The sequence below is a fragment of the Mycobacterium kyorinense genome, from assembly GCF_001672775.1.
Taxonomy (GTDB): Bacteria; Actinomycetota; Actinomycetes; order Mycobacteriales; family Mycobacteriaceae; genus Mycobacterium; species Mycobacterium kyorinense_A.
This window is the reverse complement of the sequence record NZ_LZKJ01000109.1, coordinates 1-50,443: the sequence shown is the minus strand read 5'-3', so window position 1 is coordinate 50,443 and position 50,443 is coordinate 1. Positions and strand designations below refer to the sequence as shown.

Below are 50,443 nucleotides of genomic sequence, written 5' to 3'. Positions count from 1 at the left end.
GGCGCCGCCACGGTGCCCTGGTATCGGCGGCCGGCGGTGGTGATCATCGGCACCGCGTTGGTGGTATTGGCGATCGGGGCCGCGGTTCTGATCACGCTGCGCCACACTCCCGGCGCGCCGACGACCCCGGCGCCCGGAGTCAGCACCACCCCGGAGTCGGCGAGCTCTGGGCCGGGCACCGAGAGCTCCCCGCCGTCATCACAGGCACCGGACAATACGTCTGCGCCGTCGACTGAATCCAGCTCGCCATCGCCGTCGCCGTCCACCACGACGCAGGCACCGACTACGACGACTCAACAACCGACCACAACCACCCAAGCACCGACCACCACCACGCAGGCGCCGACGACGACCCAAGCACCGACCACCACCCAGGCGCCGACGTCGTCGCAAGCCGCCGTGATCCCCAGGGTTCCCGGCTTCCCGCGGTTCCTGCCGCAGCCGCCGTCCCCGGGCAGCTAGCTAGCTGTCCTCTTTCGGGGCGTCTTCTTTCGGCGCATCCTCTTTGGCGGCATCCTCTTTGGCGGCGTCGTCGGCGAACTTGGGGTTCCCGTCGTCGTCGAGCCATTCGTTGACCGCGGTTCCGGTGATAGTCCCGTCAGACCCGGGCATCACGGCCGTCGGACGCTGATCGTCGTAGGACTTCATCATCTCGGCGGCTTTTTCTTTGTGCTCGTCGGTGATCTCGGGCGCCTCGGTCATCTTCTGCTCTTGGTCGTCGCCGCGGTTTTCCTCGGCTTTTTCGGCGCGAGTTTTTTCGTCGTCGTCTTTGCTCATCACCATTTCCATCCCGTTGGGCTCAGGGCTTGTGTCGGTGAGCCTTTGTTCGATTAGGTCGACGATTACCCGCTGGCCCGATGAGTCCAAACCGGCGGCGTCAGTGCGACCGGCCGTGCTTGACCAGAACCACCGACGCGAGCGGCATCTGCATCTGCTCGGGCGCGGCGGAGAGCCGCGCCGCGACCGCGGCTTCCAGATGTCCGACGAAGTCGGCCGCCCGCGGGTCGTCGGCACCGCCGTCGAGCCACCCGGCCAACGTCGGAAATATCGCTGCCCGGGCGAATGCCGCCCACTGCGCGCCGTACGCCGCGGCGTCATGGTCGACCTGGTATCGGGCCCAGAACCGGTCCTCGGCGTTGAGTACTTCCAGATGCTCGATTGACATGCCCTCGAAGCGGCCCTTGGGAGCGAACGGCGCCCGGAAGTCCTTCTCGGTGCGGGCAAAGGTCGGGATGATCATGCGCCGCAGTTCCTCGTCGCGCACCAACCCGTCGCGAACCTGGTCGCCCAAACCCGCCACAATCGCGTGCACCAACGGGCGGTAGCCGAACTCGCCGTCGTCGCCGACGGCCATCGTCAGCACCACCAGCCGTCCGCCGGTGGTCAACTCGCGGCCCCGGAATGCCAGGAACTCCTGCCAGTCCCGGGCGGCCTGGTGTTCGTATGCCGCCCGGGCGGCATCGTCGCTGCTGTAGGCGACCTGGACATGGTCGTCGACACCGGTCGGGGACCGGCTTAGCCACATGGTGGCCCAGGATGTCCAGCCCAGCGTGACGCTCTGGGACGGCAGGATCTGCCCGTAGAACGAGCGGCCGACGGCGGAGGCGAAGCTCGCCGAATCCTTGTGCAGATAGCTGTCCGGGTCTTCGGCGAGGGTGCGAAACAGTGCGGTGAAGTCGTTGTCCGGCAAGTCGGTGTGGGTGACCTGCACGGCCTGCTCGGGGCGGGTGCGGCGGCGGATCGCGCTGATCGCCGCCGACATCGGCAAAAGCGAGTTGTGTCCGGTCGCCGCGCCGTAGTCGACGATGACGATCGGGTGCGGCGGTTTCGGCAGCGGTACCGCCTCGGCGGCTTGTTCGAACAGCGCGACGGCCGGCGCGAGGCCCGCGGCCCGCAGCCGCGACGACGGGGTGTAGGTCTCGCTTTCTATCGGCTCGGGCCGGACGACGATGCTGGATTCAGGCATTGGGATAACAGACCCCGGTCAGTTGTTCGGAAATTTCCCAGAGGCGTCGGCTGTCGGCGTCGTCGCGGGCGCGGGCCGGCACCTTGGCGTTGGTCACGCCTCCGCCGGCGGCCTCGTAGATGCCGCGCGGCCCGTAGAACGCGCCGCCTTCGGCGCCGGGCGTGGCGGCCGCATACAGCGCGGGCAGGATGCCTTCGTCGATTTCCTGCCATAAAAACGGAGTCAGCCGCCACGACAGCTTGTAGAAGCGCTCCATCATCGACGGCTTGGCCCGGCCGTGGGAGGGACCACTGATCTGCAGGTTGGTCTTGGTCAGCCCCGGGTGCGCAGCGTTGGACAGGAAGCCCCAGCCGGCTTCGCGGCTGCGGCGGTCCAACTCGCGGGCGAATATCAGCACGGCCAGCTTCGACTGCCCGTACGAGGCCATCGGCGTGTAGGAATGCTCGAACTGCAGGTCGTCGAAGTGGATGCGGCCTTGGCGGGCGGCGAGGCTGCTCAGCGAGACGACCCGTGCTTGATCGGCCGCTCGCAACAGCGGCAGCAGGTGGGCAGTGAGCGCGAAGTGGCCCAGATGATTACTGCCGAACTGCAATTCGAATCCGTCGGCGGTGCTGTCGCGGTTCGGTGGCGTCATCACGCCGGCGTTGTTGATCAGGATGTCGATCGGGCGCCCTTCGGAGTTGAGCTGCTCACCCAGGGTGGCGACGCTGGCCAGCGACGACAAATCGAGCGCCTTGATGGTCAGCTTGGCGTCCGGAACGGTCCGGCGGATCTCCTCGATGGCGGCCTCGCCTTTAGCGCGGTTGCGGATCGCCATGACGACGTCGGCGCCGGCCGCCGAGAACCGGCGGGCCAGCCCGAACCCCAGGCCGCTGTTGGATCCGGTGACGACGGCCAGTTTTCCGGTCAAATCGGGCACAGTGGCGGCGAGGTTGGTGGCCATGTATAGCGACGCTAGTCCCCTTGCCGCGAGCGTGCGCGTCCCCGGGCGACACGCCGAGCGTGCCGCCGGATCCACGCACGCTCGCCAAGCGCTCAGTGGCCGCGGGCGACCCAATCGTCGTAGTGCACGATCTCGTCGCCGACGGTGGTGGTGTCGCCGTGCCCGGTGTACACCACGGTGTCGCCGGGCAATGTGCCCAGCCGGCTCGAGATCGACTCCAGGATCGTCGGGAAGTCGGAGAAGGAGCGGCCGGTTGCGCCCGGCCCGCCCTGGAACAGCGTGTCGCCACTGAACACGGCGCCCAACTCAGGGGCGTACCAGCACACCGAGCCGGGGGAGTGGCCCGGGGTATGCAGCGCTCGCAACTCCGTTCCACCGACACGCAGCGTATCGCCGTCGGAAACGGCACGAAAATCCTTGTCAGGGTGGGTCATTCGCCACAACATGTCGTCGGCGGGATGCAGCAGCACCGGCGCGTCGAGCGTTTGGCCCAACTCGGGAGCCACGGTCACATGGTCGTTGTGGCCGTGCGTGCACACCACCGCCACGACATTGCGCCCCGCGACGGCCTCGACGATCGGCGCCGCGGTGTGCGCGGCGTCGAAAACCACCACGTCGGAGTCGTCACCGACGACCCAGATGTTGTTGTCGACTTCCCAACTGCCGCCGTCGAGTTCGAAGGTGCCGTGGGTGACCACCCGTTGGATCGCGCTCACAACATCACCACCGAGCGCAGCACCTTACCGTCGTGCATCTTGTGAAACGCCTCATCGACGTCGCCGAGGCCGATCCGTTCGGAGACGAACTTCTCCAGCGGTAACCGGCCCTGCAGATACAGATCGATCAGGGTGGGGAAGTCACGCTCGGGCAGACAGTCGCCATACCACGAAGACTTCAGCGCGCCGCCATGTGAGAAGAAGTCCACCAGCGGCATGTCGATGCGCATGTCAGGCGTCGGAACCCCCACCAGCACAACAGTTCCCGCGAGATCACGAGCATAGAACGCCTGCTCCCACGTTTCGGGTCGACCGACGGCGTCGATCACCACGTTGGCGCCGAAGCCGTCGGTGAGGTCCTGGATGGTTTTGACGACGTCGACTTCGCGCGCGTTGACGGTGTGGGTCGCTCCGAAGCTGCGTGCCCAGTCCAGTTTGGTGTTGTCGGTATCGACGGCGATGATCCGGCGTGCGCCGACCAGCGCTGCCCCCGCGATCGCGGCGTCACCGACACCGCCGCAACCGATCACTGCGACGGTGTCGTCGCGGGTGACGGCCCCGGTGTTGATGGCCGCACCCAGCCCGGCCATCACGCCGCAGCCCAGCAGGCCGGCCACCGCCGGGTCGGCCGCCGGGTCGACTTTGGTGCACTGTCCTTGGTGCACAAGGGTTTTGTCGGCGAACGCCCCGATACCCAGCGCCGGTGTCAACTCGGTGCCGTCGGTCAGCGTCATCTTCTGTTCGGCGTTGAACGTGTCGAAGCACAGATGCGGCCTGCCACGTTTGCAGGCGCGGCACTGCCCGCAGACCGCACGCCAGTTGAGGATCACGAAGTCGCCTGGTTCGACGGCGGTCACGTCCGGTCCGACCGATTCGACGGTGCCCGCCGCTTCATGCCCGAGCAGGAACGGGTAGTCGTCGTTGATACCGCCTTCGCGGTAGGTCAAGTCGGTGTGGCACACCCCGCAGGCGGTCACGTCGACCACCACCTCGCCCGGGCCCGGGTCGGGGATGACGATGTCGACCAACTCGACCGGTTCGCCCTTCTTTCGTGAAACCACGCCGCGCACTGTCTGACTCATGGCGTCTAACCTAGCGGCGATCGCAAACTCGGCGAAGCCGAGTGCAGCGGGTCGCCGCCGTCCAACCTAGCGGCGATCGCAAACTCGGCGAAGCCGAGTGCGGCGGGTCGCCGCCGTCGAACCTAGCGGCGATCGCAAAGGGCGCGGTGGCTAGGCTCGGCCGCGATGGCTGCACTCGACGCGCTCGACGACTGGCCGGTCCCCACCGCCGTCGCCGCCGTCGTCGACCGCTCCGGCACCGTGGCCACCCACGGGGACCCCGCTCGGCAATTCGAGCTGGCGTCGGTGACCAAGCCGCTGGTGGCCCGGGCCGTCCAGATCGCCGTCGAGGAGGGCGTCGTCGACCTGGACACTGCGGCCGGCCCGCCCGGAGTCACCGTCCGGCACCTGCTGGCGCACGCCTCCGGGTTGGCCATGCACTCCGACCAGACGCTGGCCAAGCCCGGTTCCCGCCGGATGTATTCCAACCAAGGGTTCACGGTGTTGGCCGAGACGGTGCAGCAGGCGTCGGGCATCGAGTTCGGTCGGTACCTCACCGAAGCGGTTTTCGAGCCGCTGGGGATGACGACTACCGCGCTGGTGGGCGGCGCGCAGGCAGCCGGGTTCGGCGTGAGGTCGACGCTGTCGGATCTGACGGCGTTCGCCGCCGACCTGTTGCGCCCAGCGACGGTGTCGGCGCAGATGCACGCCGAGGCCACCGCCGTGCAGTTCCCGGGCCTGGACGGCGTGTTGCCGGGATATGGCGTGCAGCGGCCCAACGACTGGGGGCTGGGGTTCGAGATCAAAAGCTCCAAATCACCGCACTGGACAGGCGGCAAGAACTCGTCGGCGACCTACGGTCATTTCGGTCAGTCGGGCACGTTCATCTGGGCAGATCCAGGGGCTGAGCTGGCCCTGATTGTTCTGACCGACCGGGATTTCGGGGAGTGGGCGCTGCCCGTGTGGCCGGCGCTCTCCGACGCTGTGATATCGGAATACGCGGCGGACTAGCGCAACAGGGGTCTCACGAGGCACAATAGACACGCAAGCCACAAATTCATCTGCAGACGCTCGTCGGATTCACCAGGCCGTTGGGGAAGACGTCCCTCGTGGAGCCGAAGGAGCAGCAAGATGCGTGCGTCGAACCAGTTCGCCGACGCGGCGACGGGCGTGGTGTACATCCACGCTTCGCCGGCCGCGGTATGCCCGCATGTCGAGTGGGCGCTGTCGTCGACTCTGGAAGCCACCGCGAACCTGACCTGGACGCCGCAACCGGCGATGCCCGGGCAACTCCGCGCGGTGACCAACTGGGTCGGCCCGGTGGGCACCGGCGCGCGGCTGGCCAATGCGCTGCGATCCTGGTCGGTGCTGCGGTTCGAGGTCACCGAGGACGCCAGTCCCGGCGTCGACGGTCTGCGGTTCAGCCACACGCCGCAGCTGGGACTGTGGAGCGGCGCGATGAGCGCCAACGGCGACGTGATGGTCGGCGAGATGCGGCTGCGCGCGATGATGGCCGCGGGCGCCGACGCGTTGGCCGCCGAGCTGGATTCGGCGCTGGGCACCGCCTGGGACGAGGCTCTCGAGGCCTACCGCGACGGCGGCGACGGCGCCGAGGTCTCCTGGCTCAGTCGGGGCGTGGGGTAGGCCGCAGGATCTGCAACGCGCGGGGAACGGCCGAGATCTCAGCGGGCAACGCGCAGGCGAAGTCGCCGTCGGCGTAGGCGTTGATGCCGGGTGAGTCGACCTCGACCGACACCGCACGCGCCGTCGTCACTTCGTCGAGGTTGACATGGGTGCCCTTGTACACCGTGGGGAACAACCGGATCAGCCGGGCACGCGAGGCGGAGTGGATCATCGTGATGTCGAGTTTCCCGTCGGCATGATCGGCGTTGGGGCAGATCATCATTCCACCGCCATAGCTACGGGTATTACCGAAAGCTGCCAAGGTGAGGTCGGTGACGATCTCGTCGCCGCCGTCGAACGCCAGCCGAAACGGCAGCAGCCGCAGCTGCGAGAGCTCCGCGAGGATCGCCAGGTTGTAGCGCATCCGTCCACGGGGCCAGCGCATCCGATTGGTCCGATCGCTTACCAGCGAGTCGAATCCGGTTGCCGCGACCGTGCCGAACCATTTGACGACTCCGTTGCGGGCGCGAATACGGCCCAGGTCAACGGTTTCGGTGTAGCCGTCGGCGACGACGTCGGCGGCCGCCGCCGGGTCCTTGGTGGGTATCTGGTATTCGCGGGCATGGTCGTTGCCGGTTCCCGCCGGAACGATTCCGAGCGGAATATCGGTGCCGGCCAAGGCCTGTAGCGCGTCCGCGATCACCCCGTCGCCGCCGACGACGACCAGCGCGTCAGTGCCGCGGTCGAGGGCCTCACACAGCAGGCGACGCGCGTGTTCGGCGTCGGTGCCAACGATTCCAACGACGTCGACACCACGCTGCTGAAGTCGCGCTGTCGCCTTCTCTGTGGCGTGTGGCGCGTTTCCGTGCCCCGACGCCGGATTGGTGAGCATCGTCACCTGGGCGATCTCCCGCTGTGCGGCTGTCACGGAATCAGCTTGCCGGGGTTGAGGATTCCAGCGGGATCGAGCGTCGACTTCACCGCCCGCAACACCTGCACGCCCAACTCACCCACTTCGTTGGCCATCCAGGGCCGGTGATCGGCACCGACGGCGTGGTGATGGGTGATTGTCCCGCCAGTCGCCACGATCGCATCCGATGCGGCGGTCTTGGCGGCGCGCCACTGCTCGAGCGGATTGCCGCGTTGCCCGGCCACCACGGTGAAGTACAGCGAAGCGCCGGTGGCGTACACATGCGAAATGTGGCACAGCACCAGAGCCGGTGTGCCGGATTCTGCGAGCGCGCCCGTCAATGCGTCGGTGACCGCAGACTTGAGTGAAGGGATGTTCGACCAGGTGGTGGCTGTCTCGAGCGTCTCACACAGTGCGCCGGCCGCCAGCAGCGAATCGCGCAGATACGGCGCCCCGAAGCGGCCGTGTTCCCAGGCCCGCGCCGGTGCTTCGCCCAGCGATGTGCCGCCGTGCGCCTCGAGCACCGCCCGCGTTTCAGCGTGCCGGCTCTCGGCGTGCGCCGTCGTTCCCTCGAACACGGTGATCGCCAGGCACCCTCCGGTGATTTGCGATTCGCCGATCGACTCGGTGGTGGCGAGGTTGACGCCGGTCTCGGCTTCATCCGAGAGCCGGATGACTGTCGGGCCGGTACCGGTTTGGGTCACGGCACGCAGCGCCGCTGTGCCAGTGGCGAAGTCGGGAAATGACCACGCCTCATAGCGAGCGGTCTCCGGCACCGGATGAACGCGTACCCGCACCTGGGTGATGACGCCGAAGACACCCTCCGAGCCGAGCAGCAGTTGGCGTAGATCCGGCCCGGCCGCCGACTGCGGGGCGCGGCCCAGATCCAGCACGCCCGCCGGGGTGATCGCCCGTAGCCCGCGGACCATGTCGTCGAACCGTCCGTATCCCGCCGAGTCCTGGCCCGACGAGCGCGTCGCGGCAAATCCGCCCAAGCTTGCGAATTCGAAGCTTTGCGGGAAATGTCCAAGCGAGAAGCCCTGCTCGCCCAGCAGACGCTCCGCCTCCGGACCGGTGACTCCGGCGCCGAACTCAGCCTCGCCGGATACCTCGTCGAGCGCCAGCAGCTGGTCGAAGCGGCGCAGGTCCAGCGACACCACGGCACTGAACCCGCCACGGGCCGGGTCAAGTCCACCAACCACACTGGTGCCGCCGCCGAACGGGACGACGGCGATTCCGTGCTGCGAGCAGTACTGCAGAATCGCGGCGACCTCGTCGTCGCTACCGGGCAACAGCACCGCATCGGGGGCATCCTGCTCATCGGAATCCTTGCGCCGCAACAAATCCAGTGTCGACTTGCCGCCGGCGTGCAACAGTCGGTCGTGGTGGTCGGCGAGACAGTAGTCGGCCCCCACGATCGCGGCCAGCGCGGCGCGGTCGTCGTCGCTAAGCGCCGACGGACGTAGCTGGACCTGGTCGGCCTGCAGTTCGGTGGCGTCCGCATCCGCCACGCCGAGAGCCTGTTCGAGCAGTGAGCGGATCCCGTCGGAGAGCGGCTTGGCCGCCGCCGGGTCGCCCCAGGCGTTCCATTTCATCGGTGGGCGCAACGCGTCAGACATGCGTTACAGTATTACACATGCTGTCAATCAGTAACGCATCGGTCGCCGACCGGATATTGGCCGGCGCCGCGAGCTGCGTCCGCGACTTCGGTGTGGAACGGGTGACGCTGGCCGAGATCGCCCGCCGGGCCGGCGTGAGCCGGCCGACCGTCTATCGGCGCTGGCCAGACACTCAGTCGATCCTGGCCGACCTGCTCACCGCCCGCATTGCGGCCACCCTCGACGAGGTGCCGCCGGCGGGCAAAGGCCGTGAGGCGCTGGTAGACCGGGTAGTCGCACTGGCCGAGCGCCTGCGGGACGACGAACTGGTAATGGCGTTGCTGCGTTCGGAACTGGCTATCACCTACTTCACCCAGCGGCTCGGCACCAGCCAGCAGGTGCTTCTCGAAACGCTCGCCGAGAACCTGAACGCGGCCCAACGCGACGGCAGTGTGCGCCCGGGCGACCCACGCCGCCTTGCCGCGATGGTGCTGCTGATCACCCAGTCGACAGTTCAATCGGCCCAGATTGTGCAGCCCGTGCTAACTGCCCACGCGCTGGCCGACGAGCTGCGCTACGCACTGAACGGATATTTGTCTTGATGTCGGCTGCACTCAACGCGGCACGCCGGACCGCCGACCTGACCGCCCTGGCCGACGGTGCGCCGCTGGACGTCGTCGTGATCGGCGGCGGCATCACCGGCGCCGGTATTGCGCTGGACGCCGCCTCGCGCGATTTGCGGGTGGCGTTGGTCGAGAAGCACGATTTCGCGTTCGGTACCAGCCGGTGGAGTTCGAAGCTGGTCCACGGTGGTCTGCGGTATCTGGCCACCGGGAACGTGGGCATTGCGCGACGCAGCGCCGTCGAGCGCGGAATCCTGATGACTCGCAACGCTCCTCACCTGGTTCGCGCGATGCCGCAACTGGTCCCATTGCTGCCGTCGATGGGCCGTGCCGAGCGGGCGCTGGTGCGTGCCGGGTTTCTGGCGGGCGACGCGCTGCGCAAGCTGGCCGGCACTCCGGCATCGGTACTGCCGAGATCACACCGCATTACCGCGCAGCGCGTCATCGACATGTCCCTCACCGTGCGGCGCGACGGCCTCGACGGCGGCCTGCTGGCCTACGACGGCCAACTGATCGACGACGCCCGACTGGTTACCGCGGTCGTGCGAACCGCGGCGCAACACGGCGCTCGAATTCTCAACTATGTGGCGGCATCCGAGGCGGCCGGAGACTCGGTGCGGCTTACCGATCAGCGCACCGGCGAATCATTCGACGTATCGGCCCGTGCGGTCATCAACGCGGCCGGAGTATGGGCCGGCGAGGTCGATGCGGCGTTGAAGCTACGGCCCAGCCGCGGGACACACTTGGTCTTCGACGCTGAGGTCTTCGGCAATCCGACTGCGGCGCTGACCATTCCGATTCCCGGCGAACTCAACCGCTTTGTGTTCGCTATGCCCGAGCAGCTGGGCCGGGTCTATCTCGGCCTGACCGACGAGGATGCCCCCGGGCCGATTCCCGATGTGCCCCAACCGACGTCGGCTGAGATTGACTTTCTGCTGGCGACGGTCAACACCGCGCTGGAGACCACACTGGACGCCTCTGACGTCATCGGGGCTTACGCGGGACTGCGGCCGCTGATCGACACCGGCGCCGGCCACACCGCCGACATCTCGCGCGATCACGCCGTCGTCGAATCCACCACGGGTGTCATCAGCGTCATCGGCGGCAAGCTCACCGAATACCGGCACATGGCCCAGGACGTGCTCGACCGCGCGGTCGAACTGCGCGGGCTGACGGCCGGTGCATGCCGGACCCGCAATCTGCCGCTCGTCGGTGCAATGACCAACCCGGGAACCGAGGTGGCCCTGACGACGGATCTGCCGGAGTCGCTGATCGCGCGATTCGGGGCCGAAGCGGCAAACGTCGTCGCTGCCGCCACTTGTGAGCGCCCCACCGAACCGGTCGCCGACGGCATCGACGTCATCCGCGCGGAATTCGAGTACGCCATCACCCATGAGGGCGCGCTCGACGTCGACGACATCGTCGATCGCCGAACCCGGATCGGGTTGGTGGCGGCGGATCGCGAGCGGGTCGTCGGGGTGGCCGAGGAGTTTGTGTCGCGGTTCGGTTAGAGGCTCCGGGCGGTCCGTCTAGTACCCGGCGGGCAATACTGTCCACAAAGCGCATTCGAGCCGATACTGCTGACCATATCCGTCGCTGCGGCAGCCAGGTGCGCTACGGGACCGAGCTTTGCTCGTTCGAACAGGATGATGTCGGCGTCACAGCCATTGTGCGCACGGCGGATTCGGCGATGTCGGAGACGGTGCGTGCTGACTATCTCGTCGCCGCCGACGGGGTACACAGCCCAGTCCGCGACGCACTCGGGGTGTCGACAACCAGCTGCGGGGCGCTGCCGATCTATGTCGTCTTCGTCTACTTTCGCGCGCCCTGGCGAACGTTGGTTCCGAGCTTGGCGACGGTGATGCCGTGCACGTCGGGAACGCCGATGTGGACGGGATATTCCTGCCGGTGCGTGAGACTTCGGCATGTCCATCACCACGTACTTCCCCGACAGCGGGGATACCGCCGCTCAGTTCACGGTGCAGCATGGCCGTCAGATGCTTCTCGCAGCGACAGGTGAGTCGATCGATGTGGAAGTCGTCGACGTGGCACCGTGGCAGCCCTACGAGCGGGTGGCCGATCAATTCCGAAGCGGCCGAGTCTTTCTCGTCGGCGATTCGGCCCATACGATGCCGCCGTTCAAGGCCGGCGGGGCCAACACCGCAATTCAGAGTGCGCACAACTTGGCTTGGAAGCTGGCAGCCGTTCTGAATGGCACAGCCGGACCGGGCGTGTTGGCCACGTGCTACACCGAACGGCACCCGGTCGGTCGCTTCAATGCGCGGCAGTCGCTGCCCGGGCCGGCGCTGAGCTTCACGCGGTTGGACGGCAACCGGCCGCAGTTGCCGGCCGCCGAAGAGGCGCCCATGTTCGCGCTGCTCGCCGGCTGCCAATACCGGTCAGCCGCAGTGTTTTCCGACGGTCCCATGCCGTCGGACCCGGACGTCGTGGCACTCGTGGAGGAGTTGCGAGGGGCAGCCCGGTACCCGAGTCCCGCATGTGTGGGTGGAGCGCGGGGGTCGACGCCTGTCCACGCTCGATTTGGTCAGGCCTGGCTTCACGTTGTTCACCGGTGCATCCGGAACGCCATGGCCGAACGCGGCCGATCGAGCAGCCGCCGGGCTGGCTGTCTCGATCGACGTGCACAGTATTGGTGCCGAAGCTGAGACCGCCGACGCCGATGATCGATGGGCACAGCTGACGGAGCTATCGCCTGATGCGGCCCGACGATTTCGTGGCAATGGCGTTCCGACGACGTGCCGAACGACCCGAAAAAGCAACTGCAGCAGGCGCTTTCCACGGTCCTCAGTCGCAGTTGACTGCGAGCGAGCGTGCGGAAACCCGGGTTTTCCTCGGCGTGTCGGCCGGGGACACGCACGCTCGCGCCGGATGGTGCCCTTACAGCGGGATGTTTTTGTGGCGGCCGCGACGGGCGGGCGCCTCGGCCAGCGCTTCGGTGATCTTGCTGCGGGTGTGCGCAGGGTCGATCTTCTCGTCGACCACGCCGATGTCGATGGCGCTGTCCACGCCGCCGGCGATGCGCTCGTGCTCGGCAGCCAACTCGTCGTGCAGCGCCTCACGTTCGTGGTCGGCCGCGGCGGCCAGCTTCTTCTTGTGCAAAATGCCCACCGCTGCCTTGGCACCCATGACCGCGACCTCGGCGTCCGGCCAGGCGAACACCTTGGTGGCGTTCAACGACCGCGAGTTCATCGCGATGTAGGCCCCGCCGTAGGTCTTGCGGGTAACCAGCGTGACCCGCGGAACGGTGGCCTCACCGAACGCGTGCAGCAGTTTGGCGCCGCGGCGCACCACGCCGCCCCACTCCTGACCGACACCGGGCAGATACCCCGGCACGTCGACGATCACCACCAGCGGAATACCGAACGCATCGCAGAGCCGCACGAAACGTGCTGCCTTTTCCGCGCTTTCGGAGTTCAGGCAGCCGCCCAACCGCAGCGGATTGTTGGCCAGCACCCCGACGGTCCGACCGGAGAGCCGGCCCAGGCCGACCACCATCGACGGCGCCCACTTGGCCTGGAACTCGTCGAACGGCGCGTCGTCGTCGAGCAGCGCAGTCACGATCGGGTGCACGTCGTAGGCGCGCCGCGGCGACTCCGGCAGCAGCGCGTGCAGGTCGGTGTCCTCAGCCTCGGCCTTGGTGCGGTCGAAATGCCCCTGCTGGCAGAACAATCCGACCAACCGCCGGCCGCGCTCGTAGGCGTCGAGCTCGTCGTCGGCGACGATGTGGCACACGCCGGACTTCTTGTGGTGAGTGTCCGGGCCGCCGAGGGCGGCCATGTCGACGTCCTCGCCGGTGACACTGCGCACCACATCGGGCCCGGTGACGAACACCCGGCTGTCAGGCGCCATCACGATGACGTCGGTCAACGCCGGCCCGTACGCGGCGCCGCCTGCGGCGAAACCGACGACCACCGAGATCTGCGGGATGTAGCCTGACGCGCGGATCATGGCCTCGAACACCATGCCGACCGCGTGCAGCGCGCGGACACCCTCAGCGAGCCGGGCACCGCCGGAGTGCCAGATGCCCACGATCGGGCTCTGCTCTTCGATGGCCGTGTCGTAGGCGTTGACGATGTGGGTGCAGCCCTCGATGCCCATGGCGCCGCCCATCACGGTGCCGTCCGTGCAGAACGCGATGGTGCGCACCCCGTTGACGGTGCCTGCGGCAGCCAGCACTCCGGACCGGTCCCGCTCGTGCAACAGCTCGACGCTGTCGTCGTCGAAGAACGTGGTCAGCCGCAGCAGCGGGTCGCGGGGATCGAGCGACTCGCCAACTGCCTCCGGGGCCATGATCGTCATCGCAGGTCTCCTCCTCGATGGGCGCTCGGTATCAGTACCGGCCGAAAGCCAGGGCTACGTTGTGCCCACCGAATCCGAACGAGTTGTTGATCGCGTACTTGTAGTCGCCCGGCCGCGGCTCGCCTGCCACCACGTCCAAGTCGATTTCGGGGTCGAGATTGACCAGGTTCAGCGTCGGAGGCACGATCTGGTCGCGCAACGCCAGCACGGTCAGGATCGACTCCACCGCACCGACCGCGCCGACCGAATGGCCCAGCGCCGACTTGGGCGCATACACCACGGCGTGCCCGCCGTGCGGCCCGAGCGCGTTGTTGATGGCCTTGCCTTCGGCCAGGTCACCAACCGAGGTGCCGGTGGCGTGCGCGTTGACGTGGTCGATGTCGCCGGGTGTGAGGTCCGCGAGCTGGATCGCCCGGGTCATCGCATGTCCGGCGCGTTCCCCGTTGGGGTCCGGAGCGACCATGTGGAAGCCGTCCGAAGTGACGCTGGCTCCCATCAGGCGGGCCAAGATGTTGGCGCCGCGGGCTTTGGCGTGCTCCTCGGTCTCGATGACCAGCAGCGCGCCGGCCTCGCCGAACACGAACCCGTCGCGGTCCTTGTCGAAGGGGCGGCAGGCGCCGGGCGGGTCGTCGTTGTTGGTCGACATGACGATCCGCATCTGGGCGAACCCGGCGATCGGCACCGCCTCGATTTTGGTCTCGACGCCACCGCAGATCGCGATATCGGCCTCGCCGAGCACGATCTGCTGCCACGCCCGGGCGATGCCCTCCGACCCGGATGCGCACGCCGACACCGGGGTCATCACGCCGGCCTTGGCATGCCGCTCAAGGCCGACCGCCGCCGCCGCCCCGTTGGGCATGTACATCTGCACCGCCAGTGGCGAGACCGCTCTGATGCCGCGGGCCCGCATCCCGTCGTAGCCCCAGATGAGCTCTTCGGACGAGCCCAGACCGGTGCCGATGGACACCGCCAGCCGGTTGGTGTCCACCTCGGGCGAGCCGGCGTTGTCCCACACCCGCCGGTGCAGCACCGTCGCCATCTTTTGCAGGTATCCCATCCGGCGGTTCTCGACGCGGTTCAGCTGGCTGTCGAATTCCTCCAACAGGTGGCCACCGATGCGCACCGGCAGGTCGTACTCCTCGACGAACGGGTCATCGAGGGTACGAATCCCGCTTTGCCCGTCGAGCAGCGCCTTCCAGGTGGTCTCCGCGTCGGTCGCCACCGCCGTCGTCATCGCGATGCCGGTGACGACCACATTGGGGAAACCTCTCCCCGTAGCCAACGAAGCCATAGGTGTAACGAACGTCCCTTTCCTGCTGTCCGGCCCGCCCCCGCAAGCGAGGACACCCCCACCCCGGGCCGCCCGGCCCGCGATGTCTTACTTAGTAGCGCCCGAAGGCGAGCGCCACGTTGTGCCCGCCGAATCCGAACGAGTTGTTGATGGCGTACTGGTAATCGCCATAGCGAGGCTCACCAGCGACCACATCGAGATCGATCTCCGGATCCGGCGTCTGGTAGTTCAGCGTTGGCGGGATGACGCCGTCGCGCAGCGACAGCACCGTCAACACCGACTCCAGCGCCCCGACCGCACCGATGGAGTGACCCAACGCCGACTTCGGCGCGTACACCGCGGCATGTTCGCAACCGGCAGACCGGATGGCGTTGGCCTCGGCGGTGTCACCGATCGGGGTGGCCGTGCCGTGCGCGTTGACGTGGTCGATGTCCTTGGCGGACAACCCCGCCAACTCCATCGCGCGTGTCATCGCCCGCCCGGCGCGGACACCGTCCGGAGCCGGAGCCACCATGTGGTAGGCGTCGGAGGTCACGCCAGCGCCCATGAGCCGCGCCAGCGGTTTGGCGCCGCGGGCCTTGGCGTGCTCCTCGGTCTCGATGATCATCAGCGCGCCGGCCTCGCCGAACACGAACCCGTCGCGGTCCTTGTCGAACGGCCGCGACGCGCCTTCCGGGTCGTCGTTGCGGGTAGACATCGCCCGCATCATCGAGAACGCCGCGATCGGCAGCGCCTCGATCGGACCTTCGACACCGCCGCAGATCGCGAAGTCGGCGTCGCCCATGACGATCTGCCGCCACGCGTGGGCGATGCCTTCCGAGCCCGACGAGCACGCCGACACCGGAGTGATCACCCCGGCGCGGGCGCCCCGCTGCAGTCCGACGGTCGCCGCGGCGCCGTTGGGCATGATCATCTGTACGGCCAGCGGCGACACCTTGCGAGGGCCGCCCTCGTTCATCAGGTCGTAGCTTTCGACGATCCGCTCCGCGCCGCCCAGCCCGGTGCCGACCACGACCGTGAACCGGTCGGGGTCAACCTCGGGTGCGCCGGCCGACTCCCAAAGTCGATCCGACAGCAGCTTGGCCATCCGCTGGACATACGACATGCGCCGCATCTCCAGCCGGCCCATGTGGTCGTCGACCGGGTCCTTGAGGTGCCCGCCGATCTTGACCGGCAGGTCCCACTTGGTGATGTACTCGTCCTCGAGGACGTGGATGCCGCTCTCGCCGGCCAACAAACCCTTCCACGTGCTCTCGACGTCCGCCCCGATCGATGTCGTGGCTTCCACGGCGGTTACCACCACGCTGGGGTAACCGCCGTTAGCAGTGGAAGGCTTGGTCACTTGCTGTCGGCTTCCATCCTGGCGCGGACCGATTCAACCGTCTCGGGGTTCTCGGCCTCGAGTTTGGCGCGCAGCGCCTGGGCGGCCTCGGGGTTCTCTTCCTCGAGCTTCTGGATGTAGTCGACGACGTCACCGACGGTACGCAGACCGGCGAGGTCCTCGTCGGGGATCTTGACGCCGTACTTGTCCTCGGTCTGCACGGCGATCTCGACCATCGACAGCGAGTCGATGTCCAGGTCGTCGACGAACGACTTCTCGGGCGTGATCTCGGACGGCTCGATACCGGTCACCTCTTCGATGATTTCGGCGATTCCGGCGATGATTTCTTGCTGGCTGACAGCCACGGTGAGATTCCCTTCGTAATGTGTGGTGTTACTTCTGATGAAACGTGCGATATGCGGTTGTACTGGCGGGGTTTACAGCTCCGGCTGCGTTACGCCTCGGCTAAGCCGTCCAGGTCTGCGGGGGACTTGACGGCACGCGTCGTAGTCCCACGAAGTTCGCGTTTGGCGATACCGGCCAAAGTGCCCGCGGGCGGGAACTCGACGATCGCCGTGACATCGTGCTGACGCAGCGTCTCGGTGCACAAATCCCAGCGCACCGGTCGGGTCAGTTGCGCGACGAGCTTCTCCATCGCGTCGGCTGCCGACGATACCGGTTTTCCGTCGCGGTTTGACAGCAGCGTCGCGGTCGGCTCGGCCGGCGTGACCTTCGCCGCCGCGGCGGCATAACCCTCCAGGGCGGATGCCATGAACTCGGTGTGGAACGCGCCGGCGACACCGAGTGCGCGCACCCGCGCCTTGGTGGGTGGGTCTTCGGCGAGCTTGTCCAGCGCGGTCAAACGACCGGCGGCGACGATCTGGCCGGCGGCGTTGCGGTTGGCGGGTACCAGGTCGAGTTGCTCGAGCCGGGTCAGCACCTCAGCCTCATCCCCACCGAGTACCGCCGACATGCCGGTCGGCTCGAGGGCACAGGCCTTGGCCATCTCAGCGCCGCGGGTGGCGGCCAGCGAGACGGCTTCATCAGCCGAAATGACGCCGGCGATCGCGTAGGCCGCAATTTCGCCGACCGAGTGGCCGGCGACGATGAGCTCGGTCTCGCCGAACTCACCGCGTCGGGTCAGTTCCTGATGGGCGAGCAGTGTGGCGGCCACGACCAGCGGCTGGGTCACCGCGGTGTCGGTGATCTCCTCGGCCGACGCGGTGGTGCCCAACCGCGCGAGGTCCAGGCCACTGACGGTCGACCATGAGGCGATCTGATCCGCGGCGCCGGGCAGCTCGAGCCATGGCGACAGCATTCCGGGAGTCTGCGATCCCTGTCCGGGGGCAAGTAACGCAATCACGTGTTTAAGAGAACACTGTGAAGACGATTTTGCGCGGTGTAAGAGATTATGAACCTTGTCTTAGGTTTTTGTCGGGACCCTACAAAACACCCTCGGATGCGACATGTTTGATATCGCGCCGCAACTTCGTCAGTCCACCCGGTGCGCTGCCGACGGTTCGACCAGGTCTTTTACCACCGGGGTGGTGACGGGCGTCACAGTGTTACTGGTGATGCTGTTGTGCTGCGCCTGATAGGCGAGATGGCCCACCGTAGCGGCTACGCGGAGGACATAGGCATCCCGCGGCTGGGTGGGGTCCCGGCCGGTGAAGTCGGCGATCCGCCGAAGGCGGTAACGCACAGTATTTGGATGAACGAACAATGTGCGCGCACAGGCCTCGATCGCGCCGCCGCAATCCAGATAGGCGTCCAACGTCTCGGTGAGGGTGGGCCCGGCATCGGCGAGCGGCCGCATCACGTCGGTGTGCAACGCCGCGATGGCTGACGCGTCGCCCATCAGCGCACGTTCGGGCAGCAGCTCGCGCGCCAGCACTGGCCGCGGGGCCCCGGTCCAGCCGGCTACCGCGTTCATCCCGGAGATCGCCTCACTGGCACTGTGATAGGCCGCGGTCAGCATCGGCGCCGTCGGCCCGATCACCACCGGCCCGTCGGAGAAAGCGGCCAGCAGGTCGCCGAAGAACTTGTCGGTCGGGGTGAGATGACCGGACACGATCGCCACCAGCCAGGTGCCGTGCACGTCGGTAAGCGCGGCGCGGCCGTGACGGGTGGCGATGTCCCGGACATCCTGGCTGGCATGGTTTTCCCGGCCGGGCGCCGGTGTACCTACCACTACTGTCGCCGGCGCGGTGGTGTCCCAGTTCAGCGCGGCAGACCTGGACAGCAGCTCGGGGCCGGTGTCGCCGCGTACCACCGCGTCCACCACGCTGGCTTCCATCCGGCTGTCCCAGGTGCCGCGGGCTTCGGCCGCATCGGCGTAAGCCGTGGCGGCGGTGAAGGCCAGGTCGCGGCTGTACTTCAGAATCCCGACCGTCAGCGCGGTGACCTGTTCTTCTGAGCGGGCCACCATCGGGACGACTTCCTCGAAGAACTCCATGGTGACCCGCACCATGTCGACGGTGTCTCGCAGCGCGATCCGGCGCGTCAGCTCCTGGGGGACCAGCTCGAAGGCCTGTGCGGTGTAGCTGACGTTGCTGCGCGGATCGCTCATCCACTCGACGAAGTTCACCACGGCGGTCTGGACCACCAGCGCGACGCTGGCGCGTTGGGAGGCCTCCAGGTCGGCGAAGAATGGCAACCGGTCGTTCATCGCCGAAACGGCCTCGGTGGCCAGCCGCCCGGAGTACTGCTTGAGCCGCCGCAGCAGCGACTCCGGCACGGTGTCCAGCAGCTCGAGCGTCGAGCGCGGCAGGACGAACTGCCCGATATCCTTGTCGGCCACTCCTAAAAGCTACGCCACTTTTCTGGATGTTTTCACCAAGCGGCCCCGCTGAGGCCCGACGCTGAACCTTCGCATCGGCCTCGCCCTCGCCTCGCCGAGCGTGAAGCTGGTTTCACGCTCGGCGCCGAACGTGAACTTAAGTTCACGTTCGGCGGGCTCGGCGGGCGTGGCGGGCTCGGCGGGCGTGGCGAGGCCAGCGAGGCCGGCGGGGCGTTACGCCACCCCGGGGTCCGAGGTCTGCTCCGGTGCGGCCTGCACGTCGTCGATCTTGTACTGACGGGCGGCCGCGACCGGCACCGACGGATCGATCTCGCCGTCCCGGGCCAGCGCTTCCAGCACCGCGACGACCTGCGACTCGGCGTCGGTGTTGAAGTAGCGCCGCGCGGCGGGCCGGGTGTCGGAGAAGCCGAACCCGTCGGTGCCCAGCGTGACGTAGGTGCCCGGCACCCATGGCCGGATCTGCTCGGGCACCGCGCGCATCCAGTCCGACACCGCGACGACGGGACCGCCCTTGTCGGCGAGGGCTTGGGACAACACCTGGGTCACGTACGGCGTGCCGGCCGGACGGTCGGGGTGGCGCAGCCTGTCCCTGGCGATGACGATTCCGTCGCGGTTCAGCTCGCTCCAACTGGTCACCGACCACACGTCGGCCGCCACATCCCACTCCGACGACAGCATGTCGGCGGCCGCCAGCGCCGAGGGCATCGCCACCCCCGAGGCCAGAATGTGTGCGGCGTTGGCGCGCCGCTCGGTGGCGGCCCGGTAGCGGTAAATGCCCCGCAGTAGTCCTTCGGGGTCGAAGTGCTCGGGCTCCGGCGGCTGCACATACGGCTCGTTGTAGATCGTGATGTAGAAGAAGATGTTCTCCGGGTTCTCGCCGAACATGCGGGCCAGCCCGCTTTCGATGATGTAGGCGATCTCGTAGGCAAAGGCCGGATCGTAGGAAACCACCGCCGGATTGGTGGTCGCCAGCAGCAACGAGTGACCGTCGGCGTGTTGTAATCCCTCGCCAGTCAGCGTCGTACGCCCCGCGGTGGCGCCGAGCAAAAACCCGCGGGCCATCTGGTCGCCGGCTGCCCACAGGCCGTCGCCGGTGCGCTGAAAACCGAACATCGAATAGAAGATGTAGATCGGGATCATCGGCTCGTTGTGCGTTGCATACGACGTGCCGACCGCGGTGAAACAGGCCGCCGATCCCGCTTCGTTGATGCCCTCGTGGAGCATCTGCCCGGATTCGCTTTCTTTGTAGGCCAGCATCAGATCGGCGTCGACCGAGGTGTACAGCTGACCGTTGGGGTTGTAGATCTTCAGCGACGGGAACCAGGAGTCCATCCCGAACGTGCGGGCCTCGTCCGGAATGATCGGCACGATTCGCGGACCGATCTCTTTGTCGCGCAACACCTCTCGGAACGTGCGTACGGTCGCCATGGTGGTGGCGACTTCCTGGCTGCCCGAGCCCTTCTTCAGTGACTTGTACGTGTCGCGGCCGGGCAACGGCAGCGCCCTGGACTTGGTCCGCCGCTCCGGAATGAAACCGCCGAGAGTGCGGCGCCGGTCGAGCATGTAGCGGATCTCGGGGGCGTCCGGGCCCGGGTGGTAGTACGGCGGCAGGTAGGGGTTTTCTTCCAACTCCGCATCCGAGACCGGAATCCGCTGAGTGTCCCGGAACTCTTTGAGGTCTTCGAGCGTGAGTTTCTTCATCTGGTGGGTGGCGTTGCGCCCGGCGAAGTGCTTACCCAGTCCGTAGCCCTTGATGGTCTTGGCCAAAATCACCGTCGGCTGGCCCTTGTGTTCCATCGCTGCGCGGTAGGCGGCGTAGACCTTGCGGTAGTCGTGGCCACCGCGCTTGAGGTTCCAGATCTGTTGGTCCGTAAGGTTTTCCACCAGTGCTTTGGTGCGCGGGTCGCGGGCGAAGAAGTGGTTGCGCACGTAGCCGCCGTCGTTGGCCTTGTAGGTCTGGTAGTCGCCGTCGGGCGTGACGTTCATCAGGTTGACCAATGCGCCGTCGCGGTCGGCCTGCAGCAGCGCGTCCCATTCCCGCCCCCACACCACCTTGATGACGTTCCAGCCGGCGCCCCGGAAAAACGACTCCAACTCCTGGATGATCTTGCCGTTGCCGCGCACCGGGCCGTCGAGGCGCTGCAGGTTGCAGTTGATCACGAACGTGAGGTTGTCCAAACCATCCAATGCGCCGATGTGCAGCAGGCCGCGGCTTTCGGGTTCGTCCATTTCACCGTCGCCGAGGAAGCACCACACATGCTGGTCGGAGGTGTCCTTGATGCCCCGGTCATGCAGGTAGTGGTTGAACCGAGCCTGGTAGATGGCGTTCATCGGGCCCAGGCCCATCGACACGGTGGGAAATTCCCAGAAGTCGGGCATCAGCCGCGGATGCGGGTAGGACGGCAGCCCGCCGCCGGGGTGACTGTGTTCCTGACGGAAGCCGTCGAGCTGGTCGGCGGTCAACCGGCCTTCCAGGTAGGCCCGCGCGTAGATGCCGGGGGAGGCGTGGCCCTGGATGAACACGTGATCGCCGCCGCCGGGATGCGACTTGCCGCGGAAAAAGTGGTTGAAACCCACCTCGTAGAGGGCGGCGGAGGAGGCGTAGGTCGAAATGTGGCCGCCCACACCGACGCCCGGGCGCTGCGCACGGTGCACCATGATCGCCGCGTTCCACCGGATCCAGGCCCGGTAGCGGCGTTCGACGTCCTCGTCGCCGGGGAACCACGGTTCGAGCTCGGTGGGAATGGTGTTGACGTAGTCGGTCGATGTCAGCGACGGAATCGCCACGCGCTGCTCGCCGGCGCGTTCCAGCAGCCGCAGCATCAGGTAGCGGGCTCGCGATGGCCCAGACCGCGACAACAGTTCGTCGAAGGATTCCAGCCATTCGGAGGTTTCTTCGGGATCGATGTCGGGCAAATAAGACGCGACGCCTTCGCGAATCACTCGCACCCGATCGGGTTCGCTTGTACCGCTTGAGTTTTTCGCCAGATCGTGGCGTACGAACTCGGTAGTCAACTCAGTGCTCCTCGTGTGTGGCGTCATCCGCTTGTGGCCGATGCCCGCCGTCGCCGCTTTGTCGTTGCCCTCCTATCGTGCCGCACGGGAGGCCCCGCCGCGTAGGGGCCATCGACCCGGAGTCGGCCGCCGACAGTCGGCGGGTCGAGGCGGTCGTTATCGGGAACCGGTAACGTCAACCGGTGTGCTGACCGGATGGCGTGCCGCCCGAAGATGGCGGATCGTCGCGCTGGTAGTCGGTTGCCTGGCGGCGATGCTGATGGCCATCGTCGGGTGCACCACCGTCACCGAAGGCACCCCGACCGTCGACACCGCGATGGCCCCGGCCTACCGGGCATCAGTATCGGCATCGGTATCGGCGTCCTCGGCGACCTCCCGGGTCCGGGAGTCGCAGCGCCAACAGCAGCTGACAACCCGAGCCGTGATCCGAGCGTGCGAGTCGTTTGCCAGCACCAGCAAGGACGCGATCGAGAAAGTGAATGCCTTTGTCGCGGCGTTCAATCAGGGTCGCGACACCGCCTCCGCCGAAGGCCCGGCCGTCGATGCGCTCAACAACAGCGCCGATGTTGTCGCCGGCAGCATCAGCGATCCATTGTCTGGTGCGGTGCGTGACGCGCTGAACTCCTATGTCGACGCGGCCCGCGACGTCGCAAACGCCATCCGGGCGCATGCGCCGACTTCTGAGTTCAACCAGCGCGTCGATCAACTCAACGACACCAAAACCAAAACGGTGCGCTCGTGTCTGGCTTATTCGTGAGCCGGAGTTCCATGACACAGTCGTGTCAGCTGGGGCGGGCTGTGCGACGATAATGGCCATCGCACGGCGCGTGTGTCGGTAGAAGGAGGTCCCCCTGTGGTCGCGGCGGATGACGCCCCGAGCTACGCCCGCAAACTGGGCATCCAGAAAGACCAGATTGTCCAGGAGTGGGGCTGGGACGAGGACACCGACGACGACATTCGCGCCGACGTCGAGGATGCGTGCGGCACCGAGTTGCTCGACGAGGACACCGATGAAGTTGTCGACGTCGTGTTGTTGTGGTGGCGCGACGGAGATGGCGACCTGGTGGACACCTTGATGGACGCCATCGCCCCGCTGGCCGACGACGGGGTGATCTGGGTGCTCACCCCGAAAACCGGCCGGCCCGGCCACGTACTGCCCGCCGAGATCGCCGAATCCGCACCCACTGCCGGCCTGATGCCGACGTCGTCGGTCAATCTGGGCGACTGGAGCGCCAGCCGATTGGTCCAGCCCAAGTCGCGGGCGGGACGGCGCTGATGCTCACTGTCGGCACCACGGCGCCGGACTTCACCCTTCGCGACCAGAACCAACAGCCGGTCACCCTGAGCGCATATCGCACGGGAACTGACGCCAAGAACGTGCTGTTGGTGTTCTTTCCGCTGGCGTTCACCGGTATCTGCCAGGGCGAGCTCGACCAGTTGCGCGACCACCTGCCTGACTACGAGAACGACGACAGTGTGGCGCTGGCCATCTCGGTGGGCCCGCCGCCCACTCATAAGGTGTGGGCGATTGAAAGCGGCTTCCTGTTTCCGGTGCTGTCGGACTTCTGGCCGCACGGCGCGGTCAGCCAGGCCTACGGGGTGTTCAACGACGACGCCGGTTACTCCAACCGTGGCACGTTCGTCATCGACCGGTCGGGGGTCATCCAATTCGCCGAGATGAAGCAGCCGGGCGAAGCCCGCGACCAGCGGCTGTGGACCGACGCCCTGGCCGCCCTCAAGACCTGACATTTCTGCCGCGAGCGTGCGTGTCCCCGGTCGACGCGCCGAGCTGAAACCCGGGATTGCGCACCCTCGACGCGGGGTTGTCGGCGTTTTGGGCAGCGGGCGCCCAGCCGGGTAGCCTGCCCGAGGCAGGGCGCGTAGCTCAGTGGTAGAGCTCTGGTTTTACACACCAGCGGTCGGCGGTTCGATCCCGTCCGCGCCCACGATTGCGATTGACGACCCCAGCGGCAAGTTGCCGACCGACTCCGGGTTTAGCTTCTTCCCGACACCGGCAATGCAGAGTAATGACCTCTGGAAGCACCCCGCCGCCACCCGATCCGCCCCATATGTCCCCGAAGGGGAAATGGGGTGTCGCGCCTTCTGATAGTCAACTGGTGCCGCGTTCGTCCCGCAGTCGCACCGGCCCCGGTGTTTGGTGGGCGCTGGCTGCGCTGATCGTCGTGGCTATCGTGCTGATCATCGTGCTGGCTTAAGACCTCGTCGGCGGTGTCGGAGCCCGCTGCCCCTTGGTATCGCGCACCGTGACGGCGACGCGGTTGATTGTCGAGGCAAGTTACGGGTCTGCTCCGTCGTGTCAGTGTGACCTGCGTCGCAATGCGGGGGTCAATGAAACGAGCAACACATTTACTAAGGCTAACGAGTCGATAATTATAGTTAGTATGACTTCGCAACTAACGCCCGAGCGTTCCACTTCGCTTGCGCCGGAGGCGCCAGAGGCACCGAAGACGGCCAAGACCGCGGAAACCCGCGAGCGCATCTATCTGCAGCCGTGGTTTCTGCTGGCGATGGTCTGCATGGCCGCCATCGTCCTGCTCGCCATCTACGGCTAGCCGTCACACGATTCGCCATCCGTGCCGGGCACGAAACCGCATGTCCCAGAGGTAAAGCCGGTAACCGAAGATCCAGGCCTGATGCGGGATCAGCCGGTCGGCCAGGCGCAGTGCCTGTAGCAGCCACTCGAAGCGGCGCTGCTGGGACGGTGACCAGTCCAACTGCATCATCGCGCGGAACTCCGGGGGCAAAAAACCCGTCGTCGCGAACAAATTGAACGGTCCGGCCAGCGCGCGCAACGGCCGCGGCAGGAACGCCACCGAGGCGACGCCGCGAAGATGCTCGCGAACCGGCGGATCGATGTGCAACTGGTCGAGCGAACGCTTCCAGTACTCGTCGAATGCGACGCGGTCCGGCGGCCACATGCTCTCGCGCACCTGCAGCGTGGTGCCCAGCCGCTTGGCGTCTTGATATACCGCGTCGGCGGTGACGTCGCCGAGCGCTCCGTGCAAAAATTCGTGCTGGTCGACGAAATAGCGGTACAGACAAGCCGCCACCCAGAGCTGCAACTGCGGATTGAACGCGTTGTAGGACACCGGGCTCGACGCCGTTGACCGCACCTGCTGATGCGCGGTGTCGACGGCAGCGCGGATCAGCTCGCGGTCGGCGTCGGTGCCGATCGTCGCGACGGCCAGGTAGGTGCCGGTGGTGCGGGCCCGTTTGAACGGATGCTTGTAGACGTTGCCGCTGTCGACCGGGCTTTCCAGCACGCCGTAGCCGACGCCCGGCAGTGACAGCTGCATGATCACATTGGCGGCGGGCAACAGCATGGCGGCGGGGTTGAGCAGGTCGGCCACCCGGGTGGCAGGGCGCTTCATCGTGAATACCGCCTCATGCCACCGAGTAGACCATGTGTGAGACGCTGCCGGAATGTTTGCGGTGAGACAGCTACTCGGTGCGCTGGCCGGTTATTTGGCCGACCTGCTGCTGGGCGATCCGCAGGTCGCCCATCCAGTGGCCGCCTTCGGTACGGCGGCTGCGGCCTTGGAGCAGGTCAGCTACCGCGACAGTCGGATCAACGGTGTAGTACACGTCGGCGTGCTGGTCGGCGCCACCGCACTGGTGGGGGCAGCGCTGCAGCGTTACACCGAGCGGCGCGGTCGATCCTGGTCGATTGTGGCGACCGCGGCGGCCACCTGGCTATCGCTGGGCGGGACATCACTGGCCCGCACCGGCGCCAACATGGCGGAACTGCTGGAGAGCGGCGACGTCGAGGCCGCCAAGCGACTGCTGCCGTCGTTGTGCGGCCGGGATCCGGCGTTGCTCGACGCTGACGGACTGGCCCGTGCGGCAGTGGAATCCGTCGCCGAAAACACCTCCGACGCGCAGGTGGCGCCGCTGCTGTGTGCGGCGGCCGGCGGAGTGCCGGCGGTGCTGGCCTACCGCGCCGTCAACACGCTGGACTCGATGATCGGCCACCGCTCGCCGCGCTATGCCCGATTCGGTTGGGCAGCAGCGCGTTTGGATGACGTAGCCAACTATGCCGCAGCGCGGCTCACGGCGACTCTGGTGGCGATTTGTGCGCCGGCCGTGGGCGGGTCACCGGCCGGTGCGCTGCGGGCGTGGGTTCGTGATGCCGCCCGCCATCCAAGCCCCAACGCCGGGGTTGTCGAGGCGTCATTCGCGGGGGCGCTGGGGGTGCGGTTGGGCGGGCCGACGCAGTACCACTACGAACTTCAGATCCGGCCAACCCTCGGCGACGGGCCGTCGCCGTCGGTGGCCGACCTGCGGCGCGCGGTGCTGCTGTCCCGGGTGGTGCAGGCGGCAGCGGCGCTGCTGGTGTTGGCGTTCACCGCCGCCGGCCATAGCGATCGGTGAGTTTCTCTTCGACGGTCTTGGGCGCAGCCGTTGCGTCGCCTGTCGCCTTTTCCGCACGGCGGACGCGGATCTCGGCGTAGACGAAGTAGCCCAGCAGGATCGGCGCGACGATGCCGAACGAGATCCATTGGATGCCATACGACAAGAACGGTCCGGCGTCCAAATGCGGCACCCCGATCACGCCGAGGCCACCGGGCTGGTTGTCCACCAGTTGCAGGTAGGAGCCGGCCAGCGGTACTCCGGTGAGGTTTGCTATCTGGTCGATGTCGATGGAATACACCTGCTGCACACCGTCTTTGGTGAACGGATCCTTGCCGCGTGCCGGCGCCTCGGAGTCACGTAACCGCGCTGTGATGGTCACCGCGCCGCTGGGCGGCGGCGGTATCGGGGGTACCCGAGAACCTTGTTCTGGTCGCACATAGCCGCGGTCGACCAGCACGGTGGGGCCGCCATCCACGACGAACGGCACCAGCGCTTCTAACGAGGGCTCTCCACCGGCCACCCGCAACCGGACCAGCACCTGCGCATCCGGCAGGTAGTGCCCGGTCGCCATCACCTTTCGCCACTGCGCATCGGGTGCTGACGAATCCTGCTGCGGCAGCAACCTTTTCACCGGGACGGGGGCAGTACTCAGGGACTGCTGGATTTGGTCGTTCTCGCGTGAGGTCTTGCTGTTTTTCCCCAGCTGCCACGGTGCGAGCACCGTGAGACACAGGTAGGTGAACGCGACCACCACCACCGCCAGGGCCAGCCATCCCGGCCGCAACAAGAACGCCAAACGCCGCATCAGCGGTGCCCGTTTTGGGCAAGCCGCTGGTCGACCCAGTCATGCAGACCGGGCAGGGCGGCCTCGATCGTGGCGAAAACCGCCTCGAAATCGTCGTGGTCGCCGTAGTAGGGATCGTCGACGTCGAGGGCGTAGGCGCCCGAGCGGGGATCGAACGACCGCAGCATTCGTACCCGGTCGGCGTCCACCCCGAGCTGGCGTAACAGCCAGACGTGGTTTCGGGCCAGCGCAATGACCAGATCGGCTGTCAGATGGTCGCTGTCGAGATGCGCCGCGCAGTGCTCGGTGGGATAGCCGTGTGCGCGCAGCACCCGGTTGGTTCGCTCGTCGGCGCATTTGCCGATATGCCATTCGGCGGTGCCCGCACTGGTCACCCGCACCGCGTCGTGCAAGCCACGCTGGCTGATCTGATGCGCGAACATTTTCTCGGCCATCGGCGACCGGCAGATATTGCCGGTGCAGACGAACGTGATGTGCAGCCGCGGATCAGACATCCAACATCCTCCGCAATTCCGCGACCGTGGCGACCCGGGTGACGTCGCTGCCTTCGGCGAAGTCGGCGTGTCCGTAGCCCCACTCGACCACCACGGCGTCGATGCCGTGGGCGGCCGCACCTTCGACGTCGTGCACGCGGTCACCGACCATCAGCACGCGCTCGGGCAGCGGTTGCAGCTGTGCCAACGCGTGGGCCAGCACGTCGACCTTGCTGCTGCGTGAGCCGTCGAGGCTGGCTCCGGCGATGACCTCGAAATGCTCGTCGAGCGCGAAGTGGGCCAAGATGCGCCGCGCGGTCGGTTCGGCCTTGGAGGTGGCCACCGCCAGCCGGACACCGGCGGCCCGCAGACCCGCCAGCAGCGCCCCGATCCCGTCGAACACGGTGTTCATCGCCCAGCCGCGGGTGCTGTAGTCCGCGCGGTAGGCCGCGATCGCCGCGTCGGTGCGCTCACCTAATCCCAGCCCGGACAGGGTGTGGTGCATGGGCGGTCCGACGATCCGGCTGGCCAGATCGCCGTCGGGTTCGGCGGCCCCGACGTGGCGCAGCGCGTGGCGAAAACTGGAAACGATCCCGTCGGCAGAATCGGTCAATGTTCCGTCGAGGTCGAATATCACCAGCTGAGGGCGCGGCGACGGCGCGCGGCGTTCCACCGCGCACGGCAACACCGAGCCATCGGGCCCCGCAGCAGAGATCGTGCCAGTCACACCCTCATTGTCTCCGATGCGCTGACCTGCCCTGCCACTGAGGCCGTTACTGTTTCAAGCGTGGCGAGTCTGGACCCGACCCCGCATGCGGCGGCGCGCTACCACGGCGATCAGGCCGCTGAGCCGGGCATGCTGGACTTCGCCGTCAACGTCCGCGATCCGCAACCGCCGGGATGGCTGATCCAGCGGCTGACCGACCGGCTGTCCGACCTCGCACGATACCCCGGAGCCGACGACGAATGCGCCGCCATCCAGGCCGTCAGCGCCCGCCACGGCCGCGCCCCCGATGAGGTGACCCTGCTGGCCGGCGCGGCCGAGGGGTTTGCGTTGCTGGCCAATCTGTACCCGCGACAGGCCGCTATCGTCGCGCCGTCGTTCACCGAACCGCACGTTGCGCTGGCCGCGGCCGGCATCCCGGTCGAGCACGTTGTGCTCGAGTCGCCGTTCGGTCTGGCCGGTGCGCAGGTGCCCGACGAAGCAGATCTGGTGGTGCTGGGCAACCCGACCAACCCGACCTCGGTGCTGCACAGCCGCGAACAGATCCACGCGCTGCGCCGCCCCGGCCGGCTCGTGGTGGTCGACGAGGCGTTCGCCGATGCGATTCCCGGCGAGCTGGAGTCGCTGGCCGGTGAGGCGCTGCCCGATGTGCTGGTGTTACGCAGTCTGACCAAGACCTGGTCGCTGGCCGGGCTGCGGGTGGGCTACGCGCTCGGGGCGCCCCACGTGCTGGCCCGGCTGACCTCACGACGCGCGCACTGGCCGGTAGGAACCCTGCAACTGGCGGCGATTGCGGCCTGTTGTGCTCCTGACGCGGTAGCCGAGGCCGCGGCCGGCGCGCGGCGGCTGGCGAACCTGCGCGCCGAGATGGTGGCGGGGCTGCAATCCGTGGGTGTCGACGTGGTGGACGGCCAGGCGCCGTTCGTGCTGTTCACCGTCGGTGATGCTGAGCTGGTGCGAAAGCGACTGCACGCCAAAGGTATTGCGGTTCGTCGCGGCGACACGTTCGTCGGTCTGGACGGACGGTATCTTCGGGCGGCGGTGCGTCCGGAGTGGCCGCTGCTGGTCGAGGCGTTGCGAGAGGTGCTGTAAGTGAGCGTGGGTTTGGCCGACGTCATCGGCGTGCTCGACGAGGCATATCCGCCGCGACTGGCCCAGTCCTGGGATTCAGTGGGGCTGGTCTGCGGCGATCCCGACGACGCGGTGGAATCGGTGACGATTGCCGTTGACGCCACCGCAGCGGTGGTCGACGAGGTTCCCGACGGCGGACTGCTGCTGGCCCACCATCCGTTGTTGCTGCGCGGAGTCGACACTGTGGCGGCCAGCACCGCCAAGGGCGCACTGGTACACCGGCTGATCCGATCAGGTCGTTCGCTGTTCACCGCGCACACCAACGCCGACTCCGCATCGCCGGGGGTATCCGACGCGCTGGCGCAGACGCTGGGACTGACCGTCGAGGCGGTGCTCGAGCCGTTGGCAGCGATGTCCGACCTCGACAAGTGGATCGTCTATGTCCCGCCGGAACACGCTGAGGCGGTGCGGGCCGCGGTGTTTGCCGCGGGCGCCGGCGAGATCGGGGACTACGCGCAGTGCAGCTGGAGCGTCACGGGCACCGGCCAGTTCCTGCCCCGCGACGGGGCTTCACCGACGATCGGCAGTGTGGGCGCCGTGGAGCGGGTAGTCGAGGACCGGGTCGAGGCGATCGCACCGGCCCGGTTACGGCGTGAGGTGCTTTCGGCACTGCGGGCCGCCCACCCTTACGAGGAGCCGGCGTTCGACATCATCGCGCTCGCATCCCCGCCCGGCGATGTCGGACTAGGCCGCGTCGGCTCCCTGCCGCACCCAGAACCGTTGCGCGCTTTCGTTTCCCGGGTCAGGGCCAGCTTGCCGCCGACGTCATGGGGGGTGCGCGCGGCCGGCGATCCCGACGCGCCGGTATCCCGGGTTGCGGTGTGCGGCGGCGCGGGGGACTCATTGCTGGATGCGGTAGCCCGCGCGGAGGTGCAGGCGTACGTTACCGCCGATCTGCGGCACCACCCGGCCGACGAGCACCGTCGCGCCTCTGATGTCGCGCTAATCGACGTCGCCCACTGGGCCAGCGAATACCCATGGTGCGGCCAGGCCGCCGACCTGCTGCAGTCGGCATTCGGTGAGGCTCTGCCGGTACGTGTTTGCCCCATTCGCACTGATCCCTGGAACGTCGACAATTCCGCTGAGGGCCTATCGTCATGAAAGCTGCCGTAGTGCAACAACAGTCGCTGCTCGAGTTGGCCGAGCTGGACGCCGAGCTGTCCCGGCTCACCCATCGGGCCGGCCATCTGCCCGAACAGCAGGATTATCAGCGGATACAGGCTGAACACAGCGCCGCCGTCGACCGACTGGCCGCGGTGCGAATCGCGTTGGAGGACTTGGACACCCACGTGTCACGATTCGAGTCGGAAATCGACGCGGTGCGCCAGCGTGAGGACCGCGACCGCTCGCTGCTGCAGACTGTGGCCGACGCCAAGCAACTGTCGGAGCTGCAGCACGAATTGGAAACGTTGCAACGCCGCCAGGCCAGCCTGGAGGATTCACTGCTGGAGGTGATGGAGCGCCGCGAAGAACTGCAAGCGCAACAGAACGTCGAGTCGACGGCCGTCGACAAGCTGCAGGACGATCTCGGCAACGCCCAGCAAGCCCTCGACCGTGCGCTCGCCGAGATCGACGAGACTCGGCGGCAACGCTCGTCGCGGCGCGACGAGCTGACGGCTGCACTCGATCCGGAACTGGTCGCGCTCTATGAACGGCAACGGGCCGGCGGTGGCCCGGGCGCCGGTCCGCTGCAGGGACGCCGATGCGGAGCCTGCCGAATCGAAATCGACCGCGGTGAGCTGTCCCGGATCGCAGCAGCCGCCGACGACGACGTGCTGCGCTGCCCCGAATGCGGCGCAATCTTGTTGCGCACCATCGGCTTCGCCCAATGAGAGTCATCGTAGAAGCCGACGGCGGGTCACGCGGTAACCCCGGGCCGGCCGGCTACGGATCGGTGGTGTGGTCGGCCGACCGGACGACCGTGTTGGCCGAAAGCAAGCAGGCCATTGGCCGGGCCACCAATAATGTTGCCGAATATCGCGGGCTGATCGCGGGTTTGGACGAGGCGGCCAAACTCGGCGCTACCGACGTCGCGGTGTCGATGGACTCCAAGCTGGTGGTGGAACAGATGTCGGGACGCTGGAAGGTCAAGCATCCCGATCTGGCCGAGCTGCACTCGCAGGCCCGCGCCCTGGCCTCGCGCTTCGATCAGATCAGCTACACCTGGGTGCCGCGGGCGCAGAACTCCTATGCCGACCGGCTGGCCAACGAAGCGATGGACGCCGCCGCCGAGGCCACCGAAGTTGCGCCGCCCGCAACGGCCACCGAATCCGCCGCGGCACCCGGCTGGACTGGTGCCCGCGGAGCGCCCACCCGGCTGCTGCTGTTGCGGCACGGGCAAACCGAGCTGTCGGTACAACGGCGCTACTCGGGACGCGGTAACCCGGCGCTGACCGAACTGGGGCGGCAACAAGCCGATGCGGCAGCTCGGTATCTGGGCCAACGGGGCGGAATCGCGGCGGTGATCAGCTCACCGCTGCAGCGCTGCTATGACACCGCGACGACGGCCGCCAAGGCATTGGGCTTGGATGTGACGGTCGACGACGACGTGATCGAAACCGATTTCGGCGCCTGGGAAGGCCTGACGTTCGCCGAGGCCGCCGACCGCGATCCTGAGTTGCATCGACGCTGGCTGCGCGACACCAGCACCAGGCCACCTGGCGGCGAAAGCTTCGACAGCGTGCACCAGCGGGTGGTGGCGGTACGTGATCGGATCGTCGAAGAGCATGGCGGTACAACGGTGTTGGTGGTATCGCACGTGACCCCGATCAAGATGCTACTGCGGTTGGCGCTGGAGGCCGGGGCCGGCATCCTCTACCGACTGCACCTGGACCTGGCGTCGCTGAGTATCGCCGAGTTCTACCCCGACGGGAACTCGTCGGTGCGGTTGGTGAACCAGACGGCGTATCTCTAGCTGTGGAGATGAAGGCGTTCGCCGTTGGCGCCGAAGATCACGATGGCCTCCACCGGGGCGTCCACCGCCCCGAACCAATGCGGTGTCCAAGTGGAGAACTCGACGGCCTCACCCGGTTTGATCGTGAAGTCTCGGTCACCGAGCAGCAGCCGCATCCGGCCGGACAGCAAGTACAACCATTCCTGCCCCTCGTGCACCGGTAGCTCGGCCGGCGGCGTGCGGCGTTTGACGCGAATCTTGAAGGTGTGCAAACCGCCGGCCGGGCCGTGCCGTGTCAGCGGCCAGTAGGTGATGCCGTTCCGAGTCTGCGACGCGCCACGCACTCTGGGGTCGGGCTGCTCGGGCTCCCGCAGCAACTCGTCTGTGCTGACCGAAAGCGCCTTGGCCAACGCGGGCAGATGATCCAGGGCCAGCCGGCGCTTCCCGGACTCCAGGCGGCTCAGCGTCGAAATGTCGATATTCGCTTGGATCGCGACGTCTTCGAGTGTCATGCCGCGCTGCACCCGCAGCTCTCGAAGCCGCCGGCGCACCACGACATCGACCGAGTCATCGGAGGTTGCCTGCATGGCAAATTAGGTTGGCAGACTATATCTGTGCCTGCAAGCTTTGGGTATGGAAACTGAACCCGACGAGGTGCAGGAGTTCTGGGAGCAGCACTATCGCCAAGCCGACCGGGTGTGGAGCGGGCGGGTCAATGCGCATCTGGCCGAGGTGGCCGGGCCGCTGACGGCCGGCCGAGCGCTCGATCTGGGCTGCGGTGAGGGAGCCGACGCGATGTGGTTGGCCGAGCGTGGCTGGCAGGTGGTGGCGGTCGACGTCTCGACGATCGCACTCCAACGCGCAACCGACGACGCGCGTCAGCGGAACCTGCTGGACCGCATCGATTTCCGGTTCCTCGATCTTTCCGATGGCTTTCCCGATGGGCGCTACGACCTGGTGTCGGCGCAGTACTTGCATTCACCGGTGCGGCTGGAACGCGAGAAGGTGTTGCCAGAAGCCGCAAGCCATGTGACACCCGGCGGTGTGCTTCTGATCGTCGACCACGGATCGGCGCCGCCGTGGTCGCAGCACAAGGATTTCCCATTTCCCAGTGTTTCCGATGTGCTCGCCGCACTGCCGCTCACCGATACCGGGCTGCGTCCAGTGCGTGCCGAGAGCGTGGAGCGGCAGGTTGCCGGACCCGGCGGCCAAGTCGGCACGATCACTGACAACGTCATCCTGCTGCGACGGGACAGTCAGGCCGCGTCGTGAAAAATCAATCCCAACGCATAGCGCTCACCGGACCGGACCACGGAAAGGCCGTGGCGCACCGGTGATGTCGACCAGCCGCGAGTCGATCGCACCGGGCGGTCACGAGTGGTGAACAGATAACCATGACCCTGCGGCACTTGGGTCGCGGTGCCGCGGGACTGTGCCCGTGGACGTTGTTCGACGAGCAGGAACTCGCCGCCGGTGTACTCGGTGGCCGGATCGCTCAGGTTGATCACTACCTGAAGCGGAAAAACCAGCTCGCCGTACAGGTCTCGGTGCAATGCGTTCCAGCCGTCGGCTCCGTACTTCAGCAGCAGGGCCGTCGGTTTGGTCTGGCCGACCGCGTGACACATTGTCAGCCATTCGTCGAGGCTGTCGGGCCATGGTGCGTCGCGGCGAAGTTTGGTGTACCAGTCCCGGGCGATTGGCAGTAACCGGGGAAACAACGCCTGTTTGAGCCGCTCGATCGGCTCGGGATACGGTGCTCGAAAATAGCGGTACTGCCCGGCCCCGTAGCGGTGACGCTCCATCTCGATGGTTTTGCGGAAAAGCTCGTCGCGGTCATAGAGCGCACGGAGCTTCTGCGCCTCGGCACGCGTGAGGAGCCGGGGTAGCAGGGCACCGCCGTGGTCATTGAGGTCGGCGGTGATGGCGTCCCAGTCACCGGCGTCGACACGCTTGAGCCATCTATTGACCTGCGTCACCGTTCTCACGATAGGCAATGTCGCCGGAGTCGTGTAAGATCGAACACATGTTCGAAGAGCTGGCGATGGTTGACCCGGCTAGCGAGGAATCGGCGCTGGTGGAGCGCATTGCCGAGTTGGAGCGTGTCAAGTCCGCGGCGGCCGCCGGGCAGGCCCGGGCGGCGGCCGCTTTGGATGCAGTGCGGCGATCCGCCGAGGCCGCGGCCGGTATTCCTGCGGCACGTCGCTGTCGTGGCGTGGCCAGCGAGATCGCACTTGCGCGGCGCGACTCCCCAGCTCGGGGCAGCCGGCACCTCGGGTTCGCCAAAGCGCTCGTACACGAGATGCCGCACACGCTCGCGGCCCTGGAGTCTGGAGTGTTGTCGGAGTGGCGCGCAACTCTGATCGTGCGGGAAAGCGCATGTTTGGACGTCGAGGACCGACGCACGCTGGACGCTGAGTTGTGCGGCCAGCCCGCCGATCTCGTGGGCTTGGGTGATGCTCGGGTAGCCGCGGCGGCCAAAGCGATCGCCTATCGACTAGACCCGCACGCTGTCGTCGAACGGGCGGCCAAAGCGGCAAACGAACGTACTGTGTCCATCCGGCCAGCGCCTGACACCATGACGTATTTGACGGCGCTGCTCCCGGTCGCCCAAGGCGTATCCGTGTATGCCGCGTTGCGCGGCGCGGCCGACACCACGTTCGACGGCCGGTCTCGTGGCCAGATCATGGCCGACACTCTCATCGAACGGGTTACTGGGCGAAGCGCAGCGACACCGACGCCGATCGCGGTCAACCTGGTGCTCTCTGACCAAACGCTGCTCGGCGGCGACAACACCGCGGCGGATGTCTGCGGCTACGGCCCGATACCGGCGGAAGTCGCCCGCGGACTAGTCGTCGGCGCCGTTACCGCTCGGTCACGGGCCACGCTGCGCCGCCTCTACGCCCATCCCCGCTCTGGGGCATTGGTGGCGATGGAGTCGCGATCGCGGCTGTTTCCGCGCGGCTTGGCTGCGTTCATCGGGCTCAGGGATCAAAGCTGCCGCACGCCGTATTGTGACGCACCGATCCGCCATCGTGACCACGCGACTCCGTCGCGCCGTGCTGGAAGGACTTCTGCGCAGAACGGTCTCGGATTATGCGAGCGATGTAACTACGCCAAAGAAGCCGCCGGTTGGCAGGTAAGCACCAGCGTCGACCAAAAGAGTACCCACACCGCAGAATTCACTACGCCGACGGGCGCGCGCTATCGCTCCGGAGCGCCACCGGTTGCAAGAGCTCCTACTGGGATCGAGGTAAGCGAGTTGGAAGTCGCCGTCTCCATCCGCTTGTCGGATCTCCATGCCGCCTAGACGATACTGGCCTGGACATTCGCCAACAGGTACGGTGATCACCGCGGACGAGTTGGCTGGGCGGCCGCGGCTCGGGTTGGTTCGCCATCCGAGTCGAGGAAAGTCCGGACTTCACAGAGCAGGGTGATTGCTAACCGCAATCCGAGGTGACTCGCGGGAAAGTGCCACAGAAAATAGACCGCCACCCTCGCGGTGGTAAGGGTGAAACGGTGCGGTAAGAGCGCACCAGCATCCCGGGTGACCGGGATGGCTCGGCAAACCCCACCCGAAGCAAGGCCAAGAAGGCCGCACCGCGGTGCGGTCGCGCAGGTGTCCGAGGGTTGCTCGCCCGAGCCTGCGGGTAGGCCGCTTGAGGCACCCGGCGACGGTGTGTCCAGATGGATGGTCGCCGCCTCGCCGCCAGACATGGCGGCGCGGAACAGAATCCGGCTTACAGGCCAACTCGTCCGCCCCGCTCGACGGACTCACCGCAGTGTTTTGCGTGCCGCCTTGTCGAGTTTGCGCAGTGCCTTGTCGAGTTGTTCGCGGCGGCGCTGGGCCAGTTCGGCTTCCTGCTGATAGAGCAGGCCGTAGGTGAAGGTGTCCTCGCCGGCCGCATGTGCGGCCGCCGCCTGTTGCTGTAGATGGGATCGGCTCACGACGCTGTCCTGGTGATCGCCGAGCAAGGTCTGAATGGCCTTGGCGCGCTCGGATATCTTGCCTGCGCCGGTCGCCGTCGCGGTGTAGCGCAATCGCTTGGTTTTCTTGCGGACCCCGTGCAGAGCGTCATCGCGGTCTTCCTCGGACGCATCGGCCGCGCGCTTCGACGCCTTGCGCACCCGCTTGTAGGCGGCTTCGATGGTGACCGGTGCTGATGGCTGATCTGCGCGTGCCGTCGGCTCGGCGACGACCGCTTCGAGGGCGTCGAGCAGCCTGAAGTAGCGCTGCGAGCGCAGTGCGATCAGCGAACGCGCCAGGCCTTTCCGGTACTGGCGTTGCGCGTCGTCGACGAGACGTTCCCGGACCCGGCCGCGCACCAGGTGCGGTGGCAGACTGTCCAGGGCCTGCTGGTAACGCTCGGCCAGGACCTCGGCGTCGCGGGCCGTCCCCAACACACGGCCCAGTTCGCGCAATTCGTCGAGGATCCACGCGTTGTCCGTCAGCCCAAACGAATCCGGCGTGGCCCGCAGCAGGCTGCGGATTTTGCGTGTCGTGACCCGCATTTGATGCACAGCGTCGGGGGCGTCGGCGCGCACCGCGCGGTCCCAGACAAGCAACTCGTCGATCTGCTCGGCCACCGCGCGGTGTACCGGGTTAGCGGTCCGCGGCGGTGAATCATGCAGTGGCACAACCCCGTTGAGGGCCCGCGCCAGTTTGGATACGTGTCGGGCCGGCGTAGCACCGGCGCCGAGCAGTCGGTTGCTCAGCCGGTCCAGCAGCGCGATATCCGCCGGCGCGTCGGAACCGACGAGTTCGAGTTCCCACTCGCGCCAACGCTGTTCGCCAGCGGATTCGTCAGCCAGTCGCGCGGTGACCCGGTCGTCGCAGAATTCCGCCAGCACCCCGTCGGCGCCATGCAGCAGGTGGACTTTGCGGGTGGTGCTGATCCGCGCGACCGGACGCAGTGGACGATCCCGCACGATCCCCAGCACCACGTCAACCAAGTCGGCCGGCACGCCATCCCCGTTGCCTGCGGCATCCAGCGACGCCCGAACCTCGGTGCGAGCGTCGGGTCCGGCCGGCAACTTCAGATGCCATCCGGCGTCCGTGCCGCCGGTGCGACGGCGCAATGTGATTCCTTTGGTGGCCAGGTCGCGTTCCGGGGTATCGAAATACACGGCGTCCAGCGTCTGCGCCGGCGGCCCGTCGACTCGAACGATTGCGGTGATGCCGCCAAACGACGGCGACGACGTCGATTCGACGACGTCGAACTTGCGCTCCACTTCCAGATAGCGCGACGTGTCGGGGGCCTTGACAGCCATGTCGCGCCTCCGCCGGGGGAATTCAGGGGTAGGCGTCCAGGGTAACTCGGTAGGTACCCGCGAGCAGACGCAACAGCCCGATCAGAAGCTGTGCTCGTCGGCGGGAAATGCGCCGCCGGCAACCTCTTCTGCGTATTGCGTTGCCGCCCGGTGCAGTTCGGCGCCGACGCAACCGAACCGTTTGACGAAGCGGGCGGTCTTGCCACTGGTGAGCCCGGCCATGTCCTGCCAGACCAGCACCTGGGCGTCGCAGTTGGGGCCCGCCCCGATGCCGACGGTGGGGATCGTCAGCTTGCCGGTGATCTGGGTGGCCAACTCGGCCGGCACCATCTCCATCACGACTGAAAACGCGCCGGCTTCGGCGACGGCGATCGCATCGGCGATAGTCTGCTCGGCAGCGTCGCCGCGGCCCTGCACCCGGAAGCCGCCGAGGCTGTTGACGCTTTGCGGGGTGAAGCCGATGTGCGCCATCACCGGGATGCCGGCCGCGGTCAAGGCGGCGATCTGCTCGGCGACCCGTTCGCCGCCTTCCAGCTTGACCGCGTGCGCACCGGCTTCTTTCATGAAGCGGGTGGCGCTAGTCAGCGCAGCGGTGGGCCCGGCCTCATAGCTGCCGAACGGCAGATCGGCGACCACCAGAGCGCGCGGGGCGCCCCGCACGACCCCGCGGACCAGCGGAATCAGCTCGTCGACGCTGATCGGCACCGTGGTGTCATAGCCGTAGACGACGTTGGCAGCGGAGTCGCCGACCAGCAGCACGGGAATGCCGGCATCGTCGAAAATGCGGGCGGTGGAGTAGTCGTAGGCGGTCAGCATGGCCCACTTGTGGCCTTCGGCCTTCATCTTCTGCAAGTGGTGGATGCGGGTCTTGGCCCGCGGCGCAGTGGTCGACTCGGACGCGCCGTACACGGTTTGTTCAGACATCGTTGTCCCTAGTGATGGTCGGGTCGATCCTCGTGGCCCTGCCGGGTCCCCGGGTTCGTCTGACCCTGCCAGTCTGCCATCTATCGCGTCGCAAATGCACGCCGCGCCCAGTGGACTTCCTCACACCGGGACCAGCACCGGCGATTTCCACTCCATCCCGCGATACCGGACATACCATCTGCGAATGCAGCGGCTCAGCGGACTCGACGCCAGTTTCCTGTATCTGGAGACCCCTTCTCAGCCATTGCATGTCTGTTCGATCCTGGAAGTCGATACCTCGACAATGCCGGGCGGCTACAGCTTCGACCGGTTCCGCGACGAGTTGGCGCTCCGGATCAAGGCGATGCCGCAGTTCCGCGAGAAGCTGGCCGACAGCCCGCTCAACCTCGACCATCCGGTCTGGGTGGACGACGAGACTTTCGATGTCCGCCGGCATCTGCACCGCATCGGGTTGCCACCGCCGGGAGGGCGGATGGAGCTGTCGGAGATCTGCGGCCACATCGCGGCTCTGCCGCTGGATCGCAGCCGGCCGCTCTGGGAGATGTGGGTGATCGAGGGCGTCGCGGGCACCGATGCCCAAAGCGGTGGCCGGCTGGCGGTGATGACCAAAGTGCACCACGCGTGCGTGGACGGGGTGACCGGCGCGTCACTCTTGTCGCAACTGTGCAGCACCGAAGCCGACGCACCGGCTCCCGAAGCGGTGGACGGCGTAGGCAGCGGCGACCAGGTCCGGATCGCGCTGGGCGGCTTGGCGAGGTTCGCGTCGCGACCGCTGTATCTGCGAAAAGCGCTGCCCGCCACGGTGTCCTCCGTGGCGAAGACGGTGATGCGGGCGAGTAGCGGGCAGGCGATGGCGCGTCCGTTCGCCGCGCCGCGAACCGCGTTCAACGCCAGCGTTACCGGGAACCGCAACATCGCCTATGCGCAACTGGATCTCGAGGACATCAAGAAGGTCAAAAACCATTTCAACGTCAAGGTCAACGACGTGGTGATGGCGTTGGTATCGGGGGTGCTGCGTCAATTCCTGCTTGACCGTGGTGAACTGCCGGAATCGTCATTGGTGGCGATGGTGCCGGTATCCGTGCACGGCAAGTCCGACCGCCCGGGGCGCAACCAGGTGTCGGGCATGTTCGCCAGTCTGCACTCCAACATCACCGACCCGGCCGAACGCCTCAAATCCATCTCCGAAGCGAATTCAGTTGCCAAGCAACACAGTTCGGCGATAAGCGCGACGTTGCTGCAAGACTGGTCGCAGTTCGCGGCGCCGTCGGTGTTCGGTTTGGCCATGCGGACTTACGCCCGGACGCGCTTGACCCGCAGCCGCCCGGTGCACAACCTGGTGGTCTCCAACGTTCCAGGCCCGCAGGTGCCGTTGTATCTGCTGGGCTGCGAGATCAAGGCGATGTATCCACTGGGCCCGATCTTCCACGGCTCCGGCCTGAACATCACCGTGATGTCACTGAACGGCAAGCTCGACGTCGGTCTGATCGCCTGCCCGGAGTTGGTGCCGGATTTGTGGGAGTTGGCCGACGACTTCCCCGTCGGGATGGAAGAACTGCTGCTTGCTGTCGGGTGATACACGCCGGCGTGATGTGTTCTGAGCGCATGGCAGCATAGGTGACCATGGGCCTGCCTCGCCGCGACACGATCGCGCGCACTTTGCTGAACTGGACCGTGCTGGCCACGATCGTGGCGACGGTGGCGGGCTGCACACATGTCGTCAGTGGACGTGCGGTGTTGGAGGGCCCGAAAATCGGTCAGGCGCTGGAGTGGGGGCAGTGCCGGGTCACCGGCGGGACGGCGGTGAAGCTTCCGGGCGGCGCGCAGTGCGGCAAGATCGCGGTGCCCGTCGACTACAACCACCTCGACGGCGATGCCACGACGCTGGCGATGATTCGTTTTCCCGCGACCGGCGACAAGATCGGCTCCCTGGTCATCAATCCCGGTGGGCCTGGCGAGTCTGGTATCGAAGCCGCGGTCAGCGTCGTGCAGTCGTTGCCGACACGCGTCCGCGAGCGCTTCGACCTGGTCGGCTTCGACCCGCGCGGGGTAGCGTCGTCGCGCCCGGCGATCTGGTGCAACTCCGACGCCGACAACGATCGGCTCCGCGCCGAGCCGCAGGTCGACTACAGCCCGGCCGGCGTGGCGCACATCGAGGACGAGACCAAGGAGTTCGTCGGGCGCTGCATCGCCAAAATGGGCGACAAGTTCCTGGCCAACGTCGGGACCGTCAACGTTGCGCGCGATCTCGACGCCATCCGCGACGCGCTGGGTGACGACAAATTGACCTATCTCGGCTACTCGTACGGGACGCGGATCGGGTCCGCCTACGCCGAGGCTTACCCGCAGAACGTGCGGGCGATGATCCTCGATGGCGCCGTCGACCCCAACGCCGACCCGATCGAAGCAGATCTGCGGCAGGCCAAGGGATTTCAGGACGCGTTCAACGACTTCGCGGCCGACTGTGCCAAGGCCTCGACGTGCCCGTTGGGCACCGATCCGGCCAAAGCCGTCGACGTCTACCACAGCCTGGTGAATCCGTTGGTCGACCCGGACAATCCGAGGATCGGCAGGCCGGCGCCCACCAAAGACCCACGCGGACTCAGCTACAGCGACGCGATCGTGGGAACGATCATGGCGCTGTACTCGCCGACGCTGTGGCATCACCTGACCACCGGCTTGAGCGAGTTGAGGGGCGGTCGCGGTGACACGCTGCTGGCGCTGGCCGACATGTACATGCGCCGGGATTCACACGGTCACTACACCAACGCCAGCGACGCGAGGGTCGCGATCAACTGCGTCGACCAGCCGCCGGTCAAGGACCGGGCCAAGATCATCGACGAAGACCGCCGCTCACGCGAAATCGCGCCGTTCATGAGCTACGGGAAGTTCACCGGCGACGCGCCGCTGGGGACTTGCGCCTTCTGGCCGGTGCCACCCACCAGCAGACCGCACGCCATCTCTGCGCCCGGATTGCCGCCGACCGTGGTGGTCTCGACGACCCACGATCCGGCGACACCGTACAAAGCTGGTGTCGACCTCGCCAAGCAATTGCACGGGGCGCTGCTCACGTTCGACGGGACCCAGCACACTGTTGTGTTTCAGGGCAACGGTTGCATCGACGACTACGCGACCGCGTATCTGATCAATGGGACCACGCCGCCCCGGGACGCGAAATGTTAAGACTCCCCGGCAGATAACGAGACCAAGGTGTGACCTTGAGGCCGTGCACCTGGGCTCTGACTCATGCAACGATGGACAGCCATGTGGCGCATGAGACGGCTGAGCTCTGCGCTGCTTTCGTTTGCACTACTGACCTCGACGGCTGGTGCGCTGGCCGGTGCTACCCCGGAAGCGGACGCCGGCCAACCCGCGACGGCGCTCAGCTGGGGAAGTTGTAGCCGATTTCTCGATGACACCAGCGACATTCCCACCGCCCGGTGCACCACGGTGCCGGTCCCGGTCGACTACAGCCAGCCAGCCGGCGCTCAGGCGCAGCTCGCGCTGATTCGGATTCCCGCCACCGGTCCGCGGATCGGGTCATTGTTGGTCAATCCGGGCGGGCCGGGCGCCTCGGCCGTCGACACCGTCGCGGCGATGGGAGCCGGGCTGGCGGACAGCGAGATCGCGCAGCGTTTCGACCTGGTCGGGTTCGATCCCCGCGGTGTCGGCCACTCCACACCGGCGCTGCGTTGCCGCACCGATGCCGAATTCGACGCGTATCGGCGCGAACCGATGGTCGACTACAGCCCGGCCGGGGTGGCCCACATCGAGTCGCTCTACCAGCAGTTGGCCCGACAATGCTCCGAGCGGATGGGCGCGGCGTTTTTGCAGAACGTCGGAACCGCCGCTGCCGCTCGCGATATGGACATGGTCCGCCAAGCGCTGGGCGATGAGCAGATCAACTATCTGGGCTTCAGCTACGGCACCGAGTTGGGCACCGCCTACGTCGAGCGGTTCGGCGAGCACGTGCGGACGATGGTGCTTGACGGCGCCATCGATCCCAGCGTCGGGCCGGTCGAGGAAAACATCAACCAAATGGCCGGCTTTCAAACCGTGTTCAACGATTACGCCGCGGATTGCGCCCGCTCGCAAGGCTGCCCGCTGGGCACCGACCCCACCAAATCGGTGAGCCGCTACCACGACCTCGTCGACCCGCTGGTCGGCCGGCCCGGCAAGACGTCGGACCCGCGGGGGCTGAGCTATGCAGATGCCATCACCGGCACGATCAACGCGCTCTACACCCCGCAGTACTGGAAGTTTCTGACCAGCGGGCTCTTGGGCCTGCAACGTGGCGCCGACGCCGATGACCTGTTGAAACTCGCCGACGACTACAACGGACGCGACGAGAGCGGCCACTACGACAACTCCCAGGACGCGTTCAACGCGATCCGCTGCGTCGACGCGCCCGCGCCCACCGATTCGGCGGCGTGGGTGGAGGCCGACCGCAAAATCCGTCAGGTCGCGCCATTCCTGTCGTACGGGCAGTTCACCGGCTATGCGCCGCGCGACCTGTGCGCGCTGTGGCCGGTTCCGGCAACCTCGTCGCCGCATACGGCCGCACCGGTAGGGCCAGGCAAGGTCGTCGTCGTGTCCACCACCCACGACCCGGCCACCCCGTATCAGGCCGGAGTCGACTTGGCCCGCCAACTCGGCGCCCCGCTGATCACCTACGACGGCACGCAACACACCGTGGTGTTCAACGGCGACCCCTGCGTCGACACCGCAGTAGTGCGCTACTTGGTCGACGGGGCCTCGCCAGGCAGCCTGCGGTGCTGAGACGCGATACGCTTCGCATCATGGATCGACAGAAGGAATTCGTGCTTCGCACGCTGGAGGAACGGGATATCCGTTTCGTCCGGCTGTGGTTCACTGACGTGCTCGGTTACCTCAAGTCGGTCGCGATCGCCCCGGCCGAACTCGAGGGTGCCTTCGAGGAGGGCATCGGCTTCGACGGCTCGTCGATCGAGGGTTTCTCCCGGATCTCCGAAGCCGACACGGTCGCTCACCCCGACCCGTCGACGTTCCAGGTGCTGCCGTGGACCACCACCTCCGGCAGCCACCACTCCGCGCGGATGTTCTGCGACATCACGATGCCCGACGGGTCGCCGTCGTGGGCAGACCCGCGACATGTGCTGCGACGCCAACTCGGCAAGGCCAACGATCTGGGCTTCTCCTGCTACGTGCATCCCGAGATCGAGTTCTTTCTGCTGAAGCCCGGACCGGACGACGGGCAGCCGCCGGTGCCGGCCGACGACGCCGGCTACTTCGACCAGGCTGTGCACGACTCCGCGTCCAACTTCCGCCGTCGCGCCATCGAAGCCTTGGAATCGATGGGCATCTCGGTGGAATTCACCCACCACGAAGGCGCCCCCGGCCAGCAGGAAATCGACCTGCGCTTCGCCGACGCGCTGTCGATGGCCGACAACGTCATGACCTTCCGCTACCTGATCAAGGAAGTCGCGCTGGAGGAGGGCGTGAGGGCCTCGTTCATGCCCAAGCCTTTTGGGCAGTTCCCCGGCTCGGCGATGCACACCCACATGAGCCTGTTCGAGGGTGAAGTCAACGCCTTCCACAGCCCGGACGATCCGCTGCAGCTGTCGAGCATCGCCAAATCGTTCATCGCCGGAATCCTCGAACACGCCTGCGAGATCAGCGCCGTCACCAATCAGTGGGTCAACTCCTACAAGCGGTTGGTGCACGGCGGTGAGGCGCCCACCGCCGCGTCGTGGGGGGCGGCCAACCGGTCGGCGCTGGTGCGGATTCCGATGTACAGCCCGCACAAGACCTCGTCGCGCCGCATCGAGGTGCGCAGCCCTGACTCGGCCTGCAACCCGTACCTGACGTTCGCCGTGCTGTTGGCCGCAGGATTGCGCGGCGTGGAGAAGGGTTATGCGTTGGGACCGCAAGCAGAGGACAACGTGTGGGACCTGACACCCGAGGAGCGCCGCGCGATGGGCTACCGCGAGTTGCCGGCCAGCCTGGACCATGCGTTGCGGGCCATGGAGCAGTCTGAGCTTGTCGCGGAAGCGTTGGGGGAGCACGTATTTGACTTCTTCCTGCGTAACAAGCGCCAAGAGTGGGCGAACTACCGCAGCCACGTCACGCCCTACGAGTTGAAGACGTACCTTTCGCTGTAGTTCATTCGCGGCGAGCCGTCCCCCTCGCCACTCAGCGTTCTCCGGCGGGTGCGCTACCGTCGTGGTCGTGAGCCAACCCGCCACGCAGCGCCCAAAAGTGCCCAGCGTGGGCCGGCTCGGGTTGGTCGATTCTCGGGCCAGCGCCAACTTGGCGCAGCTGGGCTGGAACACCGACGCACATGTGGACTTGTTGTGGTCGTTGTCGCGTGCACCGGACGCCGACGCCGCGCTGAACGCGATAGTCCGGCTCTCGGAGGCTCCCGACGCGGCATGGGATGAACTCAACGCCGCGCTGCTGACGGATCGAAGACTGCGGGGCCGGTTGCTGGCGCTGCTGGGCTCTTCGCTGGCGCTGGGGGACCACCTGATCGCCCACCCACAGTCGTGGCGGCTGCTGGTCGGCTCCGACGGCACGGTGGCGTTGCCGTCGGCCGACGAGCTGCGCCGCAGCTTCACCGACTGCGCCACCGAAACCTCAAGTGCCCCAGTCATGGAGCGGCTGCAAACGCTTTATCGTGATCGGCTGTTGGTGCTGGCGGCACTCGATTTGGCACCGGCTGTCGAAGACGAGCCGGTGCTGCCGTTCACTGCTGTGGGCGCCCACCTGGCCGATCTCGCCGATGCCGCGCTGGCCGCGGCGCTGGCCGTGGCCCAATCGGCCGTCTGCGGTGCGGACAACCCGCCCCGGTTGGCGGTCATCGCGATGGGCAAATGCGGTGCCCGGGAACTGAACTACGTCAGCGACGTCGACGTGATCTTCGTCGCCGAGCACGCCGACGCGCTGACCAAACGGGTCGCCGGCGAGATGATGCGGCTGGCATCCGAAGCGTTCTTCGAGGTGGACGCCGCACTGCGCCCCGAAGGCCGGGCCGGTGAGCTGGTTCGCACCGTCGACTCACACGTCGCCTACTACCAGCGCTGGGCCAAGACGTGGGAGTTTCAGGCATTGCTCAAGGCCCGGCCCGCCGCTGGCGACCCCGAGCTGGGGGAGAGCTACCTGAGCGCGTTGATGCCGATGGTGTGGAGCGCCTGCGAACGCGAGGATTTCGTCGACGAAGTGCAGGCGATGCGCCGGCGGGTGGAGCAACTGGTACCGGCCGACGTCCGCAGCCGAGAGATCAAACTCGGCAGCGGAGGGCTGCGCGATGTCGAGTTCGCGGTGCAGCTACTGCAACTGGTGCACGGCCGCAGCGACGAGTCACTGCATGTGGCCTCCACCGTGGATGCGTTGAGCGCATTGGGCCGCGGCGGCTACGTCGGGCGCGACGACGCCGCGAACCTGACCGCCTCCTACGAATTTCTCCGGCTGCTGGAGCACCGGCTGCAGCTGCAGCGGCTCAAGCGCACCCACCTGCTGCCCGCCCTCGACGACGACGAGGCGCTGCGCTGGCTGGCGCGGGCAGCCCACATCCTGCCTGACGGGCGGCACGACGCACTCGGTGTGCTGCGCGAGGAGCTCAAACGCCAGAACCTCAGGGTGTCGCGGCTGCATGCCAAGTTGTTCTACCAGCCGCTGCTGGAATCGATAGGCCCTGCGGCGCTGGAGTTCTCCCACGGTATGACGCCGGAGGCGGCCGAGCGTCAGCTGGCCGCGCTCGGCTACGACGGTCCGCAAAGCGCGCTGAGCCACCTGTCGGCGCTGATCAACCAGAGTGGACGGCGCGGCCGAGTCCAGGCGGTCCTGCTGCCCAAACTGCTGGACTGGCTTTCCGACACTCCAGACCCCGATAACGGGCTGTTGGCCTACCGCCGGGTCAGCGAAGCGATGGTCGATCAGCGGTGGTATCTGTCCACGCTTCGGGACAGCAGCGCGGTGGCCAAGCGGCTCATGCACGTGTTGGGCACCTCGGCATACGTGCCGGACCTGCTGATGCGCGCGCCGGAAGTCATCCAGCAGTACGGCGACGGTCCGGCCGGTCCGAAGCTGCTCGAAACCGAGCCCGAGGCGGTGGCCGGCGCGTTGATCGCGTCGGCGGCCCGGCACGCCGACCCGATCCGGGCCATCGCCGCGGCGCGCACCCTGCGCCGACGTGAACTGGCCCGGGTGGCCTCGGCCGACCTGCTCGGCATGCTCGAGGTCACCGATGTGTGCGCCGCGCTCACATCGGTGTGGGTGGCGGTGCTGCAGGCCGCCCTGGATGCGGTGATCCGGGTGAACCTTCCCGAGCACGGCACCGCCCCGGCCAGGTTTGCGGTGATCGGCATGGGCCGGTTGGGCGGCCGCGAACTGGGCTATGGCTCCGATGCCGACGTGATGTTCGTTTGCGAGCCGGCTGACGGTGTCGAGGATTCGGAGGCGGTGCGCTGGTCGGTGTCGATCGCCGAGCAGGTGCGGGCGCTGCTGGGGACACCCAGCGTCGATCCGCCGTTGGACGTCGATGCCAACCTGCGCCCGGAGGGACGCAACGGTCCGCTGGTCCGCACATTGGCGTCCTACGCCGCCTATTACGAACAGTGGGCGCAGCCGTGGGAGGTTCAGGCGCTGCTGCGGGCGCACGCGGTGGCCGGCGACGCGGAGCTCGGCCAGCGGTTTTTGCTGCTGGCCGATAAAACGCGCTACCCCGAAGGCGGGATGTCGGCCGATGCGGTGCGCGAAATCCGGCGGATGAAGGCCCGGGTCGACGCCGAGCGATTGCCGCGCGGCGCCGACCCCAAGACCCACACCAAGTTGGGCCGCGGCGGGCTTGCCGACATCGAGTGGACCGTGCAGCTCGTGCAGCTTCGCCACGCGCACGCGATCCCGGCGCTGCACAACACCTCGACGCTCGAGAGTCTGGACGCCATCGCGGCGGCCGAACTTATTCCCGTCGACGACGTGGAGCTGCTGCGGCAGGCCTGGCTGACGGCGACCCGGGCCCGCAATGCGCTGGTGCTGGTGCGGGGGAAGCCCACCGACCAGTTACCCGGTCCCGGCCGTCAGCTCAATGCCGTCGCGGTGGCCGCCGGTTGGCGCAACGGCGACGGCGGCGAATTCCTGGATAACTATCTGCGGGTGACTCGACGAGCAAAAGCCGTGGTGCGCAAGGTGTTCGGCGACTAGGAGGCCAGTTGAACTTTACCTACGAGGTCATGAGCGCCGAGGAGCATGCGCGGCTGACGGCGCTGTATGGTCCGCTGACCGATGCGGTGCGCGACCTCATCGACGCCACGCTTCGCACCCAGGTCGACGGTGACACCGTGCATGACGCGCGAAACGCGATTCAAGCGGTGACCCGGACACTGCGCAGCAGCCAACTCGACGAACCGCAAGGCGTGCGCTACACCGTCGAAGGGCGCCCACTGGCCTGGGGTAACGCGGTGATCGGGATGCGCAACCCGATCTCGCCGCCGCTGACCATTCACCACGACCCAGACGGCGCCAGATGTTGGAGCGAATTCTCGCTGGGCTCAGCCTATGAGGGGCCGCCGGGCCTGGTGCACGGCGGCATCTGTGCCCTTGTCCTCGACCACATCCTGGGCGAGGCGGCCAGCGAAGGACTGACCAAGCCGCTGTTCACCGGAACCATCACCGTCAAATACCTGCGCGGCACTCCATTGGGCAAGCTTCGCGCCGAAGCCACCATCGAGCGCATCGAAGCCGTCAAAGCCCTTGCCCGTGGGCATATCTCGGATGGCAACGGGATCACTGCCGAAGCGGAAGGGATCTTCATCAAGCCGGCCTGGGCGCGGGAAGTCGGATGAAGTTCTACATCAGCAGCGCGTATCTGAACACCCACGAAATCGTCGAAATCGCGAAGGCCGCCGACGACCTGGGCTACGACGGTATCGGGATCCCCGATCACATCGTCAACCTGGAAACGCTGAGTACCCCCTACCCGTACACCAAGGACGGCCAGCGGCGGTGGCAGCCGTTCACCCCGTGGCCTGACCCGTGGGTTCTGGTCGGCGCGCTCGCGCAGGTGACGACCCGGCTGCGGTTCGTCACTACCGTCTACATCCCGGCGATGCGCAACCCCTATGCGACGGCCAAAGCCATCGGCACCGCCGCCTGTCTGGCCGACGGCCGGGTGGAGCTCGGTGTGGGCGTCGGCTGGTGCGCCGACGAGTTCGCGTTGATGGAGCAGCAATTCGAAGACCGGGGCAAGCGCACCGACGAAATGCTCGAGTTGATGGCCGCGTTATGGAGCCCGGGCTGGACGGAGTTCGACGGCCGGTTCTACCGGACACCGCGGCTGGAGATGGAGCCGACACCGCCACCGATACCGGTGTATGTCGGCGGGCTCAGCGAAATTGCCCTGCGGCGCGCAGCGCGGCACGACGGCTGGATAGGCGATCTGATCAAGACGGATCGTGCGATCGAGGCCGCTAACCGGCTGCGTGCTCTGCGAGCCGAAAACGGTTTGTCGATGGACGATTTCACGATCCTGACGCCGCTCACCGACGCGTTCACCGTTGCCGATTACCAACGCGCCGCCGATGCCGGGATCACCGGCATCCTCACGATGCCGTGGATGTTCTACGCCGGGCCGGACGCCACCCTGGCCGAGAAGGTCGACGGCATGCGGCGGTTCCGGAAGGACTTACTGCTCGACGAGTGACAGCACTTGTGTCACTTGGGTTTCAGCTGTTATCCACAGTTGGCGCCTTGTCCACAGGCGGGATTTCGGTGCTCGCGCCGTGTCGTACCCCGTCGATAGAATTCGAACATGCTTTCTAGTGGTCGTGAGGAGATCGATGAGGTCTTCGATGGGCTGACCGCATACCTCAAGCGGGCCTTGGACTTGTGCTCTGACGGGCTGACCACTCCCGAGCGGCTGGTCATGTTGCAGCGGTGTGAGACGCTGCGCCGCCAGCTGCCCGCTGTCGAACACCCGTTGATCAACCAGCTCGCCGACCAGGCCAGCGAAGCCGAATTGGGTGGCAAGCTGGGGTTTGCGCTGGCCGAACGGTTGGGCATCACCCGCGCCGACGCCGCCCGGCGCATCGGTGAGGCCGCTGATCTGGGGCCGCGCCGCGCGATGATCGGCGAACCGCTCGAACCGCTGCTGCCCGCCACCGCTGCCGCGCAGCGCGCCGGGACCCTCGGGGCCGGGCACGTGGCGGTGATCCGCAGCTTTTGTCACCGGCTACCCGATGCCGTGGATGTGGAGACCCGTGAACGCGCCGAAGCCCACCTGGCCCAGCTGGCCGGCGAGCATCGCCCCGATGACTTGGCCAAGCTCGCCGACCGCCTCACCGACTGTCTGAATCCCGACGGGGATTACACCGACACCGACCGGGCGCGGCGCCGCGGCCTGGGTCTGGGTAATCAGCACCCCGATGCGATGTCGCAGTTGACCGGCTGGGTCACGCCTGAGCTGCGGGCGGCCATCGAAGCGATATGGGCCAAGCTGGCCGCCCCCGGCATGTGCAACCCTGAGGACCCCATCCCGTGTGTGAGCGGGACCCCGTCCCAAGAGGCCATCGACCGCGACACCCGCAGCACCGCCCAGCGCAACCATGACGCGCTGCTCGCCGCCGCCCGCGCCCTGCTGGCCTCCGGCGACCTAGGTCAACACAATGGGCTGCCGGCCACCATCATCGT

The 50,443-nt window shown here is 67.0% G+C and carries 45 protein-coding genes, 1 tRNA gene, 1 other RNA gene and 2 pseudogenes; 26 read left to right on the top strand and 23 right to left on the bottom strand.

What is annotated here, in order from left to right:
- The 6 genes from A5707_RS11810 to A5707_RS11785 form a co-directional block, all read right to left on the bottom strand.
- The coding region (locus tag A5707_RS11810; protein WP_156657823.1) for a hypothetical protein at positions 1–269 on the bottom strand (269 nt) is incomplete at its 3' end.
- Between the two features lie 193 nt (positions 270–462).
- Positions 463–777 carry a hypothetical protein gene (locus tag A5707_RS11805; protein WP_156657821.1) on the bottom strand — a complete coding sequence of 105 codons (315 nt, stop codon included), beginning with the start codon at positions 775–777 and terminating at the stop codon, positions 463–465.
- 100 nt (positions 778–877) lie between these two features.
- Positions 878–1,966: an SAM-dependent methyltransferase gene (locus tag A5707_RS11800; RefSeq protein ID WP_065014652.1), complete on the bottom strand. Its 1,089-nt coding sequence runs from the start codon at positions 1,964–1,966 to the stop codon at positions 878–880.
- Positions 1,959–2,909: an SDR family oxidoreductase gene (locus A5707_RS11795; RefSeq protein WP_065014651.1), complete on the bottom strand. Its 951-nt coding sequence runs from the start codon at positions 2,907–2,909 to the stop codon at positions 1,959–1,961. The genes A5707_RS11800 and A5707_RS11795 overlap by 8 nt, the downstream gene beginning before the upstream one ends.
- A 92-nt stretch (positions 2,910–3,001) precedes the next feature.
- Complete coding sequence (locus A5707_RS11790) at positions 3,002–3,625, bottom strand: MBL fold metallo-hydrolase (protein WP_065014650.1); 624 nt, start codon at positions 3,623–3,625, stop codon at positions 3,002–3,004.
- Positions 3,622–4,707 carry an S-(hydroxymethyl)mycothiol dehydrogenase gene (locus tag A5707_RS11785; RefSeq protein WP_065014649.1) on the bottom strand — a complete coding sequence of 362 codons (1,086 nt, stop codon included), beginning with the start codon at positions 4,705–4,707 and terminating at the stop codon, positions 3,622–3,624. Before A5707_RS11785 ends, A5707_RS11790 begins: the two co-directional genes overlap by 4 nt.
- A 165-nt stretch (positions 4,708–4,872) precedes the next feature.
- On the opposite strand from A5707_RS11785, the gene A5707_RS11780 reads away from it, so the two are divergent.
- Both A5707_RS11780 and A5707_RS11775 read left to right on the top strand, forming a co-directional pair.
- Positions 4,873–5,697 (top strand): serine hydrolase domain-containing protein, encoded by an 825-nt coding sequence (locus A5707_RS11780; RefSeq protein ID WP_065014648.1) that lies wholly within the window; start codon positions 4,873–4,875, stop codon positions 5,695–5,697.
- Positions 5,698–5,817: 120 nt separating this feature from the next.
- A complete protein-coding gene (locus A5707_RS11775) occupies positions 5,818–6,330 on the top strand; it encodes a DUF3145 domain-containing protein (protein WP_065014647.1) in 513 nt (170 codons plus the stop codon).
- Here the strand turns inward: A5707_RS11775 and A5707_RS11770 are convergent.
- On the bottom strand, positions 6,311–7,201 hold the full coding sequence (locus tag A5707_RS11770) for a diacylglycerol kinase (protein WP_065014660.1): 891 nt from the start codon (positions 7,199–7,201) through the stop codon (positions 6,311–6,313). The genes A5707_RS11775 and A5707_RS11770 overlap by 20 nt on opposite strands.
- Positions 7,202–7,233: 32 nt before the next feature.
- Complete coding sequence (locus tag A5707_RS11765) at positions 7,234–8,814, bottom strand: FAD-binding oxidoreductase (RefSeq protein WP_197495316.1); 1,581 nt, start codon at positions 8,812–8,814, stop codon at positions 7,234–7,236.
- Between the two features lie 41 nt (positions 8,815–8,855).
- Between A5707_RS11765 and A5707_RS11760 the strand changes: the two genes are divergently transcribed.
- The 3 genes and pseudogenes from A5707_RS11760 to A5707_RS23280 form a co-directional block, all read left to right on the top strand.
- Positions 8,856–9,419, top strand: a complete 564-nt coding sequence (locus tag A5707_RS11760) for a TetR/AcrR family transcriptional regulator (RefSeq protein ID WP_065014645.1) — start codon at positions 8,856–8,858, stop codon at positions 9,417–9,419.
- Complete coding sequence (locus A5707_RS11755; protein WP_065014644.1) at positions 9,419–10,951, top strand: glycerol-3-phosphate dehydrogenase/oxidase; 1,533 nt, start codon at positions 9,419–9,421, stop codon at positions 10,949–10,951. Before A5707_RS11760 ends, A5707_RS11755 begins: the two co-directional genes overlap by 1 nt.
- A 24-nt stretch (positions 10,952–10,975) precedes the next feature.
- Positions 10,976–12,259: pseudogene (locus A5707_RS23280) on the top strand (FAD-dependent monooxygenase); the annotation flags it as partial.
- Between the two features lie 79 nt (positions 12,260–12,338).
- Here A5707_RS23280 and A5707_RS11745 read toward each other — a convergent pair.
- The 7 genes from A5707_RS11745 to aceE all read right to left on the bottom strand — a co-directional run bounded on the left by A5707_RS11745 (position 12,339) and on the right by aceE (position 22,187).
- Positions 12,339–13,760: an acyl-CoA carboxylase subunit beta gene (locus tag A5707_RS11745; RefSeq protein WP_065014642.1), complete on the bottom strand. Its 1,422-nt coding sequence runs from the start codon at positions 13,758–13,760 to the stop codon at positions 12,339–12,341.
- Positions 13,761–13,791: 31 nt separating this feature from the next.
- Positions 13,792–15,051 carry a 3-oxoacyl-ACP synthase KasB gene (gene kasB, locus A5707_RS11740; protein ID WP_065014641.1) on the bottom strand — a complete coding sequence of 420 codons (1,260 nt, stop codon included), beginning with the start codon at positions 15,049–15,051 and terminating at the stop codon, positions 13,792–13,794.
- Between the two features lie 91 nt (positions 15,052–15,142).
- Complete coding sequence (kasA, locus tag A5707_RS11735) at positions 15,143–16,393, bottom strand: 3-oxoacyl-ACP synthase KasA (protein WP_065014640.1); 1,251 nt, start codon at positions 16,391–16,393, stop codon at positions 15,143–15,145.
- Positions 16,390–16,737: a meromycolate extension acyl carrier protein AcpM gene (acpM, locus tag A5707_RS11730; protein WP_065014639.1), complete on the bottom strand. Its 348-nt coding sequence runs from the start codon at positions 16,735–16,737 to the stop codon at positions 16,390–16,392. Before acpM ends, kasA begins: the two co-directional genes overlap by 4 nt.
- A gap of 89 nt (positions 16,738–16,826) precedes the next feature.
- On the bottom strand, positions 16,827–17,735 hold the full coding sequence (locus tag A5707_RS11725; protein ID WP_065014638.1) for an ACP S-malonyltransferase: 909 nt from the start codon (positions 17,733–17,735) through the stop codon (positions 16,827–16,829).
- 129 nt (positions 17,736–17,864) lie between these two features.
- A complete protein-coding gene (locus A5707_RS11720; protein WP_065014637.1) occupies positions 17,865–19,172 on the bottom strand; it encodes a PucR family transcriptional regulator in 1,308 nt (435 codons plus the stop codon).
- A gap of 213 nt (positions 19,173–19,385) precedes the next feature.
- Complete coding sequence (gene aceE / locus A5707_RS11715) at positions 19,386–22,187, bottom strand: pyruvate dehydrogenase (acetyl-transferring), homodimeric type (RefSeq protein WP_065014659.1); 2,802 nt, start codon at positions 22,185–22,187, stop codon at positions 19,386–19,388.
- 184 nt (positions 22,188–22,371) lie between these two features.
- On the opposite strand from aceE, the gene A5707_RS11710 reads away from it, so the two are divergent.
- The 5 genes from A5707_RS11710 (at position 22,372) to A5707_RS23820 (ending at position 24,760) form a co-directional block, all read left to right on the top strand.
- Complete coding sequence (locus A5707_RS11710; protein ID WP_156657818.1) at positions 22,372–22,944, top strand: hypothetical protein; 573 nt, start codon at positions 22,372–22,374, stop codon at positions 22,942–22,944.
- Positions 22,945–23,040: 96 nt separating this feature from the next.
- Positions 23,041–23,463, top strand: a complete 423-nt coding sequence (locus A5707_RS11705) for a DUF3052 domain-containing protein (RefSeq protein WP_065014636.1) — start codon at positions 23,041–23,043, stop codon at positions 23,461–23,463.
- Complete coding sequence (locus A5707_RS11700; RefSeq protein WP_065014635.1) at positions 23,463–23,933, top strand: peroxiredoxin; 471 nt, start codon at positions 23,463–23,465, stop codon at positions 23,931–23,933. Before A5707_RS11705 ends, A5707_RS11700 begins: the two co-directional genes overlap by 1 nt.
- A 128-nt stretch (positions 23,934–24,061) precedes the next feature.
- Positions 24,062–24,133: transfer RNA gene (locus tag A5707_RS11695), tRNA-Val, on the top strand.
- A gap of 456 nt (positions 24,134–24,589) precedes the next feature.
- The gene (locus tag A5707_RS23820) at positions 24,590–24,760 is read left to right on the top strand and encodes a hypothetical protein (RefSeq protein WP_156657816.1); all 171 of its coding nucleotides are present in this window, start codon (positions 24,590–24,592) and stop codon (positions 24,758–24,760) included.
- A 3-nt stretch (positions 24,761–24,763) separates the two neighbouring features.
- Here A5707_RS23820 and A5707_RS11690 read toward each other — a convergent pair whose 3' ends face one another.
- Positions 24,764–25,579 (bottom strand): oxygenase MpaB family protein, encoded by an 816-nt coding sequence (locus A5707_RS11690; RefSeq protein ID WP_065014634.1) that lies wholly within the window; start codon positions 25,577–25,579, stop codon positions 24,764–24,766.
- Positions 25,580–25,631: 52 nt separating this feature from the next.
- Between A5707_RS11690 and A5707_RS11685 the strand changes: the two are divergent.
- A pseudogene (locus A5707_RS11685) lies at positions 25,632–26,569 on the top strand (cobalamin biosynthesis protein).
- Here the strand turns inward: A5707_RS11685 and A5707_RS11680 are convergent.
- The 3 genes from A5707_RS11680 to A5707_RS11670 are packed head-to-tail and all read right to left on the bottom strand — an operon-like array spanning position 26,551 to position 28,527.
- Entirely contained in the window at positions 26,551–27,366 is an 816-nt protein-coding gene (locus A5707_RS11680; RefSeq protein WP_065014632.1) for an SURF1 family protein, read from the bottom strand. The pseudogene A5707_RS11685 and the gene A5707_RS11680 sit on opposite strands and share 19 nt — an antisense overlap.
- Complete coding sequence (locus tag A5707_RS11675; RefSeq protein WP_065014631.1) at positions 27,366–27,860, bottom strand: low molecular weight protein-tyrosine-phosphatase; 495 nt, start codon at positions 27,858–27,860, stop codon at positions 27,366–27,368. Before A5707_RS11675 ends, A5707_RS11680 begins: the two co-directional genes overlap by 1 nt.
- Positions 27,853–28,527 carry an HAD-IA family hydrolase gene (locus A5707_RS11670; protein ID WP_419866421.1) on the bottom strand — a complete coding sequence of 225 codons (675 nt, stop codon included), beginning with the start codon at positions 28,525–28,527 and terminating at the stop codon, positions 27,853–27,855. The genes A5707_RS11675 and A5707_RS11670 overlap by 8 nt, the downstream gene beginning before the upstream one ends.
- A 60-nt stretch (positions 28,528–28,587) precedes the next feature.
- On the opposite strand from A5707_RS11670, the gene cobC reads away from it, so the two are divergent.
- Genes cobC through A5707_RS11650 form a run of 4 tightly spaced genes read left to right on the top strand, consistent with a single transcriptional unit; the run spans position 28,588 to position 32,608 of the window.
- Entirely contained in the window at positions 28,588–29,655 is a 1,068-nt protein-coding gene (gene cobC, locus A5707_RS11665) for an Rv2231c family pyridoxal phosphate-dependent protein CobC (protein ID WP_082969415.1), read from the top strand.
- Entirely contained in the window at positions 29,656–30,795 is a 1,140-nt protein-coding gene (locus A5707_RS11660; protein ID WP_065014629.1) for a Nif3-like dinuclear metal center hexameric protein, read from the top strand. It abuts the gene before it with no gap.
- Positions 30,792–31,526: a zinc ribbon domain-containing protein gene (locus A5707_RS11655; RefSeq protein ID WP_065014628.1), complete on the top strand. Its 735-nt coding sequence runs from the start codon at positions 30,792–30,794 to the stop codon at positions 31,524–31,526. Before A5707_RS11660 ends, A5707_RS11655 begins: the two co-directional genes overlap by 4 nt.
- On the top strand, positions 31,523–32,608 hold the full coding sequence (locus A5707_RS11650) for a bifunctional RNase H/acid phosphatase (RefSeq protein ID WP_065014627.1): 1,086 nt from the start codon (positions 31,523–31,525) through the stop codon (positions 32,606–32,608). The genes A5707_RS11655 and A5707_RS11650 overlap by 4 nt, the downstream gene beginning before the upstream one ends.
- Here A5707_RS11650 and A5707_RS11645 read toward each other — a convergent pair.
- Positions 32,605–33,174, bottom strand: coding sequence for a helix-turn-helix domain-containing protein (locus A5707_RS11645; RefSeq protein ID WP_065014626.1), 570 nt, complete (start codon positions 33,172–33,174; stop codon positions 32,605–32,607). The genes A5707_RS11650 and A5707_RS11645 overlap by 4 nt on opposite strands.
- Before the next feature lie 46 nt (positions 33,175–33,220).
- Between A5707_RS11645 and A5707_RS11640 the strand changes: the two genes are divergently transcribed.
- Positions 33,221–33,859 (top strand): class I SAM-dependent methyltransferase, encoded by a 639-nt coding sequence (locus A5707_RS11640; protein WP_065014625.1) that lies wholly within the window; start codon positions 33,221–33,223, stop codon positions 33,857–33,859.
- Here the strand turns inward: A5707_RS11640 and A5707_RS11635 are convergent.
- On the bottom strand, positions 33,844–34,563 hold the full coding sequence (locus A5707_RS11635; RefSeq protein WP_065014624.1) for a 2OG-Fe(II) oxygenase: 720 nt from the start codon (positions 34,561–34,563) through the stop codon (positions 33,844–33,846). The two genes, A5707_RS11640 and A5707_RS11635, sit on opposite strands and share 16 nt — an antisense overlap.
- A gap of 47 nt (positions 34,564–34,610) precedes the next feature.
- On the opposite strand from A5707_RS11635, the gene A5707_RS11630 reads away from it, so the two are divergent.
- On the top strand, positions 34,611–35,894 hold the full coding sequence (locus A5707_RS11630; protein WP_065014656.1) for an HNH endonuclease: 1,284 nt from the start codon (positions 34,611–34,613) through the stop codon (positions 35,892–35,894).
- A gap of 48 nt (positions 35,895–35,942) precedes the next feature.
- Positions 35,943–36,343: RNase P RNA component class A (gene rnpB / locus A5707_RS11625), an RNA gene on the top strand.
- A gap of 15 nt (positions 36,344–36,358) precedes the next feature.
- Here the strand turns inward: rnpB and A5707_RS11620 are convergent.
- Both A5707_RS11620 and panB read right to left on the bottom strand, forming a co-directional pair.
- Positions 36,359–37,855, bottom strand: coding sequence for a CYTH and CHAD domain-containing protein (locus A5707_RS11620; RefSeq protein WP_065014623.1), 1,497 nt, complete (start codon positions 37,853–37,855; stop codon positions 36,359–36,361).
- 81 nt (positions 37,856–37,936) lie between these two features.
- On the bottom strand, positions 37,937–38,779 hold the full coding sequence (panB, locus tag A5707_RS11615; RefSeq protein WP_065014622.1) for a 3-methyl-2-oxobutanoate hydroxymethyltransferase: 843 nt from the start codon (positions 38,777–38,779) through the stop codon (positions 37,937–37,939).
- Positions 38,780–38,963: 184 nt separating this feature from the next.
- Between panB and A5707_RS11610 the strand changes: the two genes are divergently transcribed.
- The 8 genes from A5707_RS11610 to A5707_RS11575 all read left to right on the top strand — a co-directional run.
- Positions 38,964–40,355, top strand: coding sequence for a WS/DGAT/MGAT family O-acyltransferase (locus A5707_RS11610; RefSeq protein ID WP_065014655.1), 1,392 nt, complete (start codon positions 38,964–38,966; stop codon positions 40,353–40,355).
- Positions 40,356–40,396: 41 nt separating this feature from the next.
- Positions 40,397–41,962 (top strand): alpha/beta hydrolase, encoded by a 1,566-nt coding sequence (locus A5707_RS11605; protein ID WP_156657814.1) that lies wholly within the window; start codon positions 40,397–40,399, stop codon positions 41,960–41,962.
- Positions 41,963–42,025: 63 nt separating this feature from the next.
- Positions 42,026–43,558: an alpha/beta hydrolase gene (locus tag A5707_RS11600; protein ID WP_232000705.1), complete on the top strand. Its 1,533-nt coding sequence runs from the start codon at positions 42,026–42,028 to the stop codon at positions 43,556–43,558.
- A 20-nt stretch (positions 43,559–43,578) separates the two neighbouring features.
- Positions 43,579–44,919, top strand: coding sequence for a type I glutamate--ammonia ligase (glnA, locus tag A5707_RS11595; protein ID WP_065014654.1), 1,341 nt, complete (start codon positions 43,579–43,581; stop codon positions 44,917–44,919).
- A gap of 61 nt (positions 44,920–44,980) precedes the next feature.
- A complete protein-coding gene (locus A5707_RS11590) occupies positions 44,981–47,959 on the top strand; it encodes a bifunctional [glutamine synthetase] adenylyltransferase/[glutamine synthetase]-adenylyl-L-tyrosine phosphorylase (protein ID WP_065014619.1) in 2,979 nt (992 codons plus the stop codon).
- Between the two features lie 29 nt (positions 47,960–47,988).
- Positions 47,989–48,600, top strand: a complete 612-nt coding sequence (locus tag A5707_RS11585) for a PaaI family thioesterase (protein WP_065014618.1) — start codon at positions 47,989–47,991, stop codon at positions 48,598–48,600.
- Positions 48,597–49,457, top strand: coding sequence for a TIGR03619 family F420-dependent LLM class oxidoreductase (locus A5707_RS11580; RefSeq protein ID WP_065014617.1), 861 nt, complete (start codon positions 48,597–48,599; stop codon positions 49,455–49,457). The genes A5707_RS11585 and A5707_RS11580 overlap by 4 nt, the downstream gene beginning before the upstream one ends.
- 108 nt (positions 49,458–49,565) lie before the next feature.
- A partial coding sequence (locus tag A5707_RS11575) for a 13E12 repeat family protein (RefSeq protein WP_156657812.1) occupies positions 49,566–50,443 on the top strand: 878 nt, incomplete at its 3' end.

What these genes read in the sequence shown, in the direction of transcription:
- A5707_RS11585 (WP_065014618.1), top strand. Translation starts at nt 47,989, where the DNA reads ATGAGCGCCGAGGAGCATGCGCGGCTGACGGCGCTGTATGGTCCGCTG.
- A5707_RS11760 (WP_065014645.1), top strand. Translation starts at nt 8,856, where the DNA reads ATGCTGTCAATCAGTAACGCATCGGTCGCCGACCGGATATTGGCCGGC.
- A5707_RS11785 (WP_065014649.1), bottom strand. Translation starts at nt 4,707, where the DNA reads ATGAGTCAGACAGTGCGCGGCGTGGTTTCACGAAAGAAGGGCGAACCG.
- A5707_RS11655 (WP_065014628.1), top strand. Translation starts at nt 30,792, where the DNA reads ATGAAAGCTGCCGTAGTGCAACAACAGTCGCTGCTCGAGTTGGCCGAG.
- A5707_RS11675 (WP_065014631.1), bottom strand. Translation starts at nt 27,860, where the DNA reads ATGTCTGATCCGCGGCTGCACATCACGTTCGTCTGCACCGGCAATATC.
- A5707_RS11700 (WP_065014635.1), top strand. Translation starts at nt 23,463, where the DNA reads ATGCTCACTGTCGGCACCACGGCGCCGGACTTCACCCTTCGCGACCAG.
- A5707_RS11680 (WP_065014632.1), bottom strand. Translation starts at nt 27,366, where the DNA reads ATGCGGCGTTTGGCGTTCTTGTTGCGGCCGGGATGGCTGGCCCTGGCG.
- A5707_RS11630 (WP_065014656.1), top strand. Translation starts at nt 34,611, where the DNA reads ATGTTCGAAGAGCTGGCGATGGTTGACCCGGCTAGCGAGGAATCGGCG.
- A5707_RS11600 (WP_232000705.1), top strand. Translation starts at nt 42,026, where the DNA reads ATGCAACGATGGACAGCCATGTGGCGCATGAGACGGCTGAGCTCTGCG.
- A5707_RS11745 (WP_065014642.1), bottom strand. Translation starts at nt 13,760, where the DNA reads ATGACGATCATGGCCCCGGAGGCAGTTGGCGAGTCGCTCGATCCCCGC.
- A5707_RS11765 (WP_197495316.1), bottom strand. Translation starts at nt 8,814, where the DNA reads ATGAAATGGAACGCCTGGGGCGACCCGGCGGCGGCCAAGCCGCTCTCC.
- A5707_RS11775 (WP_065014647.1), top strand. Translation starts at nt 5,818, where the DNA reads ATGCGTGCGTCGAACCAGTTCGCCGACGCGGCGACGGGCGTGGTGTAC.
- A5707_RS11805 (WP_156657821.1), bottom strand. Translation starts at nt 777, where the DNA reads ATGAGCAAAGACGACGACGAAAAAACTCGCGCCGAAAAAGCCGAGGAA.
- A5707_RS11650 (WP_065014627.1), top strand. Translation starts at nt 31,523, where the DNA reads ATGAGAGTCATCGTAGAAGCCGACGGCGGGTCACGCGGTAACCCCGGG.
- A5707_RS23820 (WP_156657816.1), top strand. Translation starts at nt 24,590, where the DNA reads ATGACTTCGCAACTAACGCCCGAGCGTTCCACTTCGCTTGCGCCGGAG.
- A5707_RS11640 (WP_065014625.1), top strand. Translation starts at nt 33,221, where the DNA reads ATGGAAACTGAACCCGACGAGGTGCAGGAGTTCTGGGAGCAGCACTAT.
- A5707_RS11800 (WP_065014652.1), bottom strand. Translation starts at nt 1,966, where the DNA reads ATGCCTGAATCCAGCATCGTCGTCCGGCCCGAGCCGATAGAAAGCGAG.
- A5707_RS11580 (WP_065014617.1), top strand. Translation starts at nt 48,597, where the DNA reads ATGAAGTTCTACATCAGCAGCGCGTATCTGAACACCCACGAAATCGTC.
- A5707_RS11610 (WP_065014655.1), top strand. Translation starts at nt 38,964, where the DNA reads ATGCAGCGGCTCAGCGGACTCGACGCCAGTTTCCTGTATCTGGAGACC.
- A5707_RS11645 (WP_065014626.1), bottom strand. Translation starts at nt 33,174, where the DNA reads ATGCAGGCAACCTCCGATGACTCGGTCGATGTCGTGGTGCGCCGGCGG.
- A5707_RS11620 (WP_065014623.1), bottom strand. Translation starts at nt 37,855, where the DNA reads ATGGCTGTCAAGGCCCCCGACACGTCGCGCTATCTGGAAGTGGAGCGC.
- A5707_RS11795 (WP_065014651.1), bottom strand. Translation starts at nt 2,909, where the DNA reads ATGGCCACCAACCTCGCCGCCACTGTGCCCGATTTGACCGGAAAACTG.
- A5707_RS11780 (WP_065014648.1), top strand. Translation starts at nt 4,873, where the DNA reads ATGGCTGCACTCGACGCGCTCGACGACTGGCCGGTCCCCACCGCCGTC.
- panB (WP_065014622.1), bottom strand. Translation starts at nt 38,779, where the DNA reads ATGTCTGAACAAACCGTGTACGGCGCGTCCGAGTCGACCACTGCGCCG.
- A5707_RS11755 (WP_065014644.1), top strand. Translation starts at nt 9,419, where the DNA reads ATGTCGGCTGCACTCAACGCGGCACGCCGGACCGCCGACCTGACCGCC.
- A5707_RS11770 (WP_065014660.1), bottom strand. Translation starts at nt 7,201, where the DNA reads ATGCTCACCAATCCGGCGTCGGGGCACGGAAACGCGCCACACGCCACA.
- glnA (WP_065014654.1), top strand. Translation starts at nt 43,579, where the DNA reads ATGGATCGACAGAAGGAATTCGTGCTTCGCACGCTGGAGGAACGGGAT.
- kasB (WP_065014641.1), bottom strand. Translation starts at nt 15,051, where the DNA reads ATGGCTTCGTTGGCTACGGGGAGAGGTTTCCCCAATGTGGTCGTCACC.
- A5707_RS11690 (WP_065014634.1), bottom strand. Translation starts at nt 25,579, where the DNA reads ATGAAGCGCCCTGCCACCCGGGTGGCCGACCTGCTCAACCCCGCCGCC.